Source organism: Polaromonas sp. P2_G11, from assembly GCF_056403595.1.
The window spans coordinates 388,980-444,790 of record NZ_JBFUFE010000005.1 but is presented as its reverse complement, the minus strand read 5'-3'; the positions used below and the strand labels follow the sequence as shown (position 1 = coordinate 444,790).

Below are 55,811 nucleotides of genomic sequence, written 5' to 3'. Positions count from 1 at the left end.
TGAATGGGTCAAGTTCCGCTCGCACCTGTCGCGCGGCGTGACACTGGGCACCATGCTGCAGGACGAAGCCTTTCACTTCCTGCGGCTCGGTACCTTTCTTGAGCGTGCCGACAATACCGCGCGGCTGGTGGATGTGAAGTTCCACGCCGTGCAGAACGACTTCCTCGGCATGGCCGGCGAGAAGGATCAGGAATACGACTTCTACCACTGGAGCGCCATCCTGCGCAGTGTTTCGGGCTTTGAGGTCTACCGCAAGGTCTACCGCGACGTCATCAAACCCGAGCGCGTGGCCGAGCTGCTGATCCTGCGCGCCGACATGCCGCGCTCCCTGCTGGCCTGCCTGAACGAAGTCATGAGCAACCTTGCCATGGTGACCAGCGATACCAGCAGCGAAACCCAGCGCCGCGCCGGCAAATTGCGGGCTGATTTGCAATACGCACGCATCGACGAAATCCTCGCAACGGGCTTGCACGCCTTCCTGACGCAGTTCCTGGACCGCGTGAACGAGCTGGGCGCACACATCAGCCGCGAGTTTTTGGTGCCGGCCACCACTTGAAAGACGGCCTAACTTCTGCCGCCGCAAAGGGTCGGTACTGTTGTATGACGGGGCCTTGATGAAGTTGCACGTCAGGCACATCACCGACTACCGGTACACGGAGCCGCTGCGCTATGCGCTGCAGACGCTGTGGCTCACGCCGCAGTCCAGCCCGGCGCAGACGGTGCATTTCTGGAGCCTGGGCGCGCCCGAAAAACTTTTTACCCAGCGCGACGCCTTTGGCAACACCATCAGCTCTTACACCTTTGTGGGCAAGGATGCCGACAACGTGCGCTGGAGCCTGGTTAACGCGGCCGGCGATGTGGAAACCTTTGGCGTGGCGGAGTTCAACGACCCGGAAACCCTGCCGCATCCGTACTTCTTCCTGCGCGCCACACACCTGGCCGAACCGCACTGGGAGCTTGCCGAATTTGGCCGCCGCTTTATCCCGCAAAGCCTTGACGGCACTGCAAGCTTGCCGGCCCTGCTGGCATTGAGCCAGGGCGTGGCAGGCGCTGTGAGCTACCTGAAAAACAGCACCAGCGTGACGACCACGGCGCTGGAAGCCTTCAAGTCCGGGGCAGGCGTCTGCCAGGACCAGGCCCACGTCATGGTCGCCATCTGCCGCAGCCTGGGCTACCCGGCGCGCTATGTCAGCGGCTACTTCTACGCCGCCAACGAGCCCGACCTCGCCAGCCACGCATGGTGTGACGTGTGCCTCGACGTGGCCACCCGACGTTGGGTCAGCATTGACGTCACCCACAGCTGCTTGATCGACCAGCGCCACGTGCGCCTGGCCATGGGGACGGACTACAACGCCTGCCCACCCATCAAGGGTGTGCGGCAGGGCGGTGGGGAAGAGTCGATGACGGTGGAGATCACCATCGAGCCGGTTGTGGGAAACTAACAGCTTTCTGATTCCTCCAACCGCTCAGGGCGGCGAGACCACTTTCCCGCCTCGCGATGAGCGTAAAACCATGACGACAGACAAAACGGTTTGCCCGGTCTGCAGTGCCGATTGCACACTGCTTGATCCCGTCGACTTCAACAAGTCATGCAACTCGGCCCCCTTGGGTGTTTCCGGCGTGCCTGTAGCCTATGCGGTCTGCCAGAGCTGTGCTTTTTGTTTCGCGCCGGAGATTTGCGCGTGGAGTCTGCAAGAATTTGAGGAAAAAATCTACAACGACCAGTACGTTGTTGTCGATCCCCATTACGTACAAGCCCGGGCAGAAGCAAACGCAGCCCTCCTGCGTGAAAGATTTGGCGATCTGGCCCCCAACCTGAGGCACCTCGACTATGGTGGCGGCAATGGCGGCCTGGCCAGGTTGATGCGGGAAGCCCATTGGCAATCCACGTCATATGACCCTTTTGTGGACAGAAACCTCAGCGTTGAGACACTGGGTAAGTTCGACCTGATCACCGCATATGAGGTGTTTGAACATGTTCCGGACGTTTGGGCATTGATGTCTGACCTCAAGAAGCTAATGTCACCGGATGGCTTGATCATGTTCTCGACGCTGTTGTCTGACGGCCATATCAAGACCGGCGAGCAGCTGACCTGGTGGTACGCCTCGCCGCGCAATGGGCATATCAGCCTTTTCTCATCACGGAGCCTGGCGCTTCTTGCGCAGAACCATGGGGTTGGCTTTGGCAGTTTCTCGGAAGGTGTCCATGCCTTCTGTAACCATATACCGCCTTGGGCCGCCCGGGCTTTCGGCCAACCTTGATGGTGCGTGGCGTGGTGCAGTAACGCTCCTTTTTTGATAGCTGGTTGCGCTCATCCCTATTGGCCTGGAATCCCATTTCATGGATAAAAATGGCCCCGAAATTGCCCGAATGCCTTCAGGCTGCTTGTGAGCGCCCGAAACAACTTCCAGGTGCTCCAAAAGCCTCTTTAAGTTTTTTTCAAGCATCAAAAGTGAACTCAGCCCAGTAGAGACAGGCGCAAGCAGCTATTGAATTGATAGCGATTCAGATGGGGCGCGCGTCCAGCAGGCTGACAGGAATTGGCCAGCGCGATCGAATCTCATGGTGGTCAAAGTCGAGTGGCTGCTGGGTGCCTTATCTGGTCGTGACAGTAGATTGCAAACGCCAGCTTATGCCGCAGATGTGGCTGCATACATTTCGTTAAGCATTGAAGACCGCCCGGCCATAAGTGCGGCGTAGACTGCTCATCCGCGCACCTCGCGTAGTCATTGAAGGAGGCTCCCATGGCTGAGTTGGTTGCCGGGGCGAAGATGCCCATTCGACGCCCCGCAGCGGAGGTTTTCAGCGCGTTTGTCCAACCTGATCTCATCACAAAGTTCTGGCTGAAAAGTACCGCCGGTCCGCTCGCTCAAGGTGCTCAAGTTGAGTGGCAATTCATGGTTCCCGGCGCCACTGAGCGTGTGCGCGTCACTGCATTCGATGCGCCGCGCCGCATTGCGTTCTCCTGGCTGGAAGGCGGGCTGGACGTCGATATGAATTTTCTCGCCGAACAGAAAGATTTCACCGTTTTCAGTGTTGAAGTCCGGGGCTTTCAGGGCGAGGGCGCCATGGAGCAGGTGGTTAACGCCACCGAAGGGTTCAGCATTGTCTTGTGCGACCTGAAGGTTTTTCTTGAAACGGGGCGCCCGGCAAATCTGGTGAAAGACAAGGCTGAGTTGATACACCGAACCCGCGACACCTGAACTCCCATCGGGAATTGCCTGGAAGCGTGTGCTTCGGCGCGAGATGCGGTACGCTTTCGCGATGACCGATATCAAGCCCGCAACCTTCCCCGATGACCTTGAGCATGTCGTAGCCATCCTTCGGGAGTACGTCGCCAGTCCAAGCGTAAGCCTTGCCTTCCAGAATTACGAAGCGGAGTTCGCTGCATTACCCGGAAAGTACGCCGCGCCCGATGGTCGCCTGCTTCTCGCGTGGAAGGGGCCAATTGTCGTCGGGTGTGCCGCGCTTCGCCGCGTTGACGCAACCACCTGCGAAATGAAGCGCGTCTACGTGCGGCCGGATGCGAGAGGCGAAAGCCTTGGCCGCCGGCTCATCGAGCGCATCGTCGATGAGGCGCGGGCTGCCGGCTACTCCCGCATCTGCCTCGATGTCCTGCCCGAGTTTTCCGCCGCACAGCACGTCTATGAAACGCTGGGCTTTCAGCCGGCGCCGCCCGTCACTTTCAATCCCGTTCCCGGCACCAAATACCTGGCCCTCGAACTTTCCCCGTCACAGATGCGATCTGAGACTTACTGGTTTCCCGCAAAGCGCTACGGTTGGGGCTGGGGCCTTCCAGCCGTGTGGCAAGGCTGGGCCGTCATGGCGGTCTTTGCCTTCCTGATTCTGGCCGGTGCCGTGTTCCTGCTTCCAGGTCACGGTCAAGCTCTATTCGTCATGTATTCGGCGCTTCTATGCGCCTTGCTCGTAGCCGTCTGCTGGCTAAAAGGCGAGCCCCCGAGCTGGCGCTGGGGTGGCAAGTGAAGTCACAGATGAATCCCACTCTTGCCGTCGCCGTACTCGCTATCGCCGCAAGCGGTGGCGCACTCGCCACCGGCTCCCTGTCGTTCGAAAGTGCCGGCTACGTTCTTGACTTCGAAGTCGGGCAACAGGAGCACCCAGTTCTGGCTGGTGTGTCATTTGCCGCACCTGGGGCGGGCTCGAGTTCGATGCTTCGGCCGCCGCATCTGGTGGTCGTGGCATTTGATACAAAGGCAAAGATTCTGCTCGTTCGCTACAAAAATCCCGGAGACAGCAAGTTGCCGCCAGATTTCGAACTCTCAGTCCGCGGCAATGACGGTATCTTAAAGTTGCCGAATCGCTCGGTCACCGGCAGGTTCAACTGGGAAATGTGAGCTGAGAATGCCACTCGCCGCATAACGCCAACGTTGAGTGCCGCAACGCGCATATGTTTCACCTTTACGATCACGAAACTTCTGGCAATGCCGGCAAGGTCCGCCTGCTGCTGGTCTTCCTGGGCATTCCGTATGATCGAACCCTCGTTCCCTTAACGGTCGATCATTTCAGCCGCCCTCGGTGGCCTGTTTGTATTGAATATTGGACCCCATCATGAACAAATTGCTTGTCTTCCAGCTCACGGTTCAAAGCTCCTATGTCGGCAACGTTGAGCATGATGCTGAAGGTGATCACTTCGACACGGTTCAGTGGTGGTTCTCGGAAAACGAGACCTGGCGCATCAAAACGTTTGCAATAGACCAGGACATCCACACGCATCGTATTGCTGGCCCAATCGCTGAAGAAGTTGCAATGGAGAACACCATGAAGCACTACGAAGACGTGGTCGAGAGAGCGTTTGCCGTCGAGTTCGACGATCTGGGTGACGAGAGCGAGGTGTCGGAAGTCATGGAAGATTTAGGGGGAGCCCCCGCGCTGGAGATTGCAAGAAACGGGAGCCAGTTTGCCTTCTGGAATCCGTCACGCCTGAAGTACACCTCCAGGAGTCAACCGGTCTGAGGCTCAACCACTCATGTCAAACACCTGCCCACAAGAACGAAATTCATGAAATTCGAATTTGGAGCGCCGAAGGCGCTGGACGATATCTCGCTGCAGGACGCCAAGAACCATCCCATTTGGTTGTGGGCCTGGGAGGCCGGAATGGAGGGCGAGGTGGAAGATGAGACGTGGCAGTGCCCGGTCTTGAACACCTCGGATGTCACGGATGCAATGACGGAGCCGGTCATTACGGTGCGCATCGAGGGGAGCGATGTGATTGGCTCGGCCAGCTACAACGCGGAGCTTGATCAACTGGAAGCAATTTCCATCTGGGAGAACGGTGCCTGGGCAGGAATCCAGGAGACCACGCTAGCGACACCGATTACATTGATTGCTGTCCCCAGCATTCGCGGCGTCACGGGTGTCAGGTTTGTCTGCAGTGAACCCGACGAAGATCGAGCTTCACGTGAGGGCTGACTACGGTGGGTAATTGGGGTTGGAGCGGCGCATGACGCAATTTGCCAGTTCGGTCGGCACGGATGTTCGGCCAGCCTGCTTTGCATGCTTGTTGGCTGCCGATTGATTTCAACGTCAGGCTAAAAATGCGTTACCCAGAATCAAACCCCCCATGGACCGGCCGTGTACGAGACCCATCCCGATCGCCCGGGGGAACTCGCCAGGCTGTGGCAGGAGGCGATGCAACAGCGTGGCTCCGGTGATGCAAACCAGGCACTGATCGAGCCTGCAAATTGCGGCAGGCTGAACTTCCCCTTTCCGCCAACACATCAAAATCAGACCTTACTTCATGACGACAACTGCCCTCCTTATCATCGACGTTCAGACGGCTCTTTGCTCCGGTGAGGGCGGGGCCTTTGAAAGCCGGCGCGTCATTGACAGCATCAACCAGGTGTCTGCCAAGGCCCGCGCCGCGGGTGCTCCCGTTATCCTGATCCAGCACGAGGCGCCGAATGATCCGCTGGAGTATGGAACTGAGGGCTGGAAACTCGCGGATGGCCTGGACACCCAGCCAACCGATATCCGCCTGCGGAAGAAGGCGACGGATTCGTTCCACAACACGGAGCTGCAGACCCTGCTGCAGGAGCGTGGCGTCAAGAAATTGATCATCTGCGGCATGCAAAGCGACTTTTGCGTAGACACAACGACCCGGCGCGCCCTGGCTCTCGGCTATCCGGTCACGCTGGTTTCGGATGGCCACTCCACCGTGGACAACGGAATCCTCACTGCGGCACAGATTTCGGCCCACCATACGGCGACCCTGGCAAATATTGAGAGCTTTGGGCCGAGGGTCACTCCGCAGCTTGCGGGCGAGATCAAGGTTATGGTCTGAGCCAGCTTTGATTTCTATGCACACACCCTGGATGCCCATCGCCTTCGCCGAAGCCGGCGTGCGCACGTTTCCCATGGGCCAGAGTAACCCCCGGGTGACCGAGTACCACGCCCACACCAACATCCGCGGTTATGACGACAAGGCGTCGTGGTGTTCTTCATTTGTCAATTGGGCTCTGGCCCAGGTCGGCATCCCTGGGACGGGGTCGGCATTGGCGCGTTCATGGCTGGACTGGGGCGAGCCGCTCAGCGCGCCTGTGCCCGGCTGCATCGCCGTGCTGTCGCGGGAAGATCCCGGCGGCTGGAAGGGCCACGTCGGCTTCGTTCTCCGGGTGGATGCGGAGTATGTGTATTTGTGGGGCGGCAACCAGCTTGACGAGGTGCGCGAGCATTTTTATCCGTTGGCGGCGGTGTTGAGCTATCGCTGGCCTTCGCAGAATACAGGCTGATGCCGGACCCGCAGGAACACGCTATGCCACAAGTTCTGCTCGAGGGGTATACGGTCGATGAGGTGCTGGACCTGCCGACCGATGAACTTCAGGCCATGGTGCTTCGCGATGAGCCGCTCGTGTTCAAGGCCGGCAGCGCCAACATGCTTGGGAAATTCAAGGTGCAGGGCGATACGCTGTTGATGGAGCTGGCGCATATTGATGGCGGAGGCGAGGGTGCTTTGCCCAGTCTGGCTGCCCTTGCAAGCCGCTTTGCAAAGCGCGAGGGCCTCGCTTTCGTGGAGTGGCGGGTCCATGCGGTTCATTGCGCCACGCCGAATCTCAAGCTGCGCCGGGTCCTCGAAAGAAAGGGTTTCGCTGTTCGTGAAATCTCAGGTGTCGGCGAGTGCTATTGGCTGCGCGTACCAGTCGCCGGAACTTAACCAGGGAGTTGCATTCGGATCCACGCCGGCAACCACCTCTGCCTCACTGTCTGACCCGCGCAGCCACTTCCCGCCCCAGCTCAATCACCGCCATCGCGTAATAGCTGCTCCAGTTGTAGCGGGTAATGGCGTAGAAGTTTTCGGTGCCCGCAACGTATTGCGGCGCGTCCTGGCCGTTGAGCAGCTCCACCAGCGCCAGCGGCCCGGTGTGTTGCAGCGCAGGGCCTTCCAGGACCGCGCCCTTGGCCGTGAAGCTCTCGATGCTGAATGTGGGCAGGATGTCCGGCGCCATCAGGGCGTCCATGTCGAGCCGGCTTTTGTCGAAGCTCACGGGGTAATGTGTGGGCATGCCCGGCTGCCAGTTGAAGGCCTTGAAGTAACTTGCGACCGAGCCGATCACGTCGGCGGGGCTGCCTGTCAGATCGATGCTGCCATCGCCGTCGAAGTCCACCGCATATTTGACCCGGCTGGAAGGCATGAACTGCGGCATACCCATGGCGCCCGCGAAGCTGCCGCGTGCGTCGAAGGGACTGGCCTCAAGCCGGTGTTGCAGGGTCAGGAATTGCTCGATTTCGCCCTTGAAGAATTCGCTGCGTTCTTTGGCGCGCGGGTGGTTCGCCGGGAAGTCGAAGGCCAGCGTGGTCAGGGCATCCATCACGCGAAAGCTGCCGGTGTCGCGGCCGTAGATGGTTTCCACGCCGATGATGCCGACGATGATTTCGGCGGGTACGCCGTATTCCTTTTCGGCACGCTCCAGTGTCTGCTGGTTTTCCTGCCAGAACCGTTTACCGGCCTCGATGCGCACCGGGTCGATGAAGCGGCTGCGGTAGACGCGCCAGTTTTTGACAAAGGTCTTGGCTGGCGGCTGCATCAGCCGCACCACGGTGGCGTTGTAACGCGACTGGCCGATCGCATCGCGCACCCAGTCGGGGTCCAGGTCGCGGCGTGCGGCCATGTCGTCGGCAAACTGCATGGCTTCGGGGCGGGTCGAATACAGCGGCCCTTGCGCCGGCGCCGATTTGGCGGCCACGCGTTTCTTGATGTTATTTCCCTCGCCAGACCAGGCTGATCCTGCGCAAGAAGCTATCAAAAAGAGAGCAAATCCGAAACGTTGAAGGCGCATGAAGGGGGTGATCGAATGACGAGGGGTGAGCGGAGAGGGCTGGACCGATTTTAAGCGGGCCAGGCGAGCCGGTCGAACTCCTGCCTGAGCGCATGAAGCTGCAGCGCCGCTTTACCGCCGCTTGCCGGTACGGCGGCGTAGCGCAGGTGCTCCAGGCGCATCAACCAGTCATGCAGGGCCTGACCTTGCTTGCCGTAGCGGCCCAGCACCTCCAGCGCCAGCTGGCGGGGCGAGGTGGCGGGCGTGCTGTGAAGGCCGGCCTTTTCCAGCCGCTTGCGTGTGCGGGCCAGCAGGCGCAGCCAGGGGTCGTGCTGCGCACGGTCCCACAGCGTCCAGGCCGCGCCGGCCAGGGCGGCCAGCACCACGATGCCGATCAGCACATAGCTCAAGTCTTCCCAGCTGGGGGACTCAAAGCCGATGTCTTTCAGCAAATTGAGTTGTTTGCCCTGGGTGTAGTTCAGCACCCACTGGTTCCAGCCGTTGTTCACGGCCTCCCAGGTGGCGCGCAGCTGCGCCGTCAGGGTCGGGCTGAAGTTGCCCAGGGCTTGTGCCACCACGCCTTGCGGTGCGGCCAGGCGCTGGAACGCCCCTGTGCGTCCCGGCGCCACTGCTGAGGTCGGGTCTACGCGCACCCAGCCTTCACCTGCCTGCCAGACTTCGGCCCAGGCATGCGCGTCGCTTTGCCGCACCATCCAGTAGCCGTCGACGCTGTTGAGCTCGCCGCCCTGGTAGCCGGTGACGATGCGCGCCGGAATGTCGAGGGCGCGCATCAGGATGACAAAGGCCGAGGCGATGTGTTCGCAAAAACCTTCCTTGCGGTCAAACCAGAATTCGTCGGCGGTGTGTTGCCCGTACACACCGGGCTCCAGCGTGTAAACGTAGCCCCCGGTGCGCAGCCGTTCCAGCGCAACTTGCACCAGCGTGCGGGTATTTGCCGCCGCATAACGCGGGTCGCGGCGAATCTCGGCTGCGAGCGCCAGCGTGCGGGGATTAAAGCCGGCCGGCAGCGCTACAAATTCCTGCAGGCCGATCACCTGCTGGCGCGGCCCATGCTTGAAGATCGGATAGCTCTGGGCCTTGTAGCGCACCAGATCGGTGACAGGCCGGTTGGTGAACCACTGGAGATCGGCCTCCATGGTATTGCGGTATCCGGGTAAGTCGGGGCTCTGCGGGGCCGCCTCCATCACGAAAATCCATGGTTGATTATTGGGGGCAAGAGTCACTTCATAGTTGACAGGCGCACCAGCCACTTCGAGGTTAGCAGGCAGGGCATAACGCGATGGCAGGAACGCGCGCAGCGGCTGCCAGTTGCGCCCATCGAAGTTTGAAAGCACAGGCCCCCTGAAGTACAGCTCTCGCTGGGGTGGTGGCTTGCCGCCCTCAAACCGGATGCGCATGGCCACGCTGTCGTCCAGTGCCAGGGTGGCGATAGTGCCCACCTGCATGCTGGGGCTCAGGCCGCTGCGGCCGGTCATGGCGTCGCTCGGTACTCCCCACAAAGGCGCCAGGCGCGGGAACAGCAAAAACAGCACCAGCATGATGGGCGCGCCCAACAGGGCCATCCATCCAGCTGTTTTGGCGGCTTGCAGCAGCGGCGGTTTGCCCACCGGCATGTGGGCATTGACCAGCACGGTCAGCAGCCCCATCAGCCCCAGCAGCATGCTGAAGGCGGTAAGCAGCGACTGCGAATAAAAGAAATTGCTCAGCATGCAGAAGAAGCCGAGAAAGAACACCACAAAGGCGTCGCGCCGGGCCCGCAGCTCCAGGGTCTTGAGCGTCAGCAACACCACCAGAAGAGTCACACCCGCATCGCGGCCGAGCAGGGTTCGGTGCGTCGTCAGCGTGGCGCCAATGGTCAGGGCCAGCAGGGCCAGCAGCCACCACTTGCCCGGCAGCGGCCGTGCCTGCACGGCCAGCCAGCCGCGCCACACCAGCACGGTATTGGCCAGTGCGCTGCACCACAGCGGCAGGTTGCCCACCTGCGGTAGCAGCACCCAGGCGATGACCAGCAACAGGAACAGGGTGTCGCGGGCGTCGCGGGGAAGGGTTTTGAGGCGGGTCAGCATTGTTGCTCCTGCTGACCGCCTTCGCGCTGTCTCGATTGCCGCGGGCTTTGCTGCGATTGCTGGCCGGGGGTTGCCCGGCTAGCAGTCCTAAGCAAATGGCACCCCAGTCGGACAAACCCAGAAACCATCAACATACCGCCAGCGCCTCCAGACAAAGCCGTTTATGCGCCTCCCCACTGGCAGGCTTGATCTCCAGCGAAGGCAACCTCAAGCCATAGTCCAGCGCAAGTTTGTCGGCCATCAACACCCAGGCACACAGCCGTGAAAGCTTTTGTTCAACACCGGCAGAGCCCGCATTCATGAAGTCCAGCCAGAGCTCATGCCGCTGGGCTTGCTGCGTGTCACGCACGACCAGGCCGTTGCCCTGTTCATCGGCCTTGGCTGCTTTTTTCCAGACGATCAGCTTCATGGGGTCGCCGCGGCGGTAACCGCGTACGCCGTCGAATTCACCCGTGCTCTGGGCCCGTGAGGCCGAGGCTGCGCCGCCGGAGCGGGGTTCGCCGGGCGGCAGCGGTGGCGGGTGGGCTTCGGGCTGCGGATAGACCAGGATCTGGGCAGCCGGGCGCCACACCGTCCAGACGCGAAAGGTGCCCAGCGGGTAACGGGTTTCAGCGGTCAGCGTCGGCAGCCGGTACAAGCCCCGCCGCGGCGGCGTGAAGGCCACCTGCACCACGCTGCTGCCCTGCGCGGGCACGTCGGTCCACACCCAGTGCTGCTCCCCGCCCTTTTTGGCGTCCTTTTTGGTGTCCACATCGTGTGGGTTCAGCACGCTCAGCCCGATGCCATGGCGCGCGGTACGCCTGGCGTTCATGAGTTTTACATCAAATGCGGCGGTAGCGCCCGCGTAGTGAGCGGGAGGCGCTACTAAATTCATAGTGAGTCCGCGCAGCGTGCCGTGGCAGACGTGCATGCCGACCAGAGCACTGCCGGCCAGCAGGAACGTCAGCAGGTAGCCCAGGTTGAGCTGGTAGTTGATGGAAGCCACCAGCAGCACCAGCAGCGTCACGCCCAGCATCAGGCCAGGCCGCGTGGGCAGGATGTACACGTTGCGCTGGGTCAGCGACACGCTGTCGGTGAACGGCAGCTTGCTTTGCCACCACTTCTGGAAGCGCCCGCGAATGAAGGCAAAAGGATTCCATTCGCGGGCCGCCGTGGAACCGGCTTTGCCGGGCCACTGGTGGCGCCCCCCGGGGGGGGAGGCGCCGGAGGCGCTTCGGGGGGTGTCCATCTTCTTCAGGGGAGGGGCACGGCGTCGAGCATGGCCCGCACCTGCTCCACAGGGCCGCGGCCGGCGTCGCTGACCGGAATGAGCCGGTGTGCGGCGGTTTGCGGCAGCACGGCAGCAATGTCGTCCGGCGCCACGTAGTCCCGCTTGCTCAGGAAGGCCTGTGCTTTGGCGGCCCGCATGATGGCAATGCCCGCGCGCGGGCTGAGGCCTTGCAGAAACCAGCGGCCTGAACGGGTCGCCGTGACCAGGTCCTGCAGGTAGTTCAGCAGCGGCTCCGACGCGTGAACCTGCGCCACCATCTGCTGCAGCTCCAGCAGGTCGTGCGGCGCCAGCAGGGCCGGCAGTTTTTCGAGCATGTCGCGGCGGTCGGCGCCCCGCAGCAATTCGCGTTCGGCGGCGCGGTCAGGGTAGCCCAGCGAAATCCGCATGTGAAAGCGATCCAGCTGGGACTCGGGCAGGGCGTAGGTGCCGAGCTGGTCGTGCGGATTCTGTGTGGCGATCACGAAAAACGGCAGGGGCAGGGGCCGGGTTTCGCCCTCGACCGTGACCTGCTTTTCCTCCATGGCTTCGAGCAGGGCGCTTTGGGTTTTCGGGCTGGCCCGGTTGATTTCATCGGCCAGCAGGACCTGCGCGAAAACCGGCCCGGGGTGAAACACAAAACTTTCTTTCTGGCGTTCGTAAATCGACACACCCGACAAATCGCTGGGCATCAGGTCGGCAGTGAACTGCACCCGCGAAAACTGCAGCCCGAATGAGCGTGACAGCGCATGGGCCAGCGTGGTTTTTCCGACGCCCGGAACGTCTTCAATCAGCAGGTGGCCGCCGGCCAGCAGGCAGGCCACGCAGTCCTGTACCTGCGCCGGTTTTCCGACGATGACCGTGTTAAGCTGATCAAGAAGTGCCTGGAGTTTTTCTGTGACTTTCATGGTGCCAACCATACCGTAATTTTTTACAAATTATTTCCCCCATGAACGCGACTGGTTATTTCACGCACGCAGATTGCCGCAAGCATGAGATGGGCCCCGGCCACCCGGAATGTCCGGAGCGGCTCGACGCCATTGACGACTGGTTGCTGGCGACCGGCGTCAAGGACGCCCTGGACGCGCGCGAGGCCCCCCTGGCAGCGCTGGGCGACATTGAGCTGGCGCACGACCGCATGATGGTGGCGGCGATCCGCGGCCTGAGCGACAGCCTGGTCGATGACATCAGGGCCGGCGGGCCGGCCTATGCGCAGATTGACCCCGATACCGCGCTCAATGCGCACACCTGGAACGCCGCCCTGCGTGCGACCGGCGCCGTGCTGGCGGCCACCGACGCCGTGATGTCCGGCGAGCTTGAGAACGCGTTTTGCGCGGTGCGCCCGCCGGGCCACCACGCCTGCCACAACCGGTCCATGGGATTTTGCGTTTTCAACAGCATCGCCGTTGCTGCCAAATATGCGCTGGAGCGCCACGGCCTCAAGCGCGTGGCGATTGTCGACTTCGACGTGCACCACGGCAACGGCACCGAGGACATCCTCAGCGGCGACGACCGTGTTCTGATGGTCAGCTTTTTCCAGCACCCGTTTTACCCTTATACCGGCACCGAAAACCACGCTGGCAACATGCTCAATCTGCCCGTGCCGGCCTATACCAAGGGCATGGCGGTGCGTGAGTTGATAGAAGCGGCGTGGATTCCGCGTCTGGAAGAATTCAAGCCCGAGATGATTTTCATCAGCGCCGGTTTTGATGCGCACCGCGACGACGACCTGGGCCAGATGGGACTGGTCGAGCAGGACTACGCCTGGATCACCCAGCGCCTGAAGGACGTCGCCAGGCGCCATTCGCAAGGCCGTATCGTCTCGTCGCTTGAAGGTGGCTACAACCTGAATGCGCTGGCGCGCAGCGTGGAAGCGCATATTCGCGTCCTGGCCGATTTGTAGGGCATTCATGAGTGCCGTATCTGCTGAGCTTTCGGCTCCCGTGCTTCACACGCATGACGCGCGCGGTGTCCACCGCCTGGTGCTGAACCGGGCGGCCACTTTTAATACGCTCAGTGAAGACGTGCTGTCTGCATTGCAGGCTGCGCTGGATTCGATCGCGGCCGACAGCTCGGCGCGAGCGGTGGTCATCTCCGCCGAGGGCAAGGCTTTTTGTGCCGGCCACAACCTCAAGGACATGCGGGCCCGGCCTGAGCTGGCCTATTACCAGAAACTCTTTGCGCAGTGCACACGCATGATGCTCAGCATCCAGAGGCTGCCGGTACCGGTGATTGCGCAAGTGCAGGGCCTGGCCACCGCGGCCGGGTGCCAGCTGGTGGCCCAATGTGATCTGGCGGTGGCCTCCAGCAATGCGACTTTTGGCGTGAATGGCATCGATGTGGGCCTCTTTTGCGCCACGCCCAGCGTGCCGCTGGTGCGCAACATGCCCGCCAAGCAGGCCATGGAAATGCTGATGACGGGAGACTTCATCACGGCCGACGAAGCGCGCGTGCGCGGGCTGGTCAACCGTGTCGTGCCGCTGGATTCGCTGGACGCCGAAGTCGAAAAACTCTTGCAGTCGCTCCTGTCCAAACCGCGCGAAGCACTCGCCATGGGCAAGGAGCTTTTTTACCAGCAACGTGAAACCGGCATCGAGGCCGCCTACCAATTGGCGGGCCAGTCCATGGCCTGCAACATGGCCCATGCCACGGCACAGGAAGGTGTGCAGGCCTTCATCGAAAAAAGGAAACCCCAATGGCCAGCGCCGGCGCCCTGACGACCCGTTCTGCTCCTCCCGTCCGCATTGATGCGCTGGATGACTGGTTTGCGGCACTGGCCCAGCCTACCGCCCTCACGGAGCTGGCCGCGCTGATTTCCTGCGCGTTGCTGGCCTGGCTGGTGGTGCGCATGGCGGGCCGCGCACGTATGGCGGTCGATGGGACTTCCATCCTTTTCGGGCGGCGCGTGATTGACGGCGTGCTGTTTCCGCTGCTGCTGCTTTTCTTTGCCAATGCGGTGCAGGTCCTTTTGGCGAGGACCTTTCCGTTGGCGGTATTCAAGGTAGCCATTCCCGTGCTGCTGTCGCTGGCGGTGATCCGCCTGGGGGTCAAGGTGCTGCAGGTGGCCTTCAAGGACGCACCGCTGGTGCGGGCCCTGGAGCGCACCATCTCCTGGCTGGCCTGGATCGCCATGGTGCTGTGGGTCAGCGGCTTCTTGCCTGTGATACTTGACGAGCTCGACGACATCAAGTGGAAGGTCGGCAACTCGACGTTGTCGGTGCGCACCATGCTTGAAGGCGCGGTGACAGCCGGTGTGGTGCTGCTGATCACCTTGTGGATATCTTCGGCCATCGAGGCGCGCCTGCTGCGTTCGGCCACCGGCAACGAGCTCTCCCTGCGCAAGGCTGTCAGCAATGCGGTGCGTGCCATGCTGATGTTTGTCGGCCTGATGCTGGCGCTGTCGTCGGTGGGCATTGACCTCAGGGCGTTGTCGGTGCTGGGCGGCGCGGTAGGCGTGGGTGTGGGCTTTGGCCTGCAGAAGCTGGCGGCCAACTACGTGAGCGGCTTTGTCATGCTGGCCGAGCGCAGTGTGCGCATCGGTGACAACGTGCGGGTGGACACCTTTGAAGGGCGCATTACCGATATCAATGCGCGCTACACCGTGGTGCGTGCACCGTCCGGGCGCGAATCCATCGTGCCCAACGAGATGTTCATCAGCAGCCGTGTTGAAAACCTCTCGCTCAGCGATACGCAGGTGCTGCAGTCCACCGTGGTGTCGGTGAGCTATGACAGCGACGTCGAGCTGGTGATGGGCCTGCTCAGTGAAGCCGCGCTCAAGCAGGACCGTGTGCTGCGCGACCCTGGCCCCAGCGTCAATCTGACCCACTTTGGCGTCGACGGGCTCGAGTTCACGCTCAACTACTGGATGGTTGATCCCGAAAACGGCCAGCAGAACCTGCGCTCGCGTGTCAACCTCGCCGTCCTGGAGTCGCTGCGTTCGCACGGCATCGAAATTCCGTACCCGCAGCGTGTGGTGCATACCCGCGTGAGCATTTCGGAGAATGCAAAAAGCGCGGAGGGCGAGAAGGGCGCTACCGGTGCCAAGCCTTCCTGAGCAGCCCACAAACGGCCTGCAGCGCGTCTTTTCCCTGTTCCGTCACCTGTCGCCGCATCGGCAGTTGACGCCTGAAAGACACCTGCAGGCCAAGGGTTGGGCAGGATGCTCTAATTCCGTGTGTCCGGCCCTCTATAATGAAAAATAGAACGATCGTTCTTTTTCTGCCTGGTTCCCCTTGATACCCTCTGGCAACCAGTTCCGCAGCCCGCATCAGGGGCGCCGCAGCATAGAATGCAGAGCTTACGTTTACGTTAACGTCAATTCAGTCCCGATTTCATTTCGATTTCAATCAGTACTCAATCCATCAACTCTGGAGTCCTCTCATGAAGGTCTTGGTTCCCGTCAAACGCGTTGTGGACTACAACGTCAAAGTCCGCGTCAAATCCGATGGCACTGGTGTCGACATCGCCAACGTCAAGATGAGCATGAACCCGTTTGACGAGATCGCCGTTGAAGAAGCGACCCGCCTGAAGGAAAAGGGCGTCGTGACCGAGGTCATCGCCGTGAGCTGCGGCGTGTTGCAGTGCCAGGAAACCCTGCGCACCGCCATGGCCATCGGCGCCGATCGCGCCATTCTGGTCGAAACTGCCGAAGAACTGCAGCCGCTGGCCGTCGCCAAGCTGCTCAAGGCCCTGGTCGAAAAAGAACAACCCCAACTCGTCATCCTCGGCAAACAGGCCATTGACGACGACTGCAACCAGACCGGCCAGATGCTGGCCGCGCTGCTGGGCTGGCCACAAGCCACCTTTGCCTCCAAGGTTGAAGTTGAAGGCGGCACTGCCAAGGTCACGCGCGAAGTCGACGGCGGCCTGGAAACCCTCTCGCTCACGCTGCCGGCCATCATCACGACCGACCTGCGCCTCAATGAGCCGCGCTACGTCACCTTGCCCAACATCATGAAGGCCAAGAAAAAGCAGCTCGACAACATCAAGCCCGAAGAGCTCGGCGTGGACGTCAAGCCGCGCATCAAGACCCTGAAGGTCAGCGAGCCGCCCAAGCGCAGCGCAGGCATCAAGGTGGCCGACGTGGCCGCCCTGGTGGACAAGCTCAAGAACGAAGCCAAAGTAATTTAAGGACTGATGACATGACCGCACTCGTTATTGCAGAACACGACAACGCCAGCATCAAGCCCGCGACCCTCAACACCGTAACGGCTGCCGCCCAGTGCGGCGGCGATGTGCACGTGCTGGTGGCCGGCAAGGGCGCCGAAGCCGCCGCCAAGGCAGCCGCCGCCATTGCCGGCGTGGCCAAAGTCATCCACGTCGAAGGCGAGCATTTCGCCCATGGCCTGGCCGAGAACATGGCCGCGCAGGTACTGGCCATCGCCAGCGCCTATTCGCACATCCTGTTTCCCGCCACTGCCTCGGGCAAGAACATCGCCCCCCGTGTGGCCGCGACGCTGGACGTCGGCCAGATTTCCGACATCACCAAGGTCGATGCCGCCGACACTTTTGAGCGCCCCATCTACGCCGGCAATGCGATTGCCATCGTGCAAAGCCTGGACGCGACCAAAGTCATCACCGTGCGCACCACCGGCTTTGACGCTGCTGCCGCCACTGGTGGCTCCGCTGCGATCGAAACGCCCGCGGGCGTTGCCGACAGCGGCAAGTCGACCTTCCTGGGCTCCGAGATCGCCAAGAGCGACCGCCCCGAGCTGACGGCTGCCAAGATCATCGTCTCCGGTGGCCGCGCGATGGGCTCCAGCGAGAAATTCAACGAAGTGCTTACGCCGCTGGCCGACAAGCTGGGTGCAGCTCTCGGCGCATCGCGCGCAGCGGTTGACGCGGGCTACGCCCCCAATGACTGGCAAGTGGGCCAGACCGGCAAGATTGTCGCGCCCCAGCTCTACATCGCCGCCGGTATTTCCGGTGCGATCCAACACCTGGCCGGCATGAAAGACAGCAAGGTCATCGTGGCGATCAACAAGGACCCGGAAGCGCCGATCTTCAGCGTGGCGGATTACGGCCTGGAAGCTGACTTGTTCACGGCTGTGCCCGAGCTGGTTGCCGCACTGTAATGCGGTTTCAGGCCAGCGCGACATGAAAGCCAGGCAGCAACCCGGCCAATCCGGCATGAGGCGAGGCGCATGCATCGCCTTGATGCTGACGGGCTTGCTCCTCACTGCGTGCGCGGGGCTTGACCGCAAAGTCGAACAGGTCAGCGTCAAGTCGGAAATCAAGGAGCCTGTGACGTCTTTGGCCCTGATTTTTGTGACCCCCGAGTGGGCCAACCAGAACCCGGATCTGGTCAAAGGCTACAGGCTCTCGGGTGTACTCGACAACCGCTTGATGAACCAAAGTGTTGGGCATGCCGCAGAGTTCATGCAGCTCAACGGTGTTCCCGCAAAGTACGCGGGTACGTTCGGTCAGCGTTCCAATATCAGGGGCGTGCTGGGCGAATGGTCCGGCCAGGGTTACAACACGCTGCTGTTTGTTCCGATGGGCTCTACCGTTACCTCCCAGGGCCATGAAGCCCGCAGGGGTTCTACCCGCTACCGCGTGACGCTGTACAGCAAGAAGCTCGTGCCCATGCTGGAGTTTCAGGATGCGTTTTACGCTTCGGCCCCGGACTCGGGTCATGTGGACTTGATGGCGGCGGGCTGGCTCAATGCCTTGATGGACAACGGTTATGTCGTGCGGAAATCCGAAAAACTGGTGGAACCTCCAGTTCGTGATTTCTCGCCCTAGATTCGCGAGAGGCCGTGTGGCAAGCGGCCCCGGCTACGCCTGGCACAGGCCAAACCAGCAGACCACTGTGGCACAGCTTTTAATGGCCTTCGCCGCGCAATAAGTTAATTTTCGGAGACAAAACATGACATACAAAGCCCCCCTCAAGGACATGCTGTTTGACATCAAACATCTGGCCAACATCGAACAGATCGCGCAAATCCCCGGCTTTGAAGAAGCCGGCTTCGACACCGCGCAAGCGGTGCTCGAGGAATGCGCCAAGTTCAACGAGGGCGTGCTGGCTCCGCTCAACCGTGACGGTGACATCAATCCGTCGAGCTTTCAATCCGGCGAAGTCACCACCACGCCAGGCTTCAAGGAGGCCTTCCGCCAATACGTCGAAGGCGGCTGGCAAGGCCTGCAGCACCCGGCTGATTTTGGCGGCCAGGGTTTGCCCAAAACCATAGGTGCGGCCTGCGGTGAAATGCTCAACTCCGCCAACATGAGTTTTGCGCTGTGCCCGCTGCTCAGCGACGGCGCCATTGAAGCCCTGCTCACGGCCGGCTCCGACGACCTCAAGGCGGTCTATCTTGAAAAGCTGGTGAGCGGCCAATGGACTGGCACCATGAACCTGACCGAGCCGCAAGCTGGTTCGGACCTCGCCATGGTGCGCAGCCGAGCCGAGCCGCAGCCCGACGGCACGTACAAGGTGTTCGGTACCAAGATCTTCATCACCTATGGTGAGCACGACATGGCCGAGAACATCGTGCACCTGGTGCTGGCGCGCGTCACCGGCGCACCCGAGGGTGTCAAGGGCATCAGCCTCTTTGTCGTGCCCAAGTTCATGGTCGGCAAAGACGGCGCCCTGGGCGCGCGCAACGACGTGCATTGCGTGAGCATCGAGCACAAGATGGGCATCAAAGCATCGCCCACTGCCGTGCTGCAGTACGGCGACCATGGCGGCGCCGTGGGCTACATCGTCGGTGAAGAAAACCGCGGCCTTGAGTACATGTTCATCATGATGAACTCGGCGCGCTACGCGGTCGGCATGCAAGGCATCGCGATTGCCGAACGCGCCTACCAGAAAGCTGTGGAATTTTCCAAAGACCGCGTGCAAAGCCGACCGGTTGACGGTTCCATCAAGGCCAGCGCGCCCATCATCCATCACCCGGACGTCAAGCGCATGCTGATGACCATGCGCGCCTACATCGAAGGCTGTCGCGCCATGGCTTCTGTCGCTGCTGCGGCGTACGACGCAACGCATCACCACCCCGATGCGGACGTGCGCAAACAGAACCAGGCGTTTTACGAATTCATGGTGCCGCTGGTCAAGGGCTACAGCACCGAGATGAGCCTGGAAGTGACTTCGCTGGGTGTGCAGGTGCACGGCGGCATGGGCTTTATTGAAGAAACCGGCGCGGCCCAGTACTACCGCGACGCCAAGATTCTGACGATCTATGAAGGCACGACCGCGATCCAGGCCAACGACCTGATTGGCCGCAAGACTTCGCGCGATGGCGGCCAGACGGCCAAGGCGATTGCAGCGCAGATCGAAAAAACCGAAAGCGAATTGCTCAGGCAGGGCAGCGCCGACGCGCTGGCCGTGGCCAAGCGCCTGAAGGCCGCGCGCCTGGCATTCATCGATGTGGTGGATTTCGTGGCCGGCAACACCAAAGCCAGTCCCAACGCCGTGTTTGCCGGCAGCGTGCCTTACCTCATGCTCGCGGGCAACGTGGTGGCCGGCTGGCAGATGGCGCGTTCGCTGCTGGTGGCGCAAGAGCAAATCGCGCAGGGCGTTGATGTTGCCTTCATGCAGGCCAAGATCACCACCGCGCGTTTTTATGCTGACCACCTGCTGACCAAGGTGCCCGGCGTGCGCGACAGCATTGTCGACGGTGCAGACAGCGTCACGGCGCTGGCGCTGGATGCGTTCTGATCCTGTACACGCTGCTATTTATTTGATAGCTGCTTGCGCCCGTCAGTAAAGGGTTGTAGCATGTTTTTCTTGAATTCAGAATAATAACGGAGCCACCATGTCCAGACTGCCCGGCGCATTGAACAAGCTGCCTTTGCCCATCATCGGTTCGCCGCTCTTCATCATCAGCAATCCCAAGCTGGTCATCGCGCAGTGCAAAGCCGGCGTGGTGGGCGCCATGCCCGCGCTCAACGCACGGCCTGCATCGCAGCTCGATGAGTGGCTGGCCGAGATCACCGAGGCACTGGCAGCCCACAACAAGGCCAACCCCGACAAGCCGGCGGCGCCTTTTGCCATCAACCAGATCGTGCACAAGTCCAACGACCGCCTGGAGCACGACATGGAAATGTGCGTGAAGTACAAGGTGCCCATCTACATCACCAGCCTGGGTGCGCGCGAAGACATCAACGCTGCCGCCCACAGCTACGGCGGCGTGGTGCTGCACGACATCATCAACAACAAATTCGCACGCAAGGCGATTGAAAAGGGCGCCGACGGCCTGGTGGCCGTGGCCGCCGGTGCGGGCGGCCACGCAGGCGTGAAGAGCCCGTTCGCGCTGATCCAGGAAATCCGCCAGTGGTTTGACGGCCCCCTGGCGCTGTCGGGCGCCATCTCTACCGGCGGCGCGGTGCTGGCCGCGCAGGCCATGGGCGCCGACTTCGCCTACATCGGTTCGGCCTTCATCGCCACGGACGAAGCGCGCGCAGCCGACGCCTACAAGCAGGCCATCGTTGACGGAAATTCCGACGACATCGTTTACAGCAGCCTCTTCACCGGTGTGCACGGCAACTACCTCGCGCCGTCGATTCGCGCAGCCGGCATGGACCCTGAGAACCTTCCCGAAGGCGACGTCAAGACCATGAACTTTGGCGGCGGCGAAGGCAGCAAGTCCAAGGCCTGGAAAGACATCTGGGGCTGCGGGCAGGGCATTGGGTCTGTCAGCAAGGTCCAAAGCGCCGCGGCCTTTGTGGACCAGCTCAGGCGCGAGTACGAGCTGGCACGCCAGCGGGTCTGCGCTTAAGCGTCATCGGTACCCAGAGCAGCGCTGCGCCTGAAACACCCGCCTTGACCACCGCAACCCGACGCTTTCCCGGCATGGATGCCCTCAAAGGGCTGGCCTGCGTCATGATCGTTTTGCATCACCTGGCCTTTTATGGCCCGATGTCGGATGTGGTGCACCCGTTTGCACCGGCCCCGATGGACTGGCTTTACGACTACGGCCGCATGGCCGTGCAGGTGTTCCTCGTCGTGAGTGGTTTTCTGGCGGCGGCCTCGCTTGCGCCGCAAGGTGTGGCCGTGTTCGGTGCACCTGGCTCCCTGATTTTTCGCCGCTACTGGCGGCTCGTCAAACCCTATCTTGTGGCGCTGGCCGTGAGCATGCTGGTGGCTGCGCTGGTCAGGCCCTGGTTCGCGCACCATTCCGTGCCGGATGCTCCCACGGTGCACCAGCTGCTGGCCCATGTCCTGCTGCTGCAGGACCTGCTCGGGCAGGACGCGCTTTCTGCTGGTGTCTGGTACGTGGCCATCGACTTCCAGCTCTACGCCATGGCGGTTCTCATTTTTGCCTTTGCCCGGCGGTTCCAGTTTCAGCCGCATGACGGCGACGCAACACACACCACTTCGGTTTCGGCCCCGCTCGGCGTCAGCCTCATTCTGATGGTCGCCTTGGCCTCGCTCCTGTTTTTCAACCGCTTGCCGGCCTTTGATGTCACCGCCCTCTATTTTTGCGGCTCCTATGCCCTGGGGATGCTGGCCTTCTGGGCCGCAAACCGTCTCGGCGCGCGGCGCAGCTTCTGGCTCGTGACCCTGGCGGTCATGGGTGGGCTGGCCCTGGCGCTTGATTTCCGGGGGCGCCTGGTGGTGGCGCTCGTTACCGCCTTCGGTCTGGCCTGGCTGGCGGTGCTGCAGCCGCAGGCCTGGCCGGTGCAATGGTTGCAGCAGCGCCGTCTGGTGCAGCTGGGCCAGATGTCCTATTCCGTGTTCCTCATCCACTTCCCTGTGTGCCTGCTGGTCAATGCCATCGTGAGCCATTTCTGGCCCACGCAGCTTGCGGCAAACGTGTTGGGCCTGTTGACGGCCTTCCTGCTGTCGCTGCTGGCGGGCTGGGTGCTGTACCAGTCGGTGGAATCGCGACCGATTCCTTTGCGGCCGCGCTGGTTGAGTCGCTTTTATTTGCGTTAAAAAGCAGCTCCTCGCCTTTCTGGACGAGCGCAACTTGCTATTGAATTAATAGCATTCAACTGGAGCCGGGCTCACCGCCTGAACATCTCCAGCTTCAACACGGCAGGCTCACCCAGCCATGAGGCATGCGTGGTGTGGTCGGCAAGGTCATCGCCGGTGAGCCCGTGCACAAACACATCCAGTCCGTCGCGGTGTTCTTCGAGCCAGGGAATGACGCTGCCGAACGCCGCGCGGTCAAATGCCAGCTGGCAACTCCAGCGCGGGTGCGGCCCCACCTCGCGTTCATGCACACGCCCCACGGCAATCCCGAAAAGCGCGCCAGCTTTTTCGCACAGGGCACGTGCCTGCTCAACGGTGCCGGGCCCGAAATACACGTGGGCGTGATAGCGGGCATAAAGGTTTTCAGGTCGCTGGATCATGGTGAAACGGAAGGGAGGAGAGGGAAGGGAAAATGGAAAAGGGGCGTATCCATCACGCATTGGATGAGGCCTCAGGCATCCTCCAGAAACGTCAGGGTCGGTAGCGGTACATCGGGGTTTTCTTCGCGGACTTTTGCATGCGTCTGCTTCATGCGCTGCTGGCAATGTGCCAGGTCTTTCACCTGAAACAGAAAAAACACCTCTGCTGCGTCTTCCGCGTTTTGCCAGAGATACTTCAGATACATGCCTTGCTTCGCATGTTCATCCGCATCTTTTTCCAGCTGCTGTTTGACGGCGGCCAGCGGCGCGCCGGTGAGTTTTGCCAGTACGTGTGCCATGGGATGTCTCCTGCTTTAAACCCATTATTGCGAGCACTGCTGCAGACATTTGCCAAAGGGTTTTTGTTTGAATATACTGTATTTATATACAGTATTTTTCTGCGGCCCTGCCGGGCACCGCTACCTTCCACCGAATCTTGTTGCCCTATGTCCGACGCCGTCATTCCCCTCCATGCCATCAAGGGCCGGGGCACTGCTACACGCATGCCGCACCGGTTTGAGAAAGACGTGCGCAACGCATGGGACGACGGCTGGGGTACGCTGGAAGAAGGTGTCTCCAGCGAGGCGCCCCGGATCGAAACCACGGTCACGATGGAAGACGCCCGCAGCGCGATTGTCGGCAACGATTCGCCCGATATCTTTTTTGACTACAGCATCAATCCCTACCGGGGCTGCGAGCATGGCTGTGTGTACTGTTATGCGCGGCCCACACACAGCTACCTCAATCTTTCGCCAGGGCTTGATTTTGAAACGAAGATCATCGCCAAGCGCAACATTGCCGAGGTGTTGCGCGCCGACCTGCGCAAACGCAGCTATGTTCCCAAGCTGCTCAATATCGGCTCGGCCACCGACTGCTACCAGCCCGCCGAGCGCGAGCTGCGACTGACGCGCAGCATCATTGAGGTGATGCAGGAAGTGCGGCACCCGTTCTCTTTGATCACCAAATCCAGCGGCGTGGAGCGCGACCTCGACTTGCTGGCGCCGCTGGCCGCTGACAAGCTGGCCGCCGCCTACGTGACCATCACCACGCTCGACGGCGAACTCGCGCGCAAGCTCGAGCCGCGCGCGGCCGCACCGCACCGGCGCCTGCGCACCATCCGCACGCTGGCAGAGCACGGCGTGCCGGTCGGCGTGAGCGTGGCGCCGCAAATCCCGTTTGTGAACGAGGACATGGAGCATGTGCTGGAGGCGGCCTGGGAGGCCGGTGCACGCAGCGCGTTCTACACCGTGATCCGCTTGCCCTGGGAAGTGGCGCCCATTTTCAAGGAATGGCTGGAGCTGCACTACCCGCAGCGCGCCGCGCGCATCATGGCGCGCATCCACGAAATGCGCGGCGGCAAGGACTACGACAGCGACTTCGCCACGCGCATGAAAGGTCACGGCCTGTGGGCCGAGCTCATCAAGCAGCGCTTTGAGAAAGCCTGCAACCGGATCGGCTTTAACCGGCAGCGCATTGAGCTGGACATGAGCCAGTTCCGGCCGCCGGACGCGGCGGGCGCCGAGGGGCAGGGCAGGCTGTTCTGAGGGGTCATGCGTCAGTTCGATGCGAGGGCTATAGTCCAAAAATGGTGTGCGTCACGCCTCATGCTGTTTGAAAATAAAAGGAGTTCATCTTGGCCCTCGAGTGGAAGTTTTCATCGGAAGGCATGGCCGACGCGGACTGGGAAGAGCTGTCGAATCTTTACCGCGTTGCCCCCTTGGGCGACAAGAAGCCTGCGGATCTGCAGATTGTTTTCTCCAACAGCATGTTCAAGTGTTTTGTGTATGACGCCGGCAAGCTGATCGCTGCGGGCCGTGCGGTAGCGGATGGCAGGGACTGCTCCTACATCTGCGACATCGCGGTAGCGCCGGACCGGCAGGGATCAGGTATGGGCAAGGACATGGTTGCGGCGCTGGTGAAGCTTTCCAGTGGCCACAAAAAAATCATCCTGTACGCGGTCGCCGGCAAAGAGCCGTTTTACCGCAAGCTCGGCTTTCGGCGCATGCTGACCGCGATGGCGATTTTTGCGAATACCGAGCAGGCGATTCAGAGTGGTTTGATCAGCGACACCTGATTCTGGTGCCCGGCGCTTCGCTAGCGCAGATAGCTGCGGTTGAGGCGCACTTCGAGCTTCTTCTGCAGCGTTTCAAACGAGGCACTCATCGCCCAGTAAATACCCGCAGCCGCCAGGTACAGCGGAAAGGGCTGGAAGGTAGTGGCAATCACTTCCTTGGTCGCCAGCATCAGCTCGCCCACGGCAATCACCGAGACGAGCGAGGTGTCCTTGATCAGGCTGATCAGGCTGTTCGACAGGCTGGGCACTGCCAGGCGCAGGGCCTGCGGGCCGATCACATAGCGCAGCGTTTGCGCTTGCGTCAGGCCCAGGCTGCGGGCTGCATTCCATTGGCCGTGTTCCACACCGTTGATCGCGCCGCGGATGGTTTCCGACAGGTAGGCGCCCACGTTCAGGCTCAGGCCCAGAATGCCCGCGCTGATCGGGTCGAACTGGATGCCGATGCTGGGCAGGCCGAAATAAATGACGAAGAGCTGCACCAGCAGCGGCGTGCCGCGCATGCAGCTGACATACAGCGTTGCCAGCTGCGAAAGTACCGGCACCTTGGCCAGCCGCGTGACGGCTACCACGGTGCCGATGATGGCGCCGAAGAAAACAGACGCCACCGCCAGCAGCAGCGTCCACGCCGCGCCCTTGAGCATCAGCGGCAAAGCGTCGCGCAGCAACTGGGTCAAGCCTGTCAGGTCCATATAGGTCTCCACAAATAAAAACCCCGGCGCAGAGCCGGGGTTGTTTCAGGCGCCGGCCCAGAAAAGGCGGCGCGCGGCTGATCGGATATTACTTCGCTTGTGCCGTTTATTTGGCAACGGGCGGCTTGCTCACGTCGCGGTCAAACCACTTGGTGGAGATCTTCGCGAAGCTGCCGTCGGCTTGCAGGTCTGCCAGCGCCTTGTCGATGGCGGCCTTGAACTTCGGGTTGTTCTTCACAAAAGGAATGCCGGATTTTTCAAGGTCACCCACGGGCGCACCGGGCTTGAGAGGCAGCTTGGTCTGCTTGACGATGTAGGGGATGAGCAGGCTGTCGTTGAGCGCGGCGTCGATGCGGCCCAGTGCCAGATCCTGCAAATACTCTTGCGCGCCGGGGTAGGTCTTCACGTCGATGCCGCCCACTTTTTTGGCGATGTCGGCGTAGTTGGTGCCCTGGCCCAGGCCGAGCTTTTTGCCCTTGAGGTCGGCCAGCGTCTTGAACTCGCGCTTTTCGTCCTTGCGGATGATCAGCTGCGGGGCGGAGATGGTGTAGGGCTCGGAGAAATCAAAGGTCTCCTTGCGCTTGTCGGTGATGCCCACCTGGTTGATCACCACGTCGTACTTGCCGGCCTGAAGGCCTGCCAGGATGGCACTCCATTCGCTGGTGGAAAACTCGGCTTTCACGCCCAGCTTTTGCGCCAGGGCATTGGCCAGTTCCACTTCAAAGCCGGCGAGCTGGCCGCCTTCCTTGTAGTTGAAGGGCGGGTAGGTGCCTTCGAGCGCCACTTTGAGGGTGCCGCGCTGCTTGACGGTGTCGAGCAGGTCGGCTGCGCTGGCGCTCAGTGCGAGCGTCAAAAGGAGTGTGGAGACGATGGTGGAGGCGGCGGCTTTGCGAATATTCATATTCAACCTTTGCATAAGAGAATTGTTATTGAGATGAATATCGAATATTAAATCTGCCACCACTTTGGTGCATGCGCGGCAGCAAAAGCCCTACGGCGAATCCGGATGCTTCGCGGACGCTGCGCGTGAACTCAGGGCTTGGCGCAGTGGGCGTAGATGTCGAGCGCGGGCTTGTAGATGCTGGTCTGCACATTCATCAGGCCGAGCACCGAGTGAAAGTAGTTGTCGTGGCTCACCGGTGCATCCAGCTGTTGCCTGAGGCACGCGGTGGTCAGCTTGTTGCGCTGCTCAAATTCGGGTGAGAGCCAGGTGATCCAGGGCACGCGCTTTTGCACCTCGGGCGCAATGCCCCAGGGCATGCCGTGCAGGTAGAGGTTGTTCTCGCCCAAGGACTCGCCGTGGTCGGCCAGGTAGAGCAGGGCGGGCGCGCTGCGCGCCTCTTGCGCCTTGAGCCACTGGATGGAAGACGCCAGCAATTTGTCGGTGTAGACGATGCTGTTGTCATAGGCATTGAGCAGGCCTTCGCGGCTGCAGCTTTGCAGCGCATTGTCGGTGCACTCGGGCAGGAATTTTTTGACGGCTTGCGGCGAACGCTTGTAATATGCCGGGCCGTGGCCGCCCATCTGGTGCATTACCACCACCACGCCTTTGGCGCGGCGCTCGGCGGGCAGTGCGGCAATGCGTTCATCAATGCCGTGCAACATCACTTCATCAAAACATTCGCCGCTGTCGCACAGGCCTGGTACTTTGAGCTGTATGGTGTTCACGTTGGGCACGCGGTCACACACGCCTTTGCAGCCCGACTGGTTGTCGATCCACAGCACGGCCAGGCCCGCGCGTTGCAGCACGTCCAGCATGCCTTCGTAGTTGGCGGGCCGCGAGTCATAGCCTTCGCGACCGAAGTTGGAGAACATGCAGGGCACAGAAGCCGCAGTGCTGGTGCCGCACGACCACGCGTTGCGCAGGCTCACGACGTTTTCTTTGGCCAGCAGCGGGTTGGTGGGCCGGCCGTAGCCGTTCAGCGAAAAGTTGGCGCTGCGCGCCGTCTCGCCCAGGACCAGCAGCAACAGCGGCGGTTTGGTTTGCGCTGCATAGCTTGCCCCGAGTTTGGCGTCTTCACCCAGGGGCAACACGATGGATTCATCACGCTGGAACGGTTTTGCCGCGATGGAACCCAGCGCGTAGAAGGAGTTGAGTGGGTTGATCAGGTAGCGCACATGCGTGTAGTTGCGCATGACGGAGGCAATGCTCTGGAAAAACAAAAACACCACTAACACCAGCAGCACGCACGCTCCGGTCAGCGTGGCTGCGTTGGTGAGCATCTGTCGCACTGCGCCTGCACGTCTGACCTTCTGCCGCCACAAAAAGATCATCGGCAGGACCGCCAGCACCATCACCGTGGCCAGCAGTCGCCAGTTCAGCAGGTCGCGTGTTTCGCGCACATCAGTCTGCAGCGTGTTGATCATCATGGTCTTGTCGATGACCACGCCATAAGTCACCATGAAATAGGCGCCGAAAGCGGCCGACAGCAGAAAGACCGTGATGGCGGGCTTGAGTGTCCAGCGCCAGGCCAGCACGCTGAGCAGCGCGGTGGTCGCCAGCGCAATCACCAGCGCCAAGGCGATGCTTATGACCACCGCCTGGCCCCCGGTAAGGCCGGGCAGGCGGGCCAGCTCGCGCCACAAGGCCACATTGCATACCGTGGCAATCCAGAGGCTTGCAATGACCACCAGCCACAACGGCCGCATGCCGGCGTCTTGCCGCACAGTGGTCAGGGGGGCGGGCCGCGATGTGGAGGATGCGGAAGGGGAAGGGCGCAGCGGCATAGCGCTGGATTGTATTGGGGCGGCCTTAATGCAGGCTTAAGGCCTGCTCACGGTCTTCAATCAAGCGGCCACAGCCAGACCCAGCTGCTGCGCATGGTGCCGCAGGTGTTCGGCCATGAAGGTTGCGATGAAGTAGTAGCCGTGGTCATAGCCCGCGTGGCGGTGCAACGCCAGCGGCTGGCCCGCCTTGGCGCAGGCGGCTTCAAAGAGCTCGGGGTACAACTGCTCGGCGAGGAATTTGTCGTCCAGCCCCTGGTCTATGCGTATGCCGCCCGGGTAGGGCGCTGCGGGCATCAGGTTCATCAAGGCGGTGGCGTCATGTTCAACCCAGTTTGATTCATCGCTGCCGAGATAGCCGGTAAACGCCTTGCGGCCCCATGGGCACTGGCTGGGCGCGCAGATAGGTGCAAACGCCGAGACCGATGTGAAAAGATCCGGATGCCTGAGCGCGAGCGTTAACGCGCCGTGACCGCCCATCGAATGACCGAAGATGCCGATGCGGCCTGTGTCCAGCGGTAACGTGTTCGTCAGCAAAGGCAGCAGCTCCCCCGTGATGTAGCTTTCCATGCGGTAGTGCTGTGACCACGGCGCCTGTGTCGCGTCAAGGTAAAAGCCCGCGCCGCGGCCGAAATCCCAGCTGTCGGTCTCACCCGGAGTCTTTGCGCCGCGCGGGCTGGTGTCAGGCGCTATCAGCGCCAGGCCCAGCTCGGTGGCTACGCGCTGCGCACCGGCTTTGATCATGAAAGTTTCTTCGTTACAGGTCAGGCCCGCCAGGTAGATCAGCGCCGGCACCATCTCCCCAGCCATGGCTTGCGGCGGCAGGAACACCGAGAACTTCATCGGCAGGCCAATCTCGCGCGAGTCATGCTGGTAAAAGCGCTGCACACCGCCGAAGCAGCCGTGTTCGCTGAGCAATTCCAGTTGTGTCGTCATGGATGTCTTTCTGTTCAAGGAGGGGCCGCGGGACTGGCTTTGCCAGACCGCAGGCGCAGCGGCCCCCTCGCGGGGCAGGGAGCTACACGAAGTGAGCGACCGTGGGGGCTAATAGACGACAACACCACGAATGGATTCGCCGCTTTTCATTAAATCGAAACCCTTGTTGATGTCTTCCAGCGGCATGGTGTGCGTGATCAGGTCGTCGATATTGATCTTGCCTTCCATGTACCAGTCAACAATCTTGGGCACATCCGTGCGGCCGCGCGCGCCGCCGAAGGCTGAGCCTTCCCACTTGCGGCCGGTGACGAGCTGGAAGGGCCGGGTGCTGATCTCGGCGCCGGCTTCGGCCACGCCGATGATGATGCTGCGGCCCCAGCCCTTGTGCGTGCATTCCAGCGCCTGGCGCATCACCTTGGTGTTGCCTATGCATTCAAAGCTGTAGTCGGCGCCGCCATCGGTCAGTTGCACGATGGCGTCCACCACGTTCTCGGTCTCTTTCGGGTTGATGAAATGCGTCATGCCGAACTTGCGGGCCATCTCCTGCCGCGCGGGGTTGATGTCGACGCCGATGATCTTGTCGGCACCCACCATCTTCGCGCCCTGGATCACATTGAGGCCAATGCCGCCCAGGCCGAACACCACCACGTTGGCGCCGGCTTCCACCTTGGCGGTAAAGAGCACTGCGCCTATGCCGGTGGTCACGCCGCAGCCGATGTAGCAGACCTTGTCAAAGGGCGCGTCTTCGCGGATCTTGGCCAGCGAAATTTCAGGGGCGACGGTGTAGTTGCTGAAGGTGCTGGTGCCCATGTAGTGAAAGATGGGTTTGCCGTCCAGGCTGAAGCGGCTGGTCGCATCGGGCATCAGACCCTTGCCCTGCGTGCCGCGAATCAGCTGGCACAGGTTGGTTTTGCGAGAGAGACAAAACTTGCATTGCCGGCACTCGGGCGTGTAGAGCGGGATGACATGGTCGCCTTTTTTGAGCGTTGTCACGCCGGGGCCGACGTCAACCACGATGCCCGCGCCTTCATGGCCGAGGATGGCCGGGAAGATGCCTTCCGGGTCGGCGCCCGAGAGCGTGTAGTAGTCGGTGTGGCAAATGCCGGTGGCCTTGATCTCGACGAGCACCTCGCCGAACTTCGGGCCTTGCAGGTCCACGGTTTCAATCGTCAGGGGCTGGCCTGACTTCCAGGCGACGGCAGCTTTGGTTTTCATGGTGTGTAGGGCTTGCGCTTGAAGTGAGTGGGGATGAGGTTCCGTGCGTAGGTCACTATAAGCCAGTCACCATCGGCAAATCTCGACTGAAGCCCTATCTTCACGGGCCCCGATGTTTCATTTTGAGAAAACCTGGGCCTTGCCTCCGGCGCTGTGTAACCGGCCCTATGGCTGGAATATGCTGTCGCGTTGCGGGGCACAGCCTTTACAGCTTGGGTTAAAAGTAAAAAAGCTGCCTGGCCCATTAAATATAGGCGCAAGCAGCTATTAATTTCATAGCATTGAGGTTAAACGGGTGAGACCCGCAACGGCTTGCTCAGCGGCCGGCTTCTTTCAGATACTGTGTCCGGGCGGCGATGGCAGTGTCGGTGAAGTCGGTGAACACGCCGTCAACGCCTGCGCGGTAAAACGCCAGGTATTCGGCCTTGGCATCGCCCTGGTAGTCGCTGGCCAGGCGGCGCGACTCGTTACGGAAGGTGAAGGGATGAACGAACAGGCCTGCTTTGTGCGCATCGGCGACGAAGCTGGTGGCTGGCTGCGAGGTCGAGTCGGCGTCGTTGAGCTTGCCGTCGCGGTTGATGTCGACCTGCTTGCCGTCGGCGCCGAAGGTGCCTTTGGTGCTGATGATGTAGCGCTTCCAGGGGCCGATGCCGTCTGCGTAGGTCTTGATCTCGGCCAGGCCTGCGGGCGTGGTCATGGCATCAAAGAGGCGTTTGTCGCCGGCCTTGGTCCAGTCGTAAGGGCGGTCGCTCGGCACGGCAAAGGTGACACGGCCGGTTTTCGGGTCAATGCCGTCGCCGTCGACGAGCTGGATCAGTTTCGTATTGAGGCCCTTGCTCTTCATGTACTTCAGGCTGCCGGGTTCAAACGACTGCACGTAGATGGGCGCGGTCTTGCTGTTCCATCCGGCAGCATTGATGATGGCGATCAGCTTGTCTTCCATCGGCAGGCCGAGTTCCCGGAAGTAGGTCGGGTTCTTGGTTTCCGGGTAGATCGCAATCGTGCGGCCTGTCTTGATGGATTGGGCCTTGGCCAGGTCCACCACCTCCTGAAGGGTGGGGATTTTGTACTGGCCGTTGAACTGCTGTGGGCGCTCGGCGTCGGTCGAGATCGCGCCCAAGGTGCGAATCTCGGCCAGTGTGAAGTCGTTGCTGAACCAGCCGGTCTGCGTTTCGCCGTCGACCTGGATGGTCTTCTTGCGTGAAGCGAACTCCGGGTGTTTGGCCACGTCGGTGCTGATCGCCAGGTTGGGGTCGTGACGGGTGACGAGCACGCCGTCCTTGGTCACGACCAGGTCCATCTCGATCACGTCGGCGCCGAGTTCGATCGCCCGCACATAGGCTTCCATCGTTTCTTCCGGCACATAACCCGAAGCGCCGCGGTGGGCGATGACCAGTGGCGCCTTGCCGTCAAGGGTGGGCAGCCCTGCTTGAGATGTCGTGCCTGAAGACGAGCAAGCGGTCAGCAGTACGCTGCTGCAAATAAGGGCGAGCAGGCTGCCTTGTCTCACGGCCTGGCGGGTCGATACGGTCATGGGTGTTTCCCGAAGTTAAAGGGCTGATCGTATGTGTCTGATCACGACAGGCGTGTGACAGTGTGTAGCGCCCGGCCATAAAAAATGCCGGAGCAGGTCCGGCATTTTCTGGGGGCACGATCAGGCGCTGAAGAAGCTCTTGAGCTTGTCGGCCCAGCCTTCTTCGCTGGGTGAATGCTTGGCACCGCCTTTTTTCAGCGACTCGTCCAGCTCCTTGAGCAGCTTGCGCTGGTGCTCGGTCAGCTTGACCGGTGTTTCTACTGTGATGTGGCAATACAGGTCACCGGGATAACTGGAGCGCACGCCCTTGATGCCCTTGCCGCGCAGACGGAACTGCTTGCTCGCCTGGGTGCCTTCGGGAATGTCGATGGCCGCTTTGCCGGCGAGTGTCGGCACTTCAATTTCCCCGCCCAGTGCGGCGGTGGTGAAACTGATGGGCACGGCGCAGTGCAGGTCGTCGCCGTCGCGCTCGAAGATGTCGTGCTTCTTCAGGCGGATCTCAATATAGAGGTCGCCAGGCGGGCCGCCATTGGTGCCCGGCTCACCGTTGCCGGTCGAGCGGATACGCATGCCGTCGTCGATGCCCGCGGGGATCTTGACTTCGAGTGTCTTGTTGTTCTTGGTCTTGCCCACGCCGTGGCAGGTCACGCAAGGCTCGGGAATCAGCTTTCCCGTGCCTTTGCACTGCGGGCAGGTTTGCTGCACGCTGAAGAAACCCTGGCGCATCTGCACCACGCCGTGGCCATGGCAGGTGGTGCAGGTCACCACTTTGGTGCCGGGCTTGGCGCCGCTGCCGTGGCAGGTATTGCAGTCGTCCCAGCTGGGAATGCGAATCTGTGCGTCCTTGCCGTTAGCGGCTTCTTCGAGCGTGATTTCCATGGCGTAGCTCAAGTCGCCGCCACGGTAAACCTGCCGGCCGCCGCCACGTTGTGCCCCGCCGCGCTGGCCGCCGAACACGTCGCCGAAGATGTCGCCGAAAGCTTCGGCAAAACCGCCAAAACCTTCCGCACCCGGGCCGCCGCGCATGTTGGGGTCTACGCCGGCATGGCCGTACTGGTCGTAGGCCGCGCGCTTTTGATCGTCGGAAAGCATCTCGTAGGCCTCTTTGGCCTCCTTGAATTTTTCTTCGGCAACCTTGGACGCATCCCCCTGGTTGCGGTCGGGGTGGTGCTTCATCGCAAGCTTGCGATATGCCTTCTTGATGTCTTCATCGCTGGCGTTTTTTGCAACGCCCAGCGTGTCGTAATAGTCTTTTTTGGTGGCCATGGCAGGTCAGTCAGGAATCGTTATTGTGAGGGTCAGCGGGAAACGCAAAAGCGGAAATCCTGGATTGCTCCCGGTTTTCCGCCTTTGCTGGCTGCCTTTGCCGTCTGCTTTTGCATGCAGTTATCGCGCCAATGCAGGGGTGCTTTGTAAAAAAGCGCTTAGCCCTTTTTGACTTCCTTGACTTCAGCGTCCACGACATTGTCGTCGACCGGTTTGGCTTCAGCCTGGGCGGCGCCCGCTGCGCCTGCGTCACCACCGGCTGCCGCCTGCGATGCCTGCATGTCGGCGTACATTTTTTCGCCGAGCTTCTGGCTGGCTTCCATCAGGGCCGTGTTCTTGGCGTCGATGGCGGCCTTGTCGTCGCCAGTGAGCGCTTCTTCCATGTCCTTGATGGCGGCTTCAATCTTTTCCTTCTCGCCGGCTTCGAGCTTGTCGCCGTATTCACCCAGCGATTTCTTCACGCTGTGCACCATGGCTTCGGCGTTGTTCTTGGCGGTGACGAACTCGACTTTTTTCTTGTCTTCTTCGGCGTTCAGCTCGGCGTCTTTCACCATCTGCTGGATTTCAGCTTCAGACAAACCGGAGTTGGCCTTGATGGTGATCTTGTTTTCCTTGCCGGTGCCCTTGTCTTTGGCGCCGACGTGCAGGATGCCGTTGGCGTCGATGTCGAAGGACACTTCGATCTGCGGCGTGCCGCGCGCTGCCGGCGGAATGCCCTCGAGGTTGAACTCGCCCAGGCCCTTGTTGCCCGAAGCGATTTCGCGTTCGCCCTGGAACACCTTGATCGTCACGGCCGGCTGGTTGTCTTCAGCGGTCGAGAAGGTCTGTGCAAACTTGGTCGGGATGGTCGTGTTCTTCTTGATCATCTTGGTCATCACGCCGCCCATGGTTTCGATACCGAGGGACAGCGGGGTCACGTCGAGCAGCAGCACGTCGGTGCGGTCGCCGGAGAGGACCTGGCCCTGAATCGCTGCGCCTACGGCAACGGCTTCGTCGGGGTTCACGTCCTTGCGGGGTTCCTTGCCGAAGAGCTCCTTGACCTTTTCCTGCACCTTGGGCATGCGGGTCTGGCCGCCGACCAGAATCACGTCATGGATGTCAGCCGCGCTGACGCCGGCATCCTTCATGGCGATGCGGCAAGGTGCAATCGTGCGCTCGATGAGTTCGTCGACCAGGCTTTCGAGCTTGGCGCGGGTCAGCTTGACCAGCAAGTGCTTGGGGCCGGTGGCGGGGTCGTGCGCAATGTAGGGAATGTTGACTTCGGTGGCCGGGCTGTTGGACAGTTCGATCTTGGCCTTTTCAGCCGAGTCTTTCAGACGCTGCAGGGCCACCACGTCTTTCGACAGGTCGATGCCGCTGTCTTTCTTGAACTCGGCCACGATGTAGTCGATGACGCGCTGGTCGAAGTCTTCGCCGCCCAGGAAGGTGTCGCCGTTGGTGGAGAGTACTTCAAACTGCTTCTCACCGTCGACATCGGCGATCTCGATGATGGAGATGTCGAAAGTGCCGCCGCCCAGGTCATACACAGCGATCTTGCGGTCGCCCTTTTCCTGCTTGTCCAGGCCGAAGGCGAGAGCCGCTGCGGTGGGTTCGTTGATGATGCGTTTCACGTCGAGGCCGGCGATGCGGCCGGCGTCTTTGGTGGCCTGGCGCTGTGCGTCATTGAAATAGGCAGGCACGGTGATCACGGCTTCGGTGACCGGCTCGCCGAGGTAGTCTTCGGCGGTTTTCTTCATTTTGCGCAGGATGTCGGCAGACACTTGCTGGGCCGACAGCTTCTTGCCGCGCACTTCCACCCAGGCGTCGCCGTTGTCGGCAGCCACGATGGAATAAGGCATCAGTGCGATGTCTTTCTGGACTTCTTTTTCGGTGAACTTGCGGCCGATCAAACGCTTGACAGCGTACAGGGTGTTCTTGGGGTTGGTCACGGCCTGGCGCTTGGCCGATGCACCGACCAGCACTTCGCCGTCTTCCTGGTAGGCGACGATGGAAGGGGTGGTGCGCACGCCTTCCGAGTTCTCGATCACGCGGGGGGTGTTGCCCTCCATGACGGACACGCAGCTGTTGGTAGTGCCGAGGTCAATGCCGATGATTCTTCCCATGATGATTTACTCCTGCTTTTTTGATTCGTTAAAGATTGAAGGTGGGGTGGCCGGGGCGTTCAGTGCCGCTGGCCGCGGTATGGATTAACTATGTTGATAACTTGTGGGTAAGTTGTGTGGCTTCAAGGGCTTCAACAATGTTTTCAAGGTTTTTTAAGAGTTTTTTACTTGGGAGCTGCCACCGTGACCAAGGCGGGGCGCAGCACGCGCTCGGCGATCAGGTAGCCTTTTTGCAGCACGTTGACCACGGTGTTGGCTTCCTGGTCGGCCGGCACCATGCTGATCGCCTGGTGTTGGGTCGGGTCGAATTTGGTGCCGGGCGCGGGGTCGATGGCGACTACCTTGTTGCGCTCGAGCGCACTTTTCAGCTGCTTGAGTGTGGCCTCGGCGCCTTCGCGGATCTGCTCCGGCGTAACGTCCTTGATGGCCAGGCCGGCTTCCAGGCTGTCTGCCACGGGCAGCAGGCTTTCGGCAAAGCTTTCCAGTGCGTATTTGCGGGCCTTGGCGACTTCTTCGTCCGCGCGGCGGCGGGCGTTTTCGGTCTCGGCCTTGGCGCGCAGGTAGCTGTCGGCCAGCTCGGTGTTCTTGGCCTGCAGCGTCGCGACTTCGGCTTGTGCGACGGTCAGCGCATCAAACTCGTTGGCGGCCTGCGCCGCTTCCAGTTCTTCAGGACTGGGCTCACCGCTAAGTGGTTGATTTTGTTCGGGTTGTGTATTGTCAGACATGCTCGAAAACAGGGTTGAAGCTGGTAATGTTTCCAGCTGGGGATGGCAAAGCCCTTTTCAAGACAGGGGCTTCGTTTTTGGTCCAGATAGTTTGGCTGCGGGTGCGCGGCCTGAGGGGTCCAGCACGGTTGGGGCCCTGCCGTTCCTGTGCGGACCGGTGTGCCCCAGCCGCAGAAACTGGTTCGTGGCCTGAATTGTAGTGGCTGGCCACCCGTTCCCCGGCCGGTGAGGCAGGTTCTGGCAGTCCATGGGATGGTGCCGGGTGCAGGCCTGATGCTATGTTATTGATAGCTATCGGCGCGCATTCCTATTGGGATGAAAGGCTAAAACGTCGAAATTTCAGGTGGAGACGGCAAAAACCGCTTCAAGGCGTGGCCGGTTTCTGCATGCGCATCATGAGTTCGCGCTTGTTGTCACGGCTGCGGTGGGCATGTTCGCGCATCAGGGCTTCGGCACGCGCCCCTTCACCGGCCTGCAGTGCGGCCAGCACGTCTTCGTGGTCGGTTTGTGCGCGCTGAATGAACCCGTATTCGAGCAGGGGCAGGGCGCCGTTCAGGCTGAGCGCCCCGGCGCCGGCCATCGGCGTTTTGCTGACATGGGCCAGTGCGGAGGTCAATGTGCTGTTGCCGGCGGCGTGCGCCAAGGCACTATGAAAGCGGGCGTTCGTGGGGACCCAGCGGGCTGCGTCAATCACATGGCCGGCGGCCCGTGCCTGCTCCAGCAGCAGGCGGCCGTCCTCGATGCAGGCCTGCAGGGCCTCCCGGGTTTCGGGCGTGATGCCGCGCTCGGCGGCCTGCCTGGCTGCCATGCCTTCCAGCACGCCCCGCACGTCGACTGCATTGGCAATTTCGTCAACGCTGAATTGCCTGACGCGAAAGCCGCGTGTCGGCAGGCGTTCCAGCAAGCCTTCCTTTTCCAGCTCACCGAGCGCAATACGGATCGGTGTGCGCGAAACCGCCAATTGGGCGGACAGCTCAAGCTCCACCATGCGTTCGCCCGGGGCCGCCTGGCCGCTGAGGATTCTTTGCCTCAATGTCTGCGTGGTGTATTCAATCTGGGAAGACATAAGCTGTAACGGTTGATAGTGGTTGGCTGAGTGGAAGGATTATTGCATGCAGTATCTGGGTTTATTAGGGTTAATCTGGTTAATGAAGTCACTATTGCGTGCAATAAAATAAGATGACTAAGTATTTCGCGCTGGATGGCGCATGAACCATCAACCTGCCACCAGCGTTGTGGCCGATACCACCCCCAGGAGACACCATGGATCTACTTCGCCTCCATTCCTTGCGACGGCTTGCCCGCACCGCAACGCGGCTGGCAGCGGCTTGTGCTGCATCGTTGGTGCTTGCCTTCACTGGCTTGTCCGTCGCGCACGCCCAGCCGGCTGCAAGTTATCCCAGCAAGCCCATCAAGCTGATCGTTCCTTTTCCTGCGGGTGGTGGCGGTGACACACTGGCCCGGCTGGTCATGCAGCGTGCCACCAGGGAATTGGGTCAACCTGTCGTGGTCGAAAACCTGGGCGGCGCCGGCGGAAACGTGGGCAGTGCAACAGCGGCCAAGGCGCCGGCCGATGGCTACACCCTGCTGTACGGCACCAACGGCACACATGCCATCAACCATGCGATCTACAGGTCACCCGGCTTCAACCCGTCTCGCGACTTCGAGCCCGTGACCCAGCTCACACGCATCGCCGCCATGGTGGTAGTGCGGCCCACGCTGCAAGTCAACTCCATGGCGGAACTCACCAAGCTGCTCAAGGCCAATCCGGGGAAATACACCTTTGGCTCCGCCGGCAACGGCACCACGTCCCACCTGGCCGGAGAAATCTACAAATCGCGCGCGGGCCTGGCTGTGGTGCACAGACCTTACCGCGGCGGCGCACAGGCCATGACGGACCTGGTCGGCGGGCAGGTCGACATGATGATCGAGGTCATGCCGAATGCCGCACCGCAGGCGAAAAGCGGACGTGTCAAACCATTGGCGGTAACGACAGCCACGCGCGTGGCGGGCTGGCCGGATTTACCCACCATCGCGGAGTCGGGCTTGCCCGGATTTGATGTCAGCGCATGGGACGCGATTTTTGTTCCCGCCGGAACGCCCAGGCCCATCGTCAATCGCCTGAACGAAGCGATCCACAAAGCCCTGGCGGATCCGGAGTTGCGCGCGCAGCTGCAGTCGCGTGGTGCCGAGGTGGCGCCGGGCACCCCCGAGGAACTGGCCAGGCATATTGCTGCCAGCATGACTTTGTGGGGTGACGCGGTGAAGCGTTCCGGCGCTGCAGTGGATTAGGGCGCCGGGAAGTGCATGGATGAATACCTGATGAATGCCTGTTGATCGGTAAAACAGCGCAACAAAAAAGCGACCCTGAAGGTCGCTTTTTTTCGGGCCAGGCTGGCCAGGTAATTTACTTTTTCTTGGTCTGGCTGACGGCCCACTTGCCGGCAAATGCCTGCAGGTCGTTCAAGCGCTTGAGCAGGTCGGCGCCCAGTGTGGTGACCGTGTAGCCGTCGCTGCCATGGCCAAGCAGGCCGGCTGCGCGCAATTCCTTGATGCGGGTATTGAGGGTGTTGGGTGTGATGCTGCCGATGCTGTCTTGAAGGAGGCGGAATGTCTGGGGATGGCCGTCTTTCAGGGCCCACAGCACGCGCAGTGCGTAGCGTGCTTCCAGCAGTTCAAGCAATTGGCCTACCGCTGCATTTTCTTTGGCACTCATCAGGTTATCTCCTCGGGTCACAGTTTGGTCACAGGGGGTTGTTAAGCAGAAAGCTTCGAAAGCTTGGGGCCAAATATAACGCAAATTGCTGACTGCTACGAGTTTTATAGCTGCCCACGCCCGCTGCCGTTGGACTACAGCCTGAAACTCTCTTGGAAAACCCTGATGCGCCGGATGTGGCAATGGGCTTAAGAACGCATCGGGTAAGCCCAGGCGCATCATTTCTACCTACATCACCGGGATCCGTGTTGCCGGATGAAGTGCTACAGCGCTGCCTGTTCTGGATGATTCCATGATCACTTCAATCACTTGTTGCACGCCAAGTGCAGAGCGCCCCGTTACGGTGGGTGCACGTCCATTCTGGACAGAGCGAATGAAATCCTGCAGCACGGCGCGATGAGCTGCATGGTCAAAGGCCATGGGGTTGGCGCCACCGCCGGAGGCCTGGCGTGCACCGGCGGTCAGCGTCTTTCCACTGGAAAAGACCGCCCGCATTTCACCGCCTTCCAGCGTCACGGTGCCCTGGGTGAAGTTGAGTTCAATGCGCTCGGGAAAACCGGGGTAGGCCGCCGTGGTGGCCTGAACCACAGCGACCGCACCGCTGCTGTAGTGCAGCAATGCGGCAGCCGTGTCTTCGCCCTCCATGCGATGCACTGCGCTGGTGCTTGCAACGCCTGTGACGCGCTCCGGCATGCCGGTGAAGCTGAGCAGCAGGTCGAGCGTATGAATGGCCTGCGTGATCAGCACGCCGCCGCCGTCCCGCGCCAGGGTGCCGCGTCCGGGCTCATCGTAATAACTTTGCGGCCGCCACCACCGGATCGACGCGGCAGCGCTGACCAGCGGGCCCATAACGTCGTCACGCAGCAGTGCCGCCACGGCAAGGGCCGCGTCGCGCATGCGGTGCTGCAGCATCACTGCCAGCATGACCCCCGCAGTTTCGCAAGCATCGACCAATGCATTGGCCCGGTTCAAATCAATTTCGAGGGGCTTTTCGACCAGCACATGCTTGCCCGCACGCGTTGCCTGCTGCACGAGGTCCAGATGGGTATTGGGCGGCGTGAGAACCAGCACGGCTGTTACGCTGGCGTCTTCCAGAATATCTTCCAGTCGCGTAGTTCGGCGCGCCCCTTGGGGCACTTCTACAGCGGCCAGCCGTTCGGGATTTCGCCCATAAACCCATGCGACGTCTGCTTCACTGGCCAGGTCTTCAAGACTTCGGAAGTGAGGTGCCGAGCCCAGCCCTGCGCCAATGACGGCGAGGCGCAGCCGCGCAGGGCTGGGTATGGACGGCATGTTCAGTCAAGCTTGACGTTGGCCGCCTTGATGACTTGCGCCCATTTCTCGACCTCTGCCTTCTGGAAGGCGGAGACCTGCTCGATCGTCATGCTGGACGGTTGCATGCCCAGTCCTTTGAGGCGTTCCTGCATCTCGGGCTGCGCGGTGATTTTCATGATTTCATCGTGCAGCTTGTCAATGATGGGCTTGGGGGTGCCGGTGGGTACAAAAATGGCTTGCCATGAGGCAACCTCAAATCCGGGGACGGATTCGGCCACCGTTGGCACATTCGGCATGGACTCCAGGCGCTTGGCGGAGGTGACCGCCAGCGCACGCACCTTGCCGCTCTGGATATGAGGACCTGCTACGACCGTGGTGTCGAACATCATGTCCACCTGCCCGCCGATCACGTCCTGGATGGCGGGGCCGCTGCCTTTGTAGGGCACATGGATGAACTGGGTGCCCGACTTGAAGCCCAGCAGTTCCAGCGAGAGATGCTGCGATGTGCCGCTGCCGGCCGATGCGGAAGAAATGGTTTTGGGTTTGGCCTTCGCTGCGGCCAGCACGTCCTGCAGCGTTTTGTAAGGGCTGTTGGCCCCCACCACCAGCACGACGGGGTTGGTGCCGATGAGCGCCACCGGCGAGAAAGACTTGATCGGGTCGTAGCCCAGTTTCGGGTAAAGGCTCACATTGATGGCATGCGAGCTGACGGTGCCGCCCAGCATCGTGTAGCCATCTGCCGGTGCGCGGGACGCGACTTCCGAGCCGACGCTACCGCCAGCACCGCCCTTGTTGTCAATCACGATGGTGGTGCCGAGTACCGGCCCGAGTTTTTGGCCAATCAGCCGGCCCAGGATGTCGGTGGTCCCGCCTGCAGGAAAGGGCACGATGAAGGTGATGGGTTTACTGGGCCACTTGTCTTGTGCGAAGGCAGGAAGTCCCAGCGCCGACAGGGCAGCGCCAGCAAGTGCGGAATGGATGAGGGAACGGCGTTTCATGATGTCTCCTGTGTGTTGTCTGGTGGTGTTGTCTGGTGGTGTTGGTTGGAACTACTTACTTGATGGCCTGAATGCGTTCGTACAGACTCTTGGGCCACGGGGCATCGGCAGCGGTGAGCGAAGGCAAGACCGCTGCGGCAAAAGGCGCGCGGTCTACCTTGTTGACGGTTTTGCCTTTTTTCTCGAACTCGGCGACCAGGCGGTTTTCGGCATCGACGATGTCCTGGCTGGCGCGGCTCGACGCCTCCCAGAGCACCTGGTCGAAGACCTTCTTGTCGGCCTCACTGAGTTTGGACCAGACCGAGCTCGACACGGCCGTGAGCAGCGATTCGGTGATGTGGCCGGTCAGGGTGATGTATTTCTGGACTTCGTAAAACCTTTTGGCCTCGATGGTGGGAAGCGGGTTTTCCTGTGCATCGACCGTGCCGTTTTGCAGCGCCAGGTAGACCTCGGCAAAGGCGATGGGCGTCGGGTTCGCACCCACGGCCCTTGGGAACATCACAAAAAGTGGTGCGTCGGGCACGCGCAGCTTGAGGCCTTTCATGTCCTCGGGTTTGTTGATGACCTTGTTGGAAGTCATGTGGCGCAGGCCGTAGTAGGTGTAGCCTGCAATGTGCTGGCCGCCGGTCTTGCTGGCATAACCCTGAGCCAGCTCCTGAAAGATCGGACCGTTACGGAATGCCTGAAAGTGCGCGTAATCGCGAAACACAAAAGGCGCGGCGGCGATCGACAGCGGCGGGTGTGCACGCCCGGCAAAGGCCGCGCCGGTGTAGATGATGTCGACGGTGCCCAGTGTCAGGCCCTGGTTGATGTCGGTTTCCTTGCCCAGGGATGAGGCCGGGAAGACCTCCACCACATAGCGGCCGTTGGTCTTCTTCCTGATTTCGTCGGCGGCCCAGACGGCCTGCTTGTGAAAGGTCTCCGAGGTCTCGTAGACGTGAGCCCATTTGAGTTTGGTCTGGGCTGCGGCGGCGCCTGCGCCCAGCGTGCCGGCCAGTGCCAGCAGCGTCGCACCCGCAATGCTGCAAAGGGTTCTGCGTTTCATGTCTTGTCTCCTGATTGTTTGTAATGGCTCAGTGGGTATCGTTGGTGGGGAAAGGGCGCCGCGGTATACCGCCCCCGGCGCCTTGCGGGCTACAAACTTCCCGTGCAGATGGGCATGGCAGATTTCCGGAATCCTCTAAATTCCGGCGGCCTGCTGGATTCATCGAACCATGCAGGGCATCTTGTTGTTGAATTTCCAGTTGGGGATCAGGTATTGCATGGCCACGGCATCGTCGCGCGCACCGAGGCCGTGCTTGAGGTAAAGCTGGTGCGCTTTTTCCACTTCAGCCATGTCCAGCTCTACGCCGAGGCCCGGTGTTTTTGGCACTGCAACCTGGCCGTCCACAATTTGCAAGGGTGCCTTGGTCAGGCGCTGGCCGTCCTGCCAGATCCAGTGGGTGTCAATCGCAGTGACTTTGCCCGGCGCGGCCGCAGCCACGTGGGTGAACATGGCCAGGGAAATGTCGAAGTGGTTGTTGGAGTGCGAGCCCCAGGTCAGCCCCCATGTCTGGCAGATCTGCGCGACGCGCACTGAGCCTTGCATGGTCCAGAAGTGTGGATCGGCCAGCGGGATGTCGACCGACTGCAGGTGGATGGTGTGCGACAGCTCGCGCCAGTCGGTGGCGATCATGTTGGTGGCGGTCGGCAGGCCGGTGGCCCGGCGAAACTCCGCCATCACTTCGCGGCCGGAGAACACGCCTTCGGCGCCGCAGGGGTCTTCTGCGTAGGCCAGCACATCGCCGCGGCCCTGGCAGATGCGGATGGCATCCTTGAGCAGCCACCCGCCGTTCGGGTCCAGTGTGATGCGCGCATCGGGAAAACGTTCGGAGAGGGCGATGATGGCTTCCATCTCTTCCTCGCCCCGCAGCACGCCGCCCTTGAGCTTGAAATCCTTGAAGCCGTAACGCTTGTAAGCCGCTTCGGCCAATGCCACGATGCCATCGGCGTCCATGGCGGTCTCGTGGCGCAGGCGCAGCCAGTCGTCCTCCGCATCCGGCGCACTGCCATAGGCCAGATCCGTCTGCTTGCGGTCGGCCACATAAAAGAGGTAGCCCAGCACGGCCACTGAATCCCGTTGCTGGCCTTCGCCCAACAGTGCGGCCACAGGTACGCCCAGGAATTGGCCCAGCAGGTCGAGCAGGGCGCTTTCCACGGCAGTGACGGCATGAATCGCCACACGAAGGTCGAAGGTCTGGTTGCCGCGGCCGCCGCTGTCGCGGTCCGCAAAACGTGTGCGCAGGGTGTTGAGAATCTGGTTCCACGCGCCTACCGATTGCCCTTCGATCAGTTCACGGGCGTCTTCCAGGGTGTTGCGGATCTTCTCGCCGCCCGGTACTTCACCTACGCCGGTGCGGCCTGAACTGTCGGTCAGGATCAGCAGGTTCCGGGTGAAAAATGGGCCGTGGGCACCGCTGAGGTTTAACAGCATGCTGTCCTGGCCGGCCACGGGAATCACCTGCACGCGAGTGATTCGGGGAGTTTGGGAAAGGGCGTGAGGGGCTGTTGCGGGAGCGTTTGAAGCGGGCATACCGGACTTGCTTGTAGGATGGTTGATAAAACAATTTATCAGTTATCGTACAACTCGTCGATTATTTATGCAACCAGATTTGTACCCAGAGTGCGAGGCGCTTGAGGTTCGGAAGGCTCTTCGGGTGGCTGCATGGTGTGCGCGTTATTGCCCCGGCGAAGCCGTTCACGGCTATTGGACAGGTGCGTCCGCATGGCGGCGCGTGCGGCCTCCGCATCCTGATTGCGGATGGCGTTGTAGATGCTCTCGTGCTCGCTGTTGACCCGCTGCAGGTAGTTGAAGCGGCCTTCGGGTGCGCTGTGCGCCGTGTTGACGCGAGTGCGCGGAATGATCATGGTGCCCAGGTAGGTCATCAGGTCGGCGAAGTGCCGGTTGCCCGTGGCGCGGGCCACTTCCATATGGAACTGGAAGTCCGGTGGCACGGCGTCAGAGTCCAGGCTGATGGAGTCGTGAAAGGCGCGCAGTGCATTTTCCAGGGCCTTGAGGTTTTCTGGCGTTCTCCTCTGGGCGGCAAGGCCGGCGGCTTCGGTTTCCAGGCTGATGCGCAGCTCCAGCACCGAGATCACATCGGCCACAGTGGCAAAGTCCTCGGCGGTGATCTTGAAGTTGCCGGCGTCCTGCGGTTGCAGGACAAAGGTGCCGATGCCGTGCCTGGTTTCGACCAGCCCTGAGGCCTGGAGCTTGGACAGCGACTCGCGCACCACGGTCCGGCTCACGTCAAAACGGGCCATGATTTCGGCTTCAGTGGGCAGTTTTTCGCCCGGCTGCAGGTGACCTGAACGGATGCTGGTGGCCAGATTTTCGACGATCTCACTCACCAGTCCGCGGGGGCGGCGCATGCGCAACGGCTCTTCGTGAAAGCCAACCGTAAGGCCTGCCTCAGAGCGACTAGGGGTTTTCCTTGAGTCCATTAAAAAACCATTGACAAGCTAGGGGGCGAACTGGAGAATTCCAAGTCATCAGACAACCTATGACTGCGATGTTCTTGGGTTGACTTTAACAAACTTCATAAAAAAGTCCAGTGTTTGCAATCACACCGGACGCAGATTAAAAAAATGACCATCAAAGTTCACGAAAAGCTCTTGTTGACCGGCGCGGCCGGTGGCTTGGGCAAGGCCTTGCGCGAGCGCCTGAAGGCCAATTGCTCGGTACTCCGGCTGTCCGACGTGCAGCCTTTCGGTGCTGCCGGAGCCAACGAAGAGGTGATTTTGGCCGATCTGGCCGATGCCGCCGCCGTCCACACCATGGTTCAGGGCGTGGACGCGATTGTCCACCTGGGCGGTGTCTCGGTAGAAGGGCCCTTTGGTCCCATCCTGCAAGCCAACATCCTGGGCGCCTATAACTTGTATGAGGCCGCGCGCAAGAACGGCGTCAAGCGCATCGTCTTTGCCAGCTCCAATCACGTCACCGGCTTTTACCGCCAGGACCAGACCATCAATGCCGACCATCCGCCGCGGCCCGACGGTTTGTACGGCCTGAGCAAAGCCTTCGGTGAAGATCTCGCGCGCCTGTACTTTGACCGCCACGGCATTGAAACCGCTTGCGTGCGCATCGGCTCTTCATTTGCCGAGCCCAAAGACCGCCGCATGCTGGCCACCTGGTTGAGCTTTGACGACCTGCACCGCTTGATCACCGCCTGCCTGACTACGCCGGTGCTGGGCCACAGTATTGTGTTCGGCATGTCCGACAACGCCGTCACCTGGTGGGACAACAGCCGCGCACGCCACATCGGTTATGTGCCGAAAGACAGCTCGGACATCTTTCGCGAGGCCGTCTACGCCCGAACCCCCGCGCCTGACCTGAAAGACCCGGTCGCCCAGTACCAGGGCGGCGGCTTCGTAGTAGCCGGTCCTTTCGGCGACTGAGTGGTCAGGATAAACATGAGCGAGTCTCACGTCGAGCTGGTTCTGGATGCGCGCAATGGCACAGGGGAAAGCCCTGTCTGGCAGGCCGCCGAACAAGCGCTCTATTGGGTTGATATTCCGGCGCGCAGGCTGTGCCGCTGGAGCGTGGCCGAAGGCGTGCTCACCGAATGGGCCGCTCCCGAAATGCTGGCCTGCGTTGCGTCGATAGGCGGCACGCAGGACTGGGTCGCAGGCACTGAAAGCGGCGTGTTCCGCCTGAGTCCACGGGCGGATGGCCAGCTTGGGTTCAAGCAGCTTGCCGCCGTTACGCATGCCACGCCCGGCATGCGCTTTAACGATGGCCGCTGCGACCGTCAGGGGCGCTTTCTTGCCGGTACCATGTTGATGAATATGGCTGCCGGCGCACGTGTGGGTTGTATTTATAGCTACAAAAAAGATAGCGAACTAAAAAAACTCCTGGACGGTTTCATCACGCCGAACGGTATGGCCTTCAGCCCCGACGGCCGCACGATGTACCTGTCGGACTCGCATCCGTCGGTACAGGTCATCTGGGCCTTTGACTACGACACCGAGACCGGCACGCCATACAACCGGCGCGTCTTTGTCGACATGAACCCGCTACCCGGCCGCCCTGATGGCGCGGCAGTCGACGCCGACGGCTGCTACTGGATCTGCGGCAACGACGCCGGCCTGATTCATCGCTTCACGCCCGCCGGCAAGCTGGACCGTTCGCTGGCCGTGCCGGTCAAAAAACCTGCCATGTGCGCCTTTGGCGGCGCCGGGCTCGACACCCTGTTCGTGACGTCGATACGCCCCGAAGGCATCGACTTATCTGACCAGCCGCTGGCCGGCGGTGTGTTCGCGCTGCGCCCCGGCGTGCGCGGGCTGCCTGAGCCCGCGTGTCTGTATTAAAAGTTCCTGCTACCTGTTTTCCACCACCAACCCTAGAGGATGAGACATGAAGATTAAAAAAACACTGTTTGCAGTTGCCGCTGCACTGGCGCTGATGCCGCTGGCAAGCTTCGCCACCGAGTTCCGTTCGTCGGACATCCACCCCGACGGTTATCCCACCGTCGAGGCTGTCAAGTTCATGGGTGAGCGCCTGAAGGTGTTGACCAACGGCAAGCACACCATCAAGGTGTTCAACAACAGCGCTTTGGGCAACGAGAAGGACACGATCGAGCAGACCAAGATCGGCGCGCTGGCCATGACCCGCGTGAACATTGCGCCGATGAACAACATTTGCGCTGAGACGCAAGTGCCGACCATGCCTTTCCTGTTCCGCTCCACGGAACACATGCGCCATGTGCTGGACGGCGCGATCGGTGAAGAGATCCTCGCCTCCTGCGCACCACAGGGCTTTATCGGCCTGGCGTACTACGACAGCGGCGCTCGCTCGCTCTATACCGCCAAAAAACCAGTCCGCACCTTGGCCGATGCCAAGGGCATGAAGATCCGCGTCCAGCAATCCGACCTGTGGGTTGCACTGCTGGAAGCCATGGGTGCCAATGCCACCCCCATGCCTTACGGCGAGGTCTACACCGCACTGAAGACCGGCCTGGTTGACGGCGCTGAAAACAATTACCCTTCGTATGAGAGCTCGCGTCACTTTGAAGTGGCCAAGTACTACTCGATCACAGAGCACTCGCTGGCCCCTGAAATGCTGCTGTTCTCCAAGCGGACCTGGGACACCCTGAGTGCGGATGACCAGAAGGCGATTCGCCAGGCGGCCAAAGAGTCGGTTCCTTACATGCGCAAACTGTGGGACGAGCGTGAAGCCAAATCCAAGGCCATCGCCAAAGCCGGTGGCGCCGAGTTCATTGAGGTCGACAAGGCTTCATTCCAGAACGCGATGAAACCTGTCTATGACAAATTTATTGTGGATGCAAAGCTGAAGGCGCTGGTCAAGCGTATCCAGGACACCAAGTAAGCAAGGTATGACCCCTCTCGTCATCGGCGATTGATCGCCGGTGACAGGAGATGTCAGCGAGCAAAAATATAACAGGCCGCCGGAAAGACCGGCGCCAACAGTTTCTTTTCTACCAACGCCGGTCCAACAGATCCGGATCAATTTATGTACACAACAATTTGTCGCAAGCTCGCCCGGGCCTGCATGTGGCTGGGTATCTTCGGGCTGGTAGCGGTGATTTGCGCCGTCAGCTGGCAAGTGTTCGGCCGCTACGTGCTGAACAACACGCCGACATGGGCCGAAAGCCTGGCGCTTCTGCTGGTTGTATACGTGACCATGCTGGGTGTTGCCGTCGGCGTCCGCGATGCAGGCCACATCGGCCTCGAGTCCATGCTGGTGCTGGCGCCCGACTGGCTGCGGCTGAAGATGGAGTACCTGATTCACGCGCTGGTCCTGCTCTTCGGCGCTGCCATGGCATGGAACTGCGGTTATCTCGCAATATCCGTGTGGGGCTACCGCCTGCCCACCCTCTGGATTTCCGAGGGCTGGAAGTATGTGCCTGCCACTGTGGCCGGCGTTCTTATCGTGATGTTCTCGATCGAACACATCATTGCCCTGGCCAAAGGCCGCGAAGTTGAACCAGCCTGGGGCTAAGCATCCATCATGACAATTCCATTACTTATTCTCTGCCTTTCGTTCACACTGTTTCTGCTGCTTGGCGTTCCCGTTGCCTTTTCGATTGGCCTCTCGGCCCTGGCCACGCTGGCGTATGAGGGCCTGCCCCTGGCCGTCGGTTTCCAGCAGATGACGTCAGGCATGGGCATCTTCTCTTTCCTTGCGATTCCATTTTTCATCTTTGCCGGCGAGCTGATGCTCTACGGCGGTGTGGCGGACCGTATCGTCAATCTCGCGCGCGGCCTGGTGGGCCATGTGCGCGGCGGCCTGGGCATGTCCAATGTGGTGGCCTGCACCTTGTTCGGCGGTGTGTCCGGTTCGCCTGTGGCTGACGTTTCGGCCATGGGTGCCGTGATGATCCCGATGATGAAAAAAGAGGGTTACCATGCCGACTATGCGGTCAACGTGACGACGCACGCCGCACTGGTGGGCGCACTGATGCCGACCAGCCACAACCTGATCATTTATTCGCTGGCTGCCGGTGGCAAGGTGTCGATCGCAGCGCTGATTCTTGCTGCGCTGGTGCCTGCCGCGATCCTGACCATCTGCAACCTGGCGGCCGCTTACCTGGTGGCCGTGAAGCGTGGTTACCCCGCAGGCACCTTTCCCGGCTGGTCCATCGTCGCGCGTTCACTCGCGGCTGCCTTGCCGGGCCTGATGATCGTGGTCATCATCCTGGGCGGCATTTTGTCGGGTGTGTTCACGGCGACAGAGTCTGCGGCCGTTGCCGTGTTGTATGCGTTGGCGCTGACGATCTTTGTTTACCGCTCCATCAAATGGGAGCACTTCATCAAGGCGGCCTCCAAGGCGGTCAAGACCACCGGCGTCATCTTGCTGCTGATCGGCATCTCCAGCACCTTCGGTTACCTCATCAGCCTCTATGGCGTGGCGGAGTTGACAGGCCAGATGCTATCGCAAATCACCACCACACCGTGGGTGATCTTCCTGCTGATCAACATCATCCTGTTTGTGTTGGGCACCTTCCTGGACATGGCCGCGACCATCCTGCTGTGCACGCCCATCTTCCTGCCGATTGCCCAGCACTACGGCATGAGCTCGGTGCAGTTCGGCATCGTGTTGCTGATCAACTGCGCATTGGGATTGAACACGCCGCCCGTGGGAACGACCCAGTTCGTGGGGTGTGCCATTGGCGGAGTGTCCGTGGGCACCGTGATGCGGACCATCTGGCCTTTCTATGGCGCGCTGATTTTCGCGCTCGCACTGGTCACGTTTGTGCCGGCTTTCTCCATGTGGTTGCCCAGCCTCTACATGACGGTCGGCAAGTAAAAAGTTCAACAACACAACGGAGACATCCATGACAACAGGAACCACCATTCGCCAGGTCCTGATCCCCGCCGTTTTTGCCGGGACCATGGCTGCCGCTGGCGCCAGCAGCGCAGCCACCTGGGTGTATGTCAGCAACGCCGACAGCCAGGAGATCTCGGTGTTTCAGCTGGATCGCGCCGCAAGTGCCCTCAAGCCGGTGGCGAGGGTTCCTGTGGGCGGAACCGCCATGCCCATGGTGGTCAGCAAGGACAAAAAAATCCTGTACGTGGCCCTGCGCTCGCAGCCGTTTCGCGTTGTCACCTTTGCCATCGACGGCGCCAACGGCGGGCTGAAGAAACTCGGCGAGGCCTCATTGGCCGACAGCATGGCCAACATTGACCTGGACGCCTCTGGCCGCTGGCTCTTTGCCGCCTCCTATGGCGGCAACAAGATCACGGTGAACAGCGTGGGTGCCGACGGCCTTGTCGGGCCCGTCCAGCAGATCGTTCCGACTTCGCCCAACGCCCACGCCATTCACCAGGACCCTGCGGGCCGTTATGTATTTGCCACCAGCCTGGGCGGCGACAACCTGTCGAGCTGGCGCTTCGACCCCAAGACCGGCCAGCTGAGCGCCAACGATCCGGCGCTGGTGAATGTGTCGCCGGCCAAAACCGGCCCGCGGCACTTCCTGTGGAACAAGGCCCAGACGCATGTCTACCTGCTTAACGAACTGGACGGCGGTGTGGATGTGTTTGCATACGACGCTGGCAAGGGCGCCATGCGCCATCTGCAGCGAAGCACTGTCATGCCGGCTGGTTTTACGGGCAAGCCATGGGCGGCAGACCTCCAGCTGTCCGCCGACGGACGGTATCTGTATGGATCGGAGCGTACTTCCAGCACGTTGACCACATTCAAAATAGACCCTGCCACCGGCCTGCTGCAAACAGCCGGCACAACGCCCACTGAGAAAACGCCCCGCGGCTTTGCGGTGGACTCGAGCGGCAAGTTCCTTATCTCTACCGGCCAGGACTCCCATGCCGTGTCGCTGCATCCGATCGATGCGGCCACGGGTGTGCCTGCCGCCGGGGTGAGCCAGCCCGCGGGCAAGAACCCGAACTGGGTGGAAATCGTCGACTTCTGATGGAACGCACCAACGTCAACCCTCTTTTTATCCGCATGCACGGTGCGGACAACGTCGCCATTGTTGCCAACGATGGTGGCCTGCCAGCGGGCGCAGTGTTTGCCGATGGGTTGACGCTGATCGAGCGGGTTCCGCAGGGCCACAAGGTGGCGCTGGTCGACTTGCCCAAGGGCGCGGCGGTGCTGCGTTACAACGTGCCCATCGGTTACGCATTGAAAGATATTCCCGCCGGCAGCTGGGTGCATGAACGCCTGCTGGAGATGCCCGACGCGCGCACGCTGGACGCGCTTCCCATCGCCACCGTGCGGCCGGCCCCTCAGCCCGCGCTGGAGGGTTACACCTTTGAGGGCTACCGCAACCCGGACGGATCGGTCGGCAGCCGCAACATCCTGGCCATCACCACCACCGTGCAGTGCGTGGCCGGCGTGGTGGACTTCGCCGTCAAGCGCATCAAGGCAGAGTTGTTGCCCCGCTTTCCCCATGTCGATGATGTGGTGGGGCTGGAGCACACCTACGGCTGCGGCGTGGCCATCGATGCGCCGGACGCCATCATCCCGATCCGCACGCTGCGCAACATCAGCCTGAACCCCAACTTCGGCGGTGAAGTCATGGTGGTCAGCCTGGGCTGCGAGAAGCTGCAGCCTGAACGTTTGCTGCCGCCGGGCACCATCCAGATCGTCGATGAACGCAACGTGGCCGATGTGGGCACGAATGCGGAAGCCGCGCTGGATGTGGTGTGCCTGCAGTCCGAGAACCATGTCGGCTTCATGTCCATGATTGATTCGGTCATGGACATGGCACTGCAACATCTCGAACGCCTGAATGCGCGACGCCGCGAAACGGTGCCCGCCAGCGAGCTGGTGGTGGGCGTGCAATGCGGTGGCAGCGATGCGTTCTCTGGTGTCACGGCCAACCCTGCGGTGGGCTTTGCCACCGATCTGCTGGTGCGTGCCGGCGCCACGGTGATGTTTTCCGAGACCACTGAAGTGCGCGACGGTATTGACCAGCTGACATCGAGGGCCAGCAGCCCTGAAGTGGCCGCCGCGATGATCCGCGAGATGGCCTGGTATGACGCGTACCTGAAAAAAGGGCAGGTTGACCGCAGCGCCAACACCACGCCGGGCAACAAAAAAGGCGGCCTTTCCAACATTGTGGAAAAGGCCATGGGCTCCATCGTCAAGTCAGGCTCCGCGCCCATCAGCGGTGTACTGGCACCCGGCGAGAAGGTGAAACAAAAAGGCCTGATCTACGCCGCCACGCCCGCCAGCGACTTCATCTGCGGCACGCTGCAGCTGGCCGCGGGCATCAACATCCATGTGTTTACCACCGGCCGCGGCACGCCCTACGGCCTGGCGGAAGTGCCGGTCATCAAGGTGGCCACGCGAAGCGACCTCGCCCGGCGCTGGCACGACCTGATGGACATCAATGCCGGGCGTATTGCCGACGGCGATGCCACCATTGAAGACGTCGGCTGGGAGCTGTTCCAGTTCATGCTGGACGTTGCCAGCGGCCGAAAGAAAACCTGGGCCGAACACTGGAAGCTGCACAACGCGCTGGTGTTGTTCAACCCGGCGCCCATTACCTGATGGACTGATGCATTGACGTATAGATTCAAAGATTCACTGCCTACCTGATCAACAGAGATCATCGATAAAAAGAGAGTTAACTCATGACACAAGCAACCCCTTATCAAAGTTTTCCCAACAGCTTCAAGCGCGACCTGCTGGCCGGCAAAAAACTGATCGGCTGCTGGTCCTCGCTGTCCAACGCCATCACCACCGAGGTGCTGGGCGTGGCCGGTTTCGACTGGATCCTGCTTGACGGTGAACATTCGCCCAACGACATGGCCACCTACATCCCGCAACTGATGGCGCTGAAAGACAGCCGCAGCGCACCGGTGGTGCGCCCGACCTCAAACAACTCGGTAGAGCTCAAGCGCCTGCTCGATGCCGGCTTCTACAACTTCCTGATCCCCTTTGTCGAAACCGCCGAGCAGGCCACCAGCGCCGTCGCCGCCACCCGTTACCCGCCGCAAGGCATTCGCGGCGTGTCGGTGTCCCAGCGCAGCAACAAGTACGGCACGGTGCCGGACTACCTCAAGTCCATCAACGACCACATCTGCGTGATGGTGCAGATCGAAAGCATCGCCGGCACGGCGGCAGCGAACGAGATTGCCGCCATCGACGGTGTCGACTGCATGTTTGTCGGCCCGTCCGACCTGGCCGCCGGCCTGGGCCACCTCGGTAATGCCGGGCACCCGGAGGTGCAGGCCGCCATGGTGAAAATTTTTGCCGCCGCCAAGGCGCACGGCAAACCGGTCGGCATCCTGGCGCCGGTGGAGGCCGACGCGCGCCGCTACATGGAGATGGGCGCGACTTTTGTCGGCGTCGGCAGCGACCTCGGCGTTTTCCGTGGCGCCACACAGGCCCTGCGCGACAAATACCTCGCCTGATTTTTCTGTCATCCCGGACCTGGTCCGGGATGCGCCTTGTGGACCGCGCGTCCGGGGCCATTGCTATTTTTTACAAACAAGGAGCATTTTTATGAGCAAGCTTGGATTTATCGGCTTGGGCATCATGGGCGCGCCGATGGCTGCGCACCTGATTGCGGCAGGACACGAGGTTTTCATGAACACGCGGAGCAAAGTGCCTGCGGCTCTCTTGACCGGCAAGGGCAAGGCCTGCGACTCCATCGCCGACGTAGTAAAGCAGGCGGACATCATTTTCCTGATGTTGCCCGATACGCCCGACGTGGAGAACGTGCTGTTTGGCGAGGGCGGAGTGGCCTCGGTGCTGACCAAGGGCAAGACAGTGGTCGACATGAGCTCGATCTCGCCGATGGACACCAAAGAGTTCGCCAAGAAAATTGACGCCCTCGGTTGCGACTATCTGGACGCCCCGGTGTCGGGCGGTGAAGTCGGCGCCAAAGCTGCGAGCCTGACCATCATGGTGGGCGGCCCGCAGGCGGCGTTTGACCTCGTCAAGCCGTTGTTCGAACTGATGGGCAAGAACATCACCCTGGTGGGCGGCAACGGCGACGGCCAGACCTGCAAGGTGGCCAACCAGATCATCGTGGCGCTGAACATCGCGGCCGTGGGTGAAGCCCTGTTGTTTGCCAGCAAGGCTGGCGCCGATCCAGCCAAAGTGCGCCAGGCGCTGATGGGCGGTTTTGCCTCGTCGCGCATTCTGGAAGTTCACGGCGAACGCATGATCAAGCGCACCTTTGCGCCGGGCTTCCGTATCGGCTTGCACCAGAAGGATTTGAACCTCGCGCTCAGCGGTGCGCGTACGCTGGGTCTGGCTTTGCCGCAAACGGCGGGCGCCGCCCAGCTGATGCAGGCCTGTGCCGCCAACGGCATGCAGGACCTGGACCATTCCGCTCTGGTGCGCGCGCTTGAACTTCTGGGCAACCACGAAGTCGCGTAACTCATCCGCATGAAGAGCCCACAGAGGCTCACGGCGCAGCTGGTGGAGGACACCGCTTTTTCACACATCCGGAGACGAACATGCCGATCAATCGACGAGAGCTTATTGCTGCTTCACTGGCTTTGGGGACTGGCGCTGCGAGCGCGCAGGCTTCATGGCCGTCCAAACCCATACGCCTGGTGGTGCCGTACCCACCCGGTGGTTCTTCAGACATCATCGCGCGCGCCATTGCGCAGCCTCTGTCCGAGGCGCTCAAGCAGTCGGTCATCGTGGACAACAAGGCTGGCGCCAACGGTAACCTGGGCGCCGACATCGTGGCCAAGTCAGCACCCGACGGCTACACGCTGCTGCTGTGCGACACCGGCGCTCTGGCCATCAGCCCTTCGGTCTATCCCAAGCTGGGTTTCGACCCGACCAAGGACTTGCGTGGTGTCACGATGCTGGCCTACTCGCCGCACCTGCTGGTGGTTCATCCCTCGGTACCCGCCAGCAATCTCAAGGAGCTCGTAGCGCTTTCGCACAAGACCGACCTGAACTTTGCGGTAACGGCCATGGGTAGCGCACCGCACCTGGCTGGTGTTGCGGTCGAGCGGGCGAGCAAGGCGAAGTGGCAGTACATCCCCTACAAGGGCGGTTCGCAAGCCGTCAGCGATACGATCGCCGGCCAGACCCAGGTGTTGATGAACGGCATGCTGGCCACCTTGCCGCATGTGCAAAGCGGGAAGCTGAAGATCCTGGGTGTCTCCAAGAGTACGCGCATGCCGCTGATTGGCAATGTGCCGACGCTGGCGGAGCAGGGGCTTGCCAACTTCGAGTCGGGCACCTGGCAGGGCTTGCTGGTGGCTAATGGTACGCCGGCAGCCGTCATCAATCGCCTCAACACAGAGCTCATCAAGATCATCCGCAGCCCGGACATCCGCGCCAAGTTGGCGGGACAAGGCGCCGAGGTAGTGACCATGACACCGGCACAGCAGGATGTGTTTTTCAATCAGGAGCGCAGCCGCTGGGCCAAAGTTGTTGCAGAAGCAAACATCAAACTGGATTGAAAAATCGTTGCGTGATTTAGTGGTGATATTGCCTGATATCTTTGGGTTGTGAGCGCGCATCCGTGGGAATATCGAGCAAGGGATTCAATCTTGAAAAGAAACGAGTCGGCCCATCAGAGGCTGGCCGTTATTAGCCACGCCAGGAGACAAAAACATGCGGACTTCATTCAAGGGGCTTTTGTGCCTCTCTTTTGCCCTATGCGCGAGCGCCGCCATGGCTCAGACCAAGCTGCGGGCATGGAACATCCATCCCGATGGTTATCCGGTATCGGAAGCCATGAAGAGTTTTGTAGAGCAGGTGGCCAAGAGCACCAGTGGTCGCTACAACATCGAGCTTTTCAACAGCGGCACACTTGGCGACCAGCCCAAGGCCGTTCAGATGCTCAAGAGCGGCGAGATTGACGTGGCTGAGTTCAGCTCGGGCCCGCTGTCGGATGCCGTGCCGGGTATCAAGGTACTGAACCTCCCTTTTCTATTCACCGACTCCGCACACATGTTCCGCCACCTGGACGGCAAGCTGGGCGAACGGTTTTCTGCCAACCTGAAGGCTGCTGGCTTCGTTGTACTGGGTTGGTACGACGGTGGTGGACGTTCTTTTTACTGCGTCAAACCCGTCAACAACATCAGGGACCTGGCCGGCATGAATATCCGGGTTCAGCAGTCCGAGGTTTATATCGAAATGGTGAAGCTCATGGAGGCCAAGCCGGTGGCCTT

55 protein-coding genes and 1 pseudogene (2 of these 56 cut by a window edge) are annotated in these 55,811 nt (G+C 61.1%); 34 read left to right on the top strand and 22 right to left on the bottom strand.

Annotation, left to right across the window (positions count from 1 at the left end; genetic code table 11):
• From AC1DWQ_RS19525 to AC1DWQ_RS19475, 11 genes and pseudogenes are all read left to right on the top strand, one after another.
• Positions 1-556 carry the 3' portion of an alpha-E domain-containing protein gene (locus tag AC1DWQ_RS19525; RefSeq protein WP_457278908.1) on the top strand. Its footprint begins 407 nt before the window's first position, so 556 of the gene's 963 nt are visible here — the last part of the coding sequence; the start codon falls outside the window, past its left edge; the stop codon is at positions 554-556.
• Positions 557-614: 58 nt separating this feature from the next.
• The gene (locus AC1DWQ_RS19520; RefSeq protein WP_477646814.1) at positions 615-1,442 is read left to right on the top strand and encodes a transglutaminase family protein; all 828 of its coding nucleotides are present in this window, start codon (positions 615-617) and stop codon (positions 1,440-1,442) included.
• Between the two features lie 70 nt (positions 1,443-1,512).
• Positions 1,513-2,262 (top strand): class I SAM-dependent methyltransferase, encoded by a 750-nt coding sequence (locus tag AC1DWQ_RS19515; RefSeq protein ID WP_477671099.1) that lies wholly within the window; start codon positions 1,513-1,515, stop codon positions 2,260-2,262.
• A gap of 483 nt (positions 2,263-2,745) precedes the next feature.
• Positions 2,746-3,204, top strand: a complete 459-nt coding sequence (locus AC1DWQ_RS19510; protein WP_477671098.1) for an SRPBCC domain-containing protein — start codon at positions 2,746-2,748, stop codon at positions 3,202-3,204.
• Between the two features lie 61 nt (positions 3,205-3,265).
• A pseudogene (locus AC1DWQ_RS19505) lies at positions 3,266-3,727 on the top strand (GNAT family N-acetyltransferase); the annotation flags it as partial.
• 266 nt (positions 3,728-3,993) lie between these two features.
• Positions 3,994-4,356 carry a hypothetical protein gene (locus AC1DWQ_RS19500; RefSeq protein ID WP_477671097.1) on the top strand — a complete coding sequence of 121 codons (363 nt, stop codon included), beginning with the start codon at positions 3,994-3,996 and terminating at the stop codon, positions 4,354-4,356.
• Between the two features lie 214 nt (positions 4,357-4,570).
• Entirely contained in the window at positions 4,571-4,975 is a 405-nt protein-coding gene (locus AC1DWQ_RS19495; RefSeq protein WP_477671096.1) for a hypothetical protein, read from the top strand.
• Between the two features lie 45 nt (positions 4,976-5,020).
• Positions 5,021-5,431, top strand: a complete 411-nt coding sequence (locus tag AC1DWQ_RS19490; RefSeq protein WP_477671095.1) for a hypothetical protein — start codon at positions 5,021-5,023, stop codon at positions 5,429-5,431.
• A gap of 328 nt (positions 5,432-5,759) precedes the next feature.
• On the top strand, positions 5,760-6,302 hold the full coding sequence (locus AC1DWQ_RS19485; RefSeq protein ID WP_477671094.1) for a cysteine hydrolase family protein: 543 nt from the start codon (positions 5,760-5,762) through the stop codon (positions 6,300-6,302).
• A 16-nt stretch (positions 6,303-6,318) separates the two neighbouring features.
• Positions 6,319-6,750, top strand: coding sequence for a TIGR02594 family protein (locus tag AC1DWQ_RS19480; protein WP_477671093.1), 432 nt, complete (start codon positions 6,319-6,321; stop codon positions 6,748-6,750).
• A gap of 23 nt (positions 6,751-6,773) precedes the next feature.
• A complete protein-coding gene (locus AC1DWQ_RS19475) occupies positions 6,774-7,172 on the top strand; it encodes a hypothetical protein (RefSeq protein ID WP_477671092.1) in 399 nt (132 codons plus the stop codon).
• A gap of 43 nt (positions 7,173-7,215) precedes the next feature.
• Here AC1DWQ_RS19475 and mltB read toward each other — a convergent pair whose 3' ends face one another.
• From mltB to AC1DWQ_RS19455, 4 genes are all read right to left on the bottom strand, one after another.
• On the bottom strand, positions 7,216-8,295 hold the full coding sequence (gene mltB, locus AC1DWQ_RS19470) for a lytic murein transglycosylase B (protein ID WP_477671091.1): 1,080 nt from the start codon (positions 8,293-8,295) through the stop codon (positions 7,216-7,218).
• Between the two features lie 50 nt (positions 8,296-8,345).
• On the bottom strand, positions 8,346-10,361 hold the full coding sequence (locus AC1DWQ_RS19465) for a transglutaminase TgpA family protein (protein WP_477671090.1): 2,016 nt from the start codon (positions 10,359-10,361) through the stop codon (positions 8,346-8,348).
• 127 nt (positions 10,362-10,488) lie between these two features.
• Positions 10,489-11,589, bottom strand: coding sequence for a DUF58 domain-containing protein (locus AC1DWQ_RS19460; RefSeq protein WP_477671089.1), 1,101 nt, complete (start codon positions 11,587-11,589; stop codon positions 10,489-10,491).
• A gap of 5 nt (positions 11,590-11,594) precedes the next feature.
• On the bottom strand, positions 11,595-12,515 hold the full coding sequence (locus AC1DWQ_RS19455; RefSeq protein WP_457278892.1) for an AAA family ATPase: 921 nt from the start codon (positions 12,513-12,515) through the stop codon (positions 11,595-11,597).
• Positions 12,516-12,556: 41 nt separating this feature from the next.
• Here AC1DWQ_RS19455 and AC1DWQ_RS19450 point away from each other — a divergent pair, with 41 nt between their 5' ends.
• From AC1DWQ_RS19450 to AC1DWQ_RS19410, 9 genes are all read left to right on the top strand, one after another.
• Positions 12,557-13,510 (top strand): histone deacetylase family protein, encoded by a 954-nt coding sequence (locus AC1DWQ_RS19450; protein ID WP_477671088.1) that lies wholly within the window; start codon positions 12,557-12,559, stop codon positions 13,508-13,510.
• Between the two features lie 7 nt (positions 13,511-13,517).
• On the top strand, positions 13,518-14,324 hold the full coding sequence (locus AC1DWQ_RS19445; protein WP_477671087.1) for an enoyl-CoA hydratase: 807 nt from the start codon (positions 13,518-13,520) through the stop codon (positions 14,322-14,324).
• Complete coding sequence (locus AC1DWQ_RS19440) at positions 14,303-15,661, top strand: mechanosensitive ion channel family protein (RefSeq protein ID WP_477671086.1); 1,359 nt, start codon at positions 14,303-14,305, stop codon at positions 15,659-15,661. The genes AC1DWQ_RS19445 and AC1DWQ_RS19440 overlap by 22 nt, the downstream gene beginning before the upstream one ends.
• Positions 15,662-15,987: 326 nt before the next feature.
• Positions 15,988-16,737 carry an electron transfer flavoprotein subunit beta/FixA family protein gene (locus AC1DWQ_RS19435; protein ID WP_436155153.1) on the top strand — a complete coding sequence of 250 codons (750 nt, stop codon included), beginning with the start codon at positions 15,988-15,990 and terminating at the stop codon, positions 16,735-16,737.
• Between the two features lie 11 nt (positions 16,738-16,748).
• Entirely contained in the window at positions 16,749-17,681 is a 933-nt protein-coding gene (locus tag AC1DWQ_RS19430) for an electron transfer flavoprotein subunit alpha/FixB family protein (protein ID WP_477671085.1), read from the top strand.
• Between the two features lie 55 nt (positions 17,682-17,736).
• On the top strand, positions 17,737-18,351 hold the full coding sequence (locus tag AC1DWQ_RS19425) for a hypothetical protein (RefSeq protein WP_477671084.1): 615 nt from the start codon (positions 17,737-17,739) through the stop codon (positions 18,349-18,351).
• A 124-nt stretch (positions 18,352-18,475) separates the two neighbouring features.
• A complete protein-coding gene (locus AC1DWQ_RS19420) occupies positions 18,476-20,266 on the top strand; it encodes an acyl-CoA dehydrogenase (protein ID WP_477671083.1) in 1,791 nt (596 codons plus the stop codon).
• A 97-nt stretch (positions 20,267-20,363) separates the two neighbouring features.
• On the top strand, positions 20,364-21,326 hold the full coding sequence (locus AC1DWQ_RS19415; protein ID WP_477671082.1) for an NAD(P)H-dependent flavin oxidoreductase: 963 nt from the start codon (positions 20,364-20,366) through the stop codon (positions 21,324-21,326).
• A 44-nt stretch (positions 21,327-21,370) separates the two neighbouring features.
• Entirely contained in the window at positions 21,371-22,486 is a 1,116-nt protein-coding gene (locus tag AC1DWQ_RS19410) for an acyltransferase family protein (protein ID WP_477671081.1), read from the top strand.
• A gap of 71 nt (positions 22,487-22,557) precedes the next feature.
• Here AC1DWQ_RS19410 and AC1DWQ_RS19405 read toward each other — a convergent pair whose 3' ends face one another.
• Together AC1DWQ_RS19405 and AC1DWQ_RS19400 are read right to left on the bottom strand one after the other, a co-directional pair.
• Positions 22,558-22,905, bottom strand: coding sequence for a DOPA 4,5-dioxygenase family protein (locus tag AC1DWQ_RS19405; RefSeq protein ID WP_477671080.1), 348 nt, complete (start codon positions 22,903-22,905; stop codon positions 22,558-22,560).
• A gap of 71 nt (positions 22,906-22,976) precedes the next feature.
• Complete coding sequence (locus tag AC1DWQ_RS19400) at positions 22,977-23,243, bottom strand: hypothetical protein (protein WP_477671079.1); 267 nt, start codon at positions 23,241-23,243, stop codon at positions 22,977-22,979.
• Between the two features lie 147 nt (positions 23,244-23,390).
• Here AC1DWQ_RS19400 and AC1DWQ_RS19395 point away from each other — a divergent pair, with 147 nt between their 5' ends.
• A complete protein-coding gene (locus AC1DWQ_RS19395; RefSeq protein WP_477671078.1) occupies positions 23,391-24,488 on the top strand; it encodes a PA0069 family radical SAM protein in 1,098 nt (365 codons plus the stop codon).
• An 89-nt stretch (positions 24,489-24,577) separates the two neighbouring features.
• Positions 24,578-25,018: a GNAT family N-acetyltransferase gene (locus AC1DWQ_RS19390; RefSeq protein WP_477671077.1), complete on the top strand. Its 441-nt coding sequence runs from the start codon at positions 24,578-24,580 to the stop codon at positions 25,016-25,018.
• 20 nt (positions 25,019-25,038) lie between these two features.
• Here AC1DWQ_RS19390 and AC1DWQ_RS19385 read toward each other — a convergent pair whose 3' ends face one another.
• The 10 genes from AC1DWQ_RS19385 to AC1DWQ_RS19340 all read right to left on the bottom strand — a co-directional run bounded on the left by AC1DWQ_RS19385 (position 25,039) and on the right by AC1DWQ_RS19340 (position 37,275).
• The gene (locus tag AC1DWQ_RS19385) at positions 25,039-25,707 is read right to left on the bottom strand and encodes an amino acid ABC transporter permease (RefSeq protein WP_477646787.1); all 669 of its coding nucleotides are present in this window, start codon (positions 25,705-25,707) and stop codon (positions 25,039-25,041) included.
• Between the two features lie 106 nt (positions 25,708-25,813).
• On the bottom strand, positions 25,814-26,608 hold the full coding sequence (locus AC1DWQ_RS19380) for a transporter substrate-binding domain-containing protein (RefSeq protein ID WP_477671076.1): 795 nt from the start codon (positions 26,606-26,608) through the stop codon (positions 25,814-25,816).
• Between the two features lie 131 nt (positions 26,609-26,739).
• A complete protein-coding gene (locus AC1DWQ_RS19375) occupies positions 26,740-28,434 on the bottom strand; it encodes a phosphoethanolamine transferase (protein ID WP_477671075.1) in 1,695 nt (564 codons plus the stop codon).
• A gap of 60 nt (positions 28,435-28,494) precedes the next feature.
• Complete coding sequence (gene fghA / locus AC1DWQ_RS19370) at positions 28,495-29,367, bottom strand: S-formylglutathione hydrolase (RefSeq protein WP_477671074.1); 873 nt, start codon at positions 29,365-29,367, stop codon at positions 28,495-28,497.
• A gap of 108 nt (positions 29,368-29,475) precedes the next feature.
• Positions 29,476-30,582, bottom strand: a complete 1,107-nt coding sequence (locus tag AC1DWQ_RS19365; protein ID WP_477671073.1) for an S-(hydroxymethyl)glutathione dehydrogenase/class III alcohol dehydrogenase — start codon at positions 30,580-30,582, stop codon at positions 29,476-29,478.
• A 316-nt stretch (positions 30,583-30,898) separates the two neighbouring features.
• Positions 30,899-32,116, bottom strand: a complete 1,218-nt coding sequence (locus AC1DWQ_RS19360; protein WP_477671072.1) for a glycerophosphodiester phosphodiesterase — start codon at positions 32,114-32,116, stop codon at positions 30,899-30,901.
• Positions 32,117-32,236: 120 nt separating this feature from the next.
• The gene (gene dnaJ, locus AC1DWQ_RS19355) at positions 32,237-33,382 is read right to left on the bottom strand and encodes a molecular chaperone DnaJ (protein WP_477671071.1); all 1,146 of its coding nucleotides are present in this window, start codon (positions 33,380-33,382) and stop codon (positions 32,237-32,239) included.
• Positions 33,383-33,540: 158 nt separating this feature from the next.
• Complete coding sequence (dnaK, locus tag AC1DWQ_RS19350) at positions 33,541-35,484, bottom strand: molecular chaperone DnaK (RefSeq protein WP_477671070.1); 1,944 nt, start codon at positions 35,482-35,484, stop codon at positions 33,541-33,543.
• A gap of 164 nt (positions 35,485-35,648) precedes the next feature.
• Positions 35,649-36,209: a nucleotide exchange factor GrpE gene (gene grpE, locus AC1DWQ_RS19345; protein WP_477671069.1), complete on the bottom strand. Its 561-nt coding sequence runs from the start codon at positions 36,207-36,209 to the stop codon at positions 35,649-35,651.
• A 364-nt stretch (positions 36,210-36,573) separates the two neighbouring features.
• The gene (locus tag AC1DWQ_RS19340; protein ID WP_477671068.1) at positions 36,574-37,275 is read right to left on the bottom strand and encodes a GntR family transcriptional regulator; all 702 of its coding nucleotides are present in this window, start codon (positions 37,273-37,275) and stop codon (positions 36,574-36,576) included.
• 197 nt (positions 37,276-37,472) lie between these two features.
• Between AC1DWQ_RS19340 and AC1DWQ_RS19335 the strand changes: the two genes are divergently transcribed.
• Complete coding sequence (locus AC1DWQ_RS19335) at positions 37,473-38,501, top strand: Bug family tripartite tricarboxylate transporter substrate binding protein (protein WP_477671067.1); 1,029 nt, start codon at positions 37,473-37,475, stop codon at positions 38,499-38,501.
• A 115-nt stretch (positions 38,502-38,616) separates the two neighbouring features.
• Here the strand turns inward: AC1DWQ_RS19335 and AC1DWQ_RS19330 are convergent, their stop codons facing one another.
• The 6 genes from AC1DWQ_RS19330 to AC1DWQ_RS19305 form a co-directional block, all read right to left on the bottom strand.
• A complete protein-coding gene (locus AC1DWQ_RS19330) occupies positions 38,617-38,925 on the bottom strand; it encodes a winged helix-turn-helix transcriptional regulator (RefSeq protein WP_457278868.1) in 309 nt (102 codons plus the stop codon).
• A 228-nt stretch (positions 38,926-39,153) separates the two neighbouring features.
• Positions 39,154-40,218, bottom strand: a complete 1,065-nt coding sequence (locus AC1DWQ_RS19325) for a Gfo/Idh/MocA family protein (protein WP_477671066.1) — start codon at positions 40,216-40,218, stop codon at positions 39,154-39,156.
• A 2-nt stretch (positions 40,219-40,220) separates the two neighbouring features.
• Positions 40,221-41,198: a Bug family tripartite tricarboxylate transporter substrate binding protein gene (locus AC1DWQ_RS19320; RefSeq protein WP_477671065.1), complete on the bottom strand. Its 978-nt coding sequence runs from the start codon at positions 41,196-41,198 to the stop codon at positions 40,221-40,223.
• A 55-nt stretch (positions 41,199-41,253) separates the two neighbouring features.
• Positions 41,254-42,243 (bottom strand): sialic acid TRAP transporter substrate-binding protein SiaP, encoded by a 990-nt coding sequence (locus AC1DWQ_RS19315; RefSeq protein ID WP_477671064.1) that lies wholly within the window; start codon positions 42,241-42,243, stop codon positions 41,254-41,256.
• Between the two features lie 159 nt (positions 42,244-42,402).
• The gene (gene gudD, locus AC1DWQ_RS19310; RefSeq protein ID WP_477671063.1) at positions 42,403-43,770 is read right to left on the bottom strand and encodes a glucarate dehydratase; all 1,368 of its coding nucleotides are present in this window, start codon (positions 43,768-43,770) and stop codon (positions 42,403-42,405) included.
• 65 nt (positions 43,771-43,835) lie between these two features.
• Positions 43,836-44,609 carry a FadR/GntR family transcriptional regulator gene (locus AC1DWQ_RS19305; protein WP_477671062.1) on the bottom strand — a complete coding sequence of 258 codons (774 nt, stop codon included), beginning with the start codon at positions 44,607-44,609 and terminating at the stop codon, positions 43,836-43,838.
• Between the two features lie 216 nt (positions 44,610-44,825).
• On the opposite strand from AC1DWQ_RS19305, the gene AC1DWQ_RS19300 reads away from it, so the two are divergent.
• From AC1DWQ_RS19300 to AC1DWQ_RS19250, 11 genes are all read left to right on the top strand, one after another.
• Positions 44,826-45,635 (top strand): NAD-dependent epimerase/dehydratase family protein, encoded by an 810-nt coding sequence (locus tag AC1DWQ_RS19300; RefSeq protein ID WP_477671061.1) that lies wholly within the window; start codon positions 44,826-44,828, stop codon positions 45,633-45,635.
• Positions 45,636-45,650: 15 nt separating this feature from the next.
• The gene (locus AC1DWQ_RS19295; RefSeq protein WP_477671060.1) at positions 45,651-46,547 is read left to right on the top strand and encodes an SMP-30/gluconolactonase/LRE family protein; all 897 of its coding nucleotides are present in this window, start codon (positions 45,651-45,653) and stop codon (positions 46,545-46,547) included.
• Positions 46,548-46,593: 46 nt separating this feature from the next.
• Positions 46,594-47,565 (top strand): TRAP transporter substrate-binding protein, encoded by a 972-nt coding sequence (locus AC1DWQ_RS19290; protein ID WP_477671059.1) that lies wholly within the window; start codon positions 46,594-46,596, stop codon positions 47,563-47,565.
• A gap of 144 nt (positions 47,566-47,709) precedes the next feature.
• Complete coding sequence (locus AC1DWQ_RS19285; RefSeq protein WP_477671058.1) at positions 47,710-48,198, top strand: TRAP transporter small permease; 489 nt, start codon at positions 47,710-47,712, stop codon at positions 48,196-48,198.
• A gap of 9 nt (positions 48,199-48,207) precedes the next feature.
• On the top strand, positions 48,208-49,506 hold the full coding sequence (locus tag AC1DWQ_RS19280) for a TRAP transporter large permease (protein WP_477671057.1): 1,299 nt from the start codon (positions 48,208-48,210) through the stop codon (positions 49,504-49,506).
• Between the two features lie 28 nt (positions 49,507-49,534).
• Positions 49,535-50,626: a lactonase family protein gene (locus AC1DWQ_RS19275; protein WP_477671056.1), complete on the top strand. Its 1,092-nt coding sequence runs from the start codon at positions 49,535-49,537 to the stop codon at positions 50,624-50,626.
• The gene (gene garD / locus AC1DWQ_RS19270; protein ID WP_477671055.1) at positions 50,626-52,212 is read left to right on the top strand and encodes a galactarate dehydratase; all 1,587 of its coding nucleotides are present in this window, start codon (positions 50,626-50,628) and stop codon (positions 52,210-52,212) included. Before AC1DWQ_RS19275 ends, garD begins: the two co-directional genes overlap by 1 nt.
• Positions 52,213-52,295: 83 nt before the next feature.
• A complete protein-coding gene (garL, locus tag AC1DWQ_RS19265) occupies positions 52,296-53,078 on the top strand; it encodes a 2-dehydro-3-deoxyglucarate aldolase (RefSeq protein ID WP_477671054.1) in 783 nt (260 codons plus the stop codon).
• Between the two features lie 91 nt (positions 53,079-53,169).
• Positions 53,170-54,051, top strand: a complete 882-nt coding sequence (gene glxR / locus AC1DWQ_RS19260; RefSeq protein ID WP_477671053.1) for a 2-hydroxy-3-oxopropionate reductase — start codon at positions 53,170-53,172, stop codon at positions 54,049-54,051.
• Between the two features lie 80 nt (positions 54,052-54,131).
• On the top strand, positions 54,132-55,097 hold the full coding sequence (locus tag AC1DWQ_RS19255) for a Bug family tripartite tricarboxylate transporter substrate binding protein (protein ID WP_477671052.1): 966 nt from the start codon (positions 54,132-54,134) through the stop codon (positions 55,095-55,097).
• Between the two features lie 154 nt (positions 55,098-55,251).
• A protein-coding gene (locus AC1DWQ_RS19250; RefSeq protein WP_477671051.1) for a TRAP transporter substrate-binding protein crosses the window boundary here: on the top strand, positions 55,252-55,811 show its 5' portion. Its footprint extends 409 nt past the window's final position; only the first 560 of its 969 coding nucleotides appear in the window; it begins with the start codon at positions 55,252-55,254; its stop codon lies beyond the right edge, outside the window.

Excerpts from the sequence above, each read along its gene's own strand:
- AC1DWQ_RS19520 (WP_477646814.1), top strand. The coding sequence starts at position 615 with ATGAAGTTGCACGTCAGGCACATCACCGACTACCGGTACACGGAGCCG.
- AC1DWQ_RS19515 (WP_477671099.1), top strand. The coding sequence starts at position 1,513 with ATGACGACAGACAAAACGGTTTGCCCGGTCTGCAGTGCCGATTGCACA.
- AC1DWQ_RS19510 (WP_477671098.1), top strand. The coding sequence starts at position 2,746 with ATGGCTGAGTTGGTTGCCGGGGCGAAGATGCCCATTCGACGCCCCGCA.
- AC1DWQ_RS19500 (WP_477671097.1), top strand. The coding sequence starts at position 3,994 with ATGAATCCCACTCTTGCCGTCGCCGTACTCGCTATCGCCGCAAGCGGT.
- AC1DWQ_RS19495 (WP_477671096.1), top strand. The coding sequence starts at position 4,571 with ATGAACAAATTGCTTGTCTTCCAGCTCACGGTTCAAAGCTCCTATGTC.
- AC1DWQ_RS19490 (WP_477671095.1), top strand. The coding sequence starts at position 5,021 with ATGAAATTCGAATTTGGAGCGCCGAAGGCGCTGGACGATATCTCGCTG.
- AC1DWQ_RS19485 (WP_477671094.1), top strand. The coding sequence starts at position 5,760 with ATGACGACAACTGCCCTCCTTATCATCGACGTTCAGACGGCTCTTTGC.
- AC1DWQ_RS19480 (WP_477671093.1), top strand. The coding sequence starts at position 6,319 with ATGCACACACCCTGGATGCCCATCGCCTTCGCCGAAGCCGGCGTGCGC.
- AC1DWQ_RS19475 (WP_477671092.1), top strand. The coding sequence starts at position 6,774 with ATGCCACAAGTTCTGCTCGAGGGGTATACGGTCGATGAGGTGCTGGAC.
- mltB (WP_477671091.1), bottom strand. The coding sequence starts at position 8,295 with ATGCGCCTTCAACGTTTCGGATTTGCTCTCTTTTTGATAGCTTCTTGC.
- AC1DWQ_RS19465 (WP_477671090.1), bottom strand. The coding sequence starts at position 10,361 with ATGCTGACCCGCCTCAAAACCCTTCCCCGCGACGCCCGCGACACCCTG.
- AC1DWQ_RS19460 (WP_477671089.1), bottom strand. The coding sequence starts at position 11,589 with ATGGACACCCCCCGAAGCGCCTCCGGCGCCTCCCCCCCCGGGGGGCGC.
- AC1DWQ_RS19455 (WP_457278892.1), bottom strand. The coding sequence starts at position 12,515 with ATGAAAGTCACAGAAAAACTCCAGGCACTTCTTGATCAGCTTAACACG.
- AC1DWQ_RS19450 (WP_477671088.1), top strand. The coding sequence starts at position 12,557 with ATGAACGCGACTGGTTATTTCACGCACGCAGATTGCCGCAAGCATGAG.
- AC1DWQ_RS19445 (WP_477671087.1), top strand. The coding sequence starts at position 13,518 with ATGAGTGCCGTATCTGCTGAGCTTTCGGCTCCCGTGCTTCACACGCAT.
- AC1DWQ_RS19440 (WP_477671086.1), top strand. The coding sequence starts at position 14,303 with ATGGCCAGCGCCGGCGCCCTGACGACCCGTTCTGCTCCTCCCGTCCGC.
- AC1DWQ_RS19435 (WP_436155153.1), top strand. The coding sequence starts at position 15,988 with ATGAAGGTCTTGGTTCCCGTCAAACGCGTTGTGGACTACAACGTCAAA.
- AC1DWQ_RS19430 (WP_477671085.1), top strand. The coding sequence starts at position 16,749 with ATGACCGCACTCGTTATTGCAGAACACGACAACGCCAGCATCAAGCCC.
- AC1DWQ_RS19425 (WP_477671084.1), top strand. The coding sequence starts at position 17,737 with ATGAGGCGAGGCGCATGCATCGCCTTGATGCTGACGGGCTTGCTCCTC.
- AC1DWQ_RS19420 (WP_477671083.1), top strand. The coding sequence starts at position 18,476 with ATGACATACAAAGCCCCCCTCAAGGACATGCTGTTTGACATCAAACAT.
- AC1DWQ_RS19415 (WP_477671082.1), top strand. The coding sequence starts at position 20,364 with ATGTCCAGACTGCCCGGCGCATTGAACAAGCTGCCTTTGCCCATCATC.
- AC1DWQ_RS19405 (WP_477671080.1), bottom strand. The coding sequence starts at position 22,905 with ATGATCCAGCGACCTGAAAACCTTTATGCCCGCTATCACGCCCACGTG.
- AC1DWQ_RS19400 (WP_477671079.1), bottom strand. The coding sequence starts at position 23,243 with ATGGCACACGTACTGGCAAAACTCACCGGCGCGCCGCTGGCCGCCGTC.
- AC1DWQ_RS19395 (WP_477671078.1), top strand. The coding sequence starts at position 23,391 with ATGTCCGACGCCGTCATTCCCCTCCATGCCATCAAGGGCCGGGGCACT.
- AC1DWQ_RS19385 (WP_477646787.1), bottom strand. The coding sequence starts at position 25,707 with ATGGACCTGACAGGCTTGACCCAGTTGCTGCGCGACGCTTTGCCGCTG.
- AC1DWQ_RS19380 (WP_477671076.1), bottom strand. The coding sequence starts at position 26,608 with ATGAATATTCGCAAAGCCGCCGCCTCCACCATCGTCTCCACACTCCTT.
- AC1DWQ_RS19375 (WP_477671075.1), bottom strand. The coding sequence starts at position 28,434 with ATGCCGCTGCGCCCTTCCCCTTCCGCATCCTCCACATCGCGGCCCGCC.
- fghA (WP_477671074.1), bottom strand. The coding sequence starts at position 29,367 with ATGACGACACAACTGGAATTGCTCAGCGAACACGGCTGCTTCGGCGGT.
- AC1DWQ_RS19365 (WP_477671073.1), bottom strand. The coding sequence starts at position 30,582 with ATGAAAACCAAAGCTGCCGTCGCCTGGAAGTCAGGCCAGCCCCTGACG.
- AC1DWQ_RS19360 (WP_477671072.1), bottom strand. The coding sequence starts at position 32,116 with ATGACCGTATCGACCCGCCAGGCCGTGAGACAAGGCAGCCTGCTCGCC.
- dnaJ (WP_477671071.1), bottom strand. The coding sequence starts at position 33,382 with ATGGCCACCAAAAAAGACTATTACGACACGCTGGGCGTTGCAAAAAAC.
- dnaK (WP_477671070.1), bottom strand. The coding sequence starts at position 35,484 with ATGGGAAGAATCATCGGCATTGACCTCGGCACTACCAACAGCTGCGTG.
- grpE (WP_477671069.1), bottom strand. The coding sequence starts at position 36,209 with ATGTCTGACAATACACAACCCGAACAAAATCAACCACTTAGCGGTGAG.
- AC1DWQ_RS19340 (WP_477671068.1), bottom strand. The coding sequence starts at position 37,275 with ATGTCTTCCCAGATTGAATACACCACGCAGACATTGAGGCAAAGAATC.
- AC1DWQ_RS19335 (WP_477671067.1), top strand. The coding sequence starts at position 37,473 with ATGGATCTACTTCGCCTCCATTCCTTGCGACGGCTTGCCCGCACCGCA.
- AC1DWQ_RS19330 (WP_457278868.1), bottom strand. The coding sequence starts at position 38,925 with ATGAGTGCCAAAGAAAATGCAGCGGTAGGCCAATTGCTTGAACTGCTG.
- AC1DWQ_RS19325 (WP_477671066.1), bottom strand. The coding sequence starts at position 40,218 with ATGCCGTCCATACCCAGCCCTGCGCGGCTGCGCCTCGCCGTCATTGGC.
- AC1DWQ_RS19320 (WP_477671065.1), bottom strand. The coding sequence starts at position 41,198 with ATGAAACGCCGTTCCCTCATCCATTCCGCACTTGCTGGCGCTGCCCTG.
- AC1DWQ_RS19315 (WP_477671064.1), bottom strand. The coding sequence starts at position 42,243 with ATGAAACGCAGAACCCTTTGCAGCATTGCGGGTGCGACGCTGCTGGCA.
- gudD (WP_477671063.1), bottom strand. The coding sequence starts at position 43,770 with ATGCCCGCTTCAAACGCTCCCGCAACAGCCCCTCACGCCCTTTCCCAA.
- AC1DWQ_RS19305 (WP_477671062.1), bottom strand. The coding sequence starts at position 44,609 with ATGCGCCGCCCCCGCGGACTGGTGAGTGAGATCGTCGAAAATCTGGCC.
- AC1DWQ_RS19300 (WP_477671061.1), top strand. The coding sequence starts at position 44,826 with ATGACCATCAAAGTTCACGAAAAGCTCTTGTTGACCGGCGCGGCCGGT.
- AC1DWQ_RS19295 (WP_477671060.1), top strand. The coding sequence starts at position 45,651 with ATGAGCGAGTCTCACGTCGAGCTGGTTCTGGATGCGCGCAATGGCACA.
- AC1DWQ_RS19290 (WP_477671059.1), top strand. The coding sequence starts at position 46,594 with ATGAAGATTAAAAAAACACTGTTTGCAGTTGCCGCTGCACTGGCGCTG.
- AC1DWQ_RS19285 (WP_477671058.1), top strand. The coding sequence starts at position 47,710 with ATGTACACAACAATTTGTCGCAAGCTCGCCCGGGCCTGCATGTGGCTG.
- AC1DWQ_RS19280 (WP_477671057.1), top strand. The coding sequence starts at position 48,208 with ATGACAATTCCATTACTTATTCTCTGCCTTTCGTTCACACTGTTTCTG.
- AC1DWQ_RS19275 (WP_477671056.1), top strand. The coding sequence starts at position 49,535 with ATGACAACAGGAACCACCATTCGCCAGGTCCTGATCCCCGCCGTTTTT.
- garD (WP_477671055.1), top strand. The coding sequence starts at position 50,626 with ATGGAACGCACCAACGTCAACCCTCTTTTTATCCGCATGCACGGTGCG.
- garL (WP_477671054.1), top strand. The coding sequence starts at position 52,296 with ATGACACAAGCAACCCCTTATCAAAGTTTTCCCAACAGCTTCAAGCGC.
- glxR (WP_477671053.1), top strand. The coding sequence starts at position 53,170 with ATGAGCAAGCTTGGATTTATCGGCTTGGGCATCATGGGCGCGCCGATG.
- AC1DWQ_RS19255 (WP_477671052.1), top strand. The coding sequence starts at position 54,132 with ATGCCGATCAATCGACGAGAGCTTATTGCTGCTTCACTGGCTTTGGGG.